51 protein-coding genes and 4 pseudogenes (1 of these 55 running past the window's edge) are annotated in these 57,671 nt (G+C 37.3%); 48 read left to right on the plus strand and 7 right to left on the minus strand.

The window, feature by feature from the left end; translation table 11 throughout:
- The first annotated feature begins 219 nt into the window (after positions 1–219).
- From ACWOEC_RS03755 to ACWOEC_RS03795, 9 genes and pseudogenes are all read left to right on the plus strand, one after another.
- Positions 220–825 carry a plasmid mobilization protein gene (locus tag ACWOEC_RS03755; RefSeq protein WP_455306028.1) on the plus strand — a complete coding sequence of 202 codons (606 nt, stop codon included), beginning with the start codon at positions 220–222 and terminating at the stop codon, positions 823–825.
- Positions 810–2,198 carry a relaxase/mobilization nuclease domain-containing protein gene (locus tag ACWOEC_RS03760; RefSeq protein WP_455306030.1) on the plus strand — a complete coding sequence of 463 codons (1,389 nt, stop codon included), beginning with the start codon at positions 810–812 and terminating at the stop codon, positions 2,196–2,198. The genes ACWOEC_RS03755 and ACWOEC_RS03760 overlap by 16 nt, the downstream gene beginning before the upstream one ends.
- A 200-nt stretch (positions 2,199–2,398) precedes the next feature.
- Positions 2,399–2,806, plus strand: coding sequence for a hypothetical protein (locus tag ACWOEC_RS03765; RefSeq protein WP_455306032.1), 408 nt, complete (start codon positions 2,399–2,401; stop codon positions 2,804–2,806).
- Between the two features lie 293 nt (positions 2,807–3,099).
- A complete protein-coding gene (locus ACWOEC_RS03770; RefSeq protein ID WP_455306034.1) occupies positions 3,100–5,046 on the plus strand; it encodes a DNA methyltransferase in 1,947 nt (648 codons plus the stop codon).
- Entirely contained in the window at positions 5,039–7,750 is a 2,712-nt protein-coding gene (locus ACWOEC_RS03775; RefSeq protein ID WP_455306036.1) for a DEAD/DEAH box helicase family protein, read from the plus strand. Before ACWOEC_RS03770 ends, ACWOEC_RS03775 begins: the two co-directional genes overlap by 8 nt.
- A 199-nt stretch (positions 7,751–7,949) precedes the next feature.
- Complete coding sequence (locus ACWOEC_RS03780) at positions 7,950–8,867, plus strand: hypothetical protein (RefSeq protein ID WP_455306038.1); 918 nt, start codon at positions 7,950–7,952, stop codon at positions 8,865–8,867.
- A gap of 537 nt (positions 8,868–9,404) precedes the next feature.
- A pseudogene (locus tag ACWOEC_RS03785) lies at positions 9,405–9,665 on the plus strand (AAA family ATPase); the annotation flags it as partial.
- Between the two features lie 98 nt (positions 9,666–9,763).
- A complete protein-coding gene (locus ACWOEC_RS03790) occupies positions 9,764–10,306 on the plus strand; it encodes an acyl-CoA thioesterase (RefSeq protein WP_455306039.1) in 543 nt (180 codons plus the stop codon).
- A gap of 168 nt (positions 10,307–10,474) precedes the next feature.
- Positions 10,475–11,026 carry a hypothetical protein gene (locus tag ACWOEC_RS03795; RefSeq protein WP_455306041.1) on the plus strand — a complete coding sequence of 184 codons (552 nt, stop codon included), beginning with the start codon at positions 10,475–10,477 and terminating at the stop codon, positions 11,024–11,026.
- Between the two features lie 11 nt (positions 11,027–11,037).
- Here the strand turns inward: ACWOEC_RS03795 and ACWOEC_RS03800 are convergent, their stop codons facing one another.
- On the minus strand, positions 11,038–11,679 hold the full coding sequence (locus tag ACWOEC_RS03800; protein WP_455306043.1) for a YczE/YyaS/YitT family protein: 642 nt from the start codon (positions 11,677–11,679) through the stop codon (positions 11,038–11,040).
- Positions 11,680–11,760: 81 nt separating this feature from the next.
- Between ACWOEC_RS03800 and yeiL the strand changes: the two genes are divergently transcribed.
- From yeiL to ACWOEC_RS03815, 3 genes are all read left to right on the plus strand, one after another.
- Complete coding sequence (gene yeiL, locus ACWOEC_RS03805; protein ID WP_455306044.1) at positions 11,761–12,438, plus strand: transcriptional regulator YeiL; 678 nt, start codon at positions 11,761–11,763, stop codon at positions 12,436–12,438.
- Positions 12,439–12,936 (plus strand): STM3941 family protein, encoded by a 498-nt coding sequence (locus ACWOEC_RS03810; RefSeq protein ID WP_297079838.1) that lies wholly within the window; start codon positions 12,439–12,441, stop codon positions 12,934–12,936. It abuts the gene before it with no gap.
- A gap of 131 nt (positions 12,937–13,067) precedes the next feature.
- On the plus strand, positions 13,068–15,899 hold the full coding sequence (locus ACWOEC_RS03815) for an endo-beta-N-acetylglucosaminidase (RefSeq protein ID WP_455306045.1): 2,832 nt from the start codon (positions 13,068–13,070) through the stop codon (positions 15,897–15,899).
- 23 nt (positions 15,900–15,922) lie between these two features.
- Here the strand turns inward: ACWOEC_RS03815 and ACWOEC_RS03820 are convergent, their stop codons facing one another.
- A complete protein-coding gene (locus ACWOEC_RS03820; RefSeq protein WP_455306047.1) occupies positions 15,923–17,491 on the minus strand; it encodes a bifunctional aspartate transaminase/aspartate 4-decarboxylase in 1,569 nt (522 codons plus the stop codon).
- Positions 17,492–17,669: 178 nt separating this feature from the next.
- Between ACWOEC_RS03820 and ACWOEC_RS03825 the strand changes: the two genes are divergently transcribed.
- From ACWOEC_RS03825 to ACWOEC_RS03950, 26 genes and pseudogenes are all read left to right on the plus strand, one after another.
- Entirely contained in the window at positions 17,670–18,656 is a 987-nt protein-coding gene (locus ACWOEC_RS03825) for a DUF1002 domain-containing protein (protein ID WP_455306049.1), read from the plus strand.
- A 19-nt stretch (positions 18,657–18,675) separates the two neighbouring features.
- Positions 18,676–19,044 (plus strand): YccF domain-containing protein, encoded by a 369-nt coding sequence (locus ACWOEC_RS03830; protein ID WP_455306051.1) that lies wholly within the window; start codon positions 18,676–18,678, stop codon positions 19,042–19,044.
- Positions 19,045–19,098: 54 nt separating this feature from the next.
- Positions 19,099–19,839: a DUF4767 domain-containing protein gene (locus ACWOEC_RS03835; RefSeq protein WP_455306053.1), complete on the plus strand. Its 741-nt coding sequence runs from the start codon at positions 19,099–19,101 to the stop codon at positions 19,837–19,839.
- A 172-nt stretch (positions 19,840–20,011) separates the two neighbouring features.
- Positions 20,012–20,533 carry a PadR family transcriptional regulator gene (locus tag ACWOEC_RS03840; RefSeq protein ID WP_455306055.1) on the plus strand — a complete coding sequence of 174 codons (522 nt, stop codon included), beginning with the start codon at positions 20,012–20,014 and terminating at the stop codon, positions 20,531–20,533.
- 116 nt (positions 20,534–20,649) lie between these two features.
- Positions 20,650–21,870, plus strand: coding sequence for an MFS transporter (locus tag ACWOEC_RS03845; protein ID WP_455306057.1), 1,221 nt, complete (start codon positions 20,650–20,652; stop codon positions 21,868–21,870).
- 156 nt (positions 21,871–22,026) lie between these two features.
- Complete coding sequence (locus ACWOEC_RS03850; protein ID WP_455306059.1) at positions 22,027–22,422, plus strand: hypothetical protein; 396 nt, start codon at positions 22,027–22,029, stop codon at positions 22,420–22,422.
- A 33-nt stretch (positions 22,423–22,455) separates the two neighbouring features.
- The gene (locus tag ACWOEC_RS03855; RefSeq protein WP_455306061.1) at positions 22,456–22,584 is read left to right on the plus strand and encodes a hypothetical protein; all 129 of its coding nucleotides are present in this window, start codon (positions 22,456–22,458) and stop codon (positions 22,582–22,584) included.
- Positions 22,577–22,786 carry a PLD nuclease N-terminal domain-containing protein gene (locus ACWOEC_RS03860; RefSeq protein ID WP_297079817.1) on the plus strand — a complete coding sequence of 70 codons (210 nt, stop codon included), beginning with the start codon at positions 22,577–22,579 and terminating at the stop codon, positions 22,784–22,786. Before ACWOEC_RS03855 ends, ACWOEC_RS03860 begins: the two co-directional genes overlap by 8 nt.
- Positions 22,786–23,745: pseudogene (locus tag ACWOEC_RS03865) on the plus strand (ABC transporter ATP-binding protein). The gene ACWOEC_RS03860 and the pseudogene ACWOEC_RS03865 overlap by 1 nt, the downstream one beginning before the upstream one ends.
- A gap of 2 nt (positions 23,746–23,747) precedes the next feature.
- Positions 23,748–24,470 carry an ABC transporter permease gene (locus ACWOEC_RS03870; protein WP_455306063.1) on the plus strand — a complete coding sequence of 241 codons (723 nt, stop codon included), beginning with the start codon at positions 23,748–23,750 and terminating at the stop codon, positions 24,468–24,470.
- A gap of 133 nt (positions 24,471–24,603) precedes the next feature.
- Positions 24,604–25,995: an amino acid permease gene (locus ACWOEC_RS03875; protein ID WP_455306065.1), complete on the plus strand. Its 1,392-nt coding sequence runs from the start codon at positions 24,604–24,606 to the stop codon at positions 25,993–25,995.
- Positions 25,992–26,921, plus strand: coding sequence for a homocysteine S-methyltransferase (gene mmuM, locus ACWOEC_RS03880; RefSeq protein ID WP_455306067.1), 930 nt, complete (start codon positions 25,992–25,994; stop codon positions 26,919–26,921). The genes ACWOEC_RS03875 and mmuM overlap by 4 nt, the downstream gene beginning before the upstream one ends.
- Positions 26,922–27,173: 252 nt before the next feature.
- Positions 27,174–27,563 (plus strand): YxeA family protein, encoded by a 390-nt coding sequence (locus ACWOEC_RS03885; RefSeq protein WP_455306069.1) that lies wholly within the window; start codon positions 27,174–27,176, stop codon positions 27,561–27,563.
- A gap of 261 nt (positions 27,564–27,824) precedes the next feature.
- Positions 27,825–29,582: pseudogene (locus ACWOEC_RS03890) on the plus strand (ABC transporter ATP-binding protein).
- Positions 29,566–31,314 (plus strand): ABC transporter ATP-binding protein, encoded by a 1,749-nt coding sequence (locus tag ACWOEC_RS03895; RefSeq protein WP_455306071.1) that lies wholly within the window; start codon positions 29,566–29,568, stop codon positions 31,312–31,314. Before ACWOEC_RS03890 ends, ACWOEC_RS03895 begins: the two are co-directional and overlap by 17 nt.
- Before the next feature lie 190 nt (positions 31,315–31,504).
- Entirely contained in the window at positions 31,505–32,212 is a 708-nt protein-coding gene (locus ACWOEC_RS03900; protein WP_455306073.1) for a gamma-glutamyl-gamma-aminobutyrate hydrolase family protein, read from the plus strand.
- Positions 32,213–32,225: 13 nt separating this feature from the next.
- Positions 32,226–33,851, plus strand: a complete 1,626-nt coding sequence (locus ACWOEC_RS03905) for a peptide ABC transporter substrate-binding protein (protein ID WP_455306075.1) — start codon at positions 32,226–32,228, stop codon at positions 33,849–33,851.
- 124 nt (positions 33,852–33,975) lie between these two features.
- The gene (gene dhaM / locus ACWOEC_RS03910) at positions 33,976–34,374 is read left to right on the plus strand and encodes a dihydroxyacetone kinase phosphoryl donor subunit DhaM (RefSeq protein WP_455306078.1); all 399 of its coding nucleotides are present in this window, start codon (positions 33,976–33,978) and stop codon (positions 34,372–34,374) included.
- 1 nt (position 34,375) lies between these two features.
- Positions 34,376–35,362: a dihydroxyacetone kinase subunit DhaK gene (gene dhaK, locus ACWOEC_RS03915; RefSeq protein WP_455306080.1), complete on the plus strand. Its 987-nt coding sequence runs from the start codon at positions 34,376–34,378 to the stop codon at positions 35,360–35,362.
- Positions 35,363–35,374: 12 nt separating this feature from the next.
- A complete protein-coding gene (dhaL, locus tag ACWOEC_RS03920) occupies positions 35,375–35,968 on the plus strand; it encodes a dihydroxyacetone kinase subunit DhaL (RefSeq protein ID WP_455306082.1) in 594 nt (197 codons plus the stop codon).
- A gap of 198 nt (positions 35,969–36,166) precedes the next feature.
- Positions 36,167–37,207, plus strand: a complete 1,041-nt coding sequence (locus ACWOEC_RS03925; RefSeq protein WP_455306084.1) for an NAD(P)/FAD-dependent oxidoreductase — start codon at positions 36,167–36,169, stop codon at positions 37,205–37,207.
- 7 nt (positions 37,208–37,214) lie between these two features.
- Positions 37,215–38,273 carry a FecCD family ABC transporter permease gene (locus ACWOEC_RS03930; RefSeq protein WP_455306246.1) on the plus strand — a complete coding sequence of 353 codons (1,059 nt, stop codon included), beginning with the start codon at positions 37,215–37,217 and terminating at the stop codon, positions 38,271–38,273.
- A gap of 6 nt (positions 38,274–38,279) precedes the next feature.
- The gene (locus tag ACWOEC_RS03935) at positions 38,280–39,062 is read left to right on the plus strand and encodes an ABC transporter ATP-binding protein (protein WP_297076545.1); all 783 of its coding nucleotides are present in this window, start codon (positions 38,280–38,282) and stop codon (positions 39,060–39,062) included.
- Complete coding sequence (locus ACWOEC_RS03940; protein WP_455306086.1) at positions 39,055–40,059, plus strand: ABC transporter substrate-binding protein; 1,005 nt, start codon at positions 39,055–39,057, stop codon at positions 40,057–40,059. The genes ACWOEC_RS03935 and ACWOEC_RS03940 overlap by 8 nt, the downstream gene beginning before the upstream one ends.
- A 130-nt stretch (positions 40,060–40,189) precedes the next feature.
- Positions 40,190–41,131: an NADP-dependent oxidoreductase gene (locus ACWOEC_RS03945; protein WP_455306088.1), complete on the plus strand. Its 942-nt coding sequence runs from the start codon at positions 40,190–40,192 to the stop codon at positions 41,129–41,131.
- 131 nt (positions 41,132–41,262) lie between these two features.
- On the plus strand, positions 41,263–43,083 hold the full coding sequence (locus tag ACWOEC_RS03950; protein WP_455306090.1) for a monovalent cation:proton antiporter family protein: 1,821 nt from the start codon (positions 41,263–41,265) through the stop codon (positions 43,081–43,083).
- A gap of 39 nt (positions 43,084–43,122) precedes the next feature.
- Here the strand turns inward: ACWOEC_RS03950 and ACWOEC_RS03955 are convergent, their stop codons facing one another.
- Complete coding sequence (locus tag ACWOEC_RS03955; RefSeq protein ID WP_455306092.1) at positions 43,123–44,325, minus strand: MFS transporter; 1,203 nt, start codon at positions 44,323–44,325, stop codon at positions 43,123–43,125.
- 87 nt (positions 44,326–44,412) lie between these two features.
- Positions 44,413–45,102 (minus strand): YjjG family noncanonical pyrimidine nucleotidase, encoded by a 690-nt coding sequence (locus tag ACWOEC_RS03960; protein WP_455306094.1) that lies wholly within the window; start codon positions 45,100–45,102, stop codon positions 44,413–44,415.
- Positions 45,103–45,282: 180 nt separating this feature from the next.
- Here ACWOEC_RS03960 and ACWOEC_RS03965 point away from each other — a divergent pair.
- The 3 genes and pseudogenes from ACWOEC_RS03965 to ACWOEC_RS03975 form a co-directional block, all read left to right on the plus strand.
- A pseudogene (locus ACWOEC_RS03965) lies at positions 45,283–45,579 on the plus strand (sugar ABC transporter permease); the annotation flags it as partial.
- Positions 45,580–45,593: 14 nt separating this feature from the next.
- Positions 45,594–45,797 (plus strand): glycosyl hydrolase-related protein, encoded by a 204-nt coding sequence (locus ACWOEC_RS03970; protein ID WP_455306096.1) that lies wholly within the window; start codon positions 45,594–45,596, stop codon positions 45,795–45,797.
- Positions 45,782–46,723, plus strand: a complete 942-nt coding sequence (locus tag ACWOEC_RS03975) for a family 20 glycosylhydrolase (RefSeq protein ID WP_455306098.1) — start codon at positions 45,782–45,784, stop codon at positions 46,721–46,723. Before ACWOEC_RS03970 ends, ACWOEC_RS03975 begins: the two co-directional genes overlap by 16 nt.
- A 56-nt stretch (positions 46,724–46,779) precedes the next feature.
- Here ACWOEC_RS03975 and ACWOEC_RS03980 read toward each other — a convergent pair whose 3' ends face one another.
- The gene (locus tag ACWOEC_RS03980) at positions 46,780–47,871 is read right to left on the minus strand and encodes a PTS transporter subunit IIC (protein WP_455306100.1); all 1,092 of its coding nucleotides are present in this window, start codon (positions 47,869–47,871) and stop codon (positions 46,780–46,782) included.
- Between the two features lie 189 nt (positions 47,872–48,060).
- Positions 48,061–48,870: an aldo/keto reductase family protein gene (locus ACWOEC_RS03985; RefSeq protein ID WP_455306102.1), complete on the minus strand. Its 810-nt coding sequence runs from the start codon at positions 48,868–48,870 to the stop codon at positions 48,061–48,063.
- A gap of 240 nt (positions 48,871–49,110) precedes the next feature.
- Here ACWOEC_RS03985 and anmK point away from each other — a divergent pair, with 240 nt between their 5' ends.
- The 4 genes from anmK to ACWOEC_RS04005 are packed head-to-tail and all read left to right on the plus strand — an operon-like array spanning position 49,111 to position 53,654.
- Positions 49,111–50,256, plus strand: a complete 1,146-nt coding sequence (gene anmK, locus ACWOEC_RS03990; protein WP_455306104.1) for an anhydro-N-acetylmuramic acid kinase AnmK — start codon at positions 49,111–49,113, stop codon at positions 50,254–50,256.
- Positions 50,257–50,273: 17 nt separating this feature from the next.
- Positions 50,274–51,575, plus strand: a complete 1,302-nt coding sequence (locus ACWOEC_RS03995; RefSeq protein WP_297077197.1) for a PTS sugar transporter subunit IIC — start codon at positions 50,274–50,276, stop codon at positions 51,573–51,575.
- A gap of 58 nt (positions 51,576–51,633) precedes the next feature.
- A complete protein-coding gene (locus tag ACWOEC_RS04000) occupies positions 51,634–52,533 on the plus strand; it encodes an N-acetylglucosamine kinase (protein ID WP_455306106.1) in 900 nt (299 codons plus the stop codon).
- The gene (locus tag ACWOEC_RS04005) at positions 52,530–53,654 is read left to right on the plus strand and encodes a DUF871 domain-containing protein (RefSeq protein WP_455306108.1); all 1,125 of its coding nucleotides are present in this window, start codon (positions 52,530–52,532) and stop codon (positions 53,652–53,654) included. The genes ACWOEC_RS04000 and ACWOEC_RS04005 overlap by 4 nt, the downstream gene beginning before the upstream one ends.
- Before the next feature lie 131 nt (positions 53,655–53,785).
- On the opposite strand, the gene ACWOEC_RS04010 is transcribed toward ACWOEC_RS04005, so the two are convergent.
- Positions 53,786–54,637 carry a MurR/RpiR family transcriptional regulator gene (locus tag ACWOEC_RS04010; protein WP_455306110.1) on the minus strand — a complete coding sequence of 284 codons (852 nt, stop codon included), beginning with the start codon at positions 54,635–54,637 and terminating at the stop codon, positions 53,786–53,788.
- Between the two features lie 548 nt (positions 54,638–55,185).
- On the opposite strand from ACWOEC_RS04010, the gene ACWOEC_RS04015 reads away from it, so the two are divergent.
- The 3 genes from ACWOEC_RS04015 to ACWOEC_RS04025 all read left to right on the plus strand — a co-directional run.
- Complete coding sequence (locus ACWOEC_RS04015) at positions 55,186–55,386, plus strand: cold-shock protein (RefSeq protein ID WP_016184805.1); 201 nt, start codon at positions 55,186–55,188, stop codon at positions 55,384–55,386.
- A 103-nt stretch (positions 55,387–55,489) separates the two neighbouring features.
- A complete protein-coding gene (locus ACWOEC_RS04020) occupies positions 55,490–56,722 on the plus strand; it encodes an FAD-dependent oxidoreductase (protein ID WP_455306113.1) in 1,233 nt (410 codons plus the stop codon).
- A 19-nt stretch (positions 56,723–56,741) separates the two neighbouring features.
- Positions 56,742–57,671: the 5' portion of a helix-turn-helix domain-containing protein gene (locus ACWOEC_RS04025; protein ID WP_455306114.1), read on the plus strand. 543 nt of this gene lie beyond the right edge of the window; only the first 930 of its 1,473 coding nucleotides appear in the window; its start codon is at positions 56,742–56,744; the stop codon falls past the right edge of the window.

Genomic DNA, 57,671 nt, shown 5'->3' on the forward strand with positions numbered 1-57,671 from the left:
GTTCAGTGTAAAATGTACTTGGGTCATGTAACGTCCTCCTGGGTATGTTTTTGTGGTTAAAAACATTGTACCGTAAAAGGGCTGTTACATGGCCTTTTATCTTTTACACAATTATATGGACGTAATCAATTTTTGGAAGGAAATAGCAGAAGTTGAAAAGAAGACATTCAATAATGTTATGAATATAAAATGCTGATTAAAAAATAGAGGTGAATTCAAATGGGTGATAAACAAAAACTGTATGATAGAAATAGAAAAAATAGTGAAGCATTAAATTTTCGAGTAGATAAGCGAACGTATAAAGAAATAACTTTGATTTCTGAACAAAAGGGTATCTCGCGTGCTGAAGTATGCAGAGAACGGTTAAAGGGGCTACAGTACGAACCCCCATTATTGTCTGACTTAGATACAAAAGGGCTAATTAAAGCCTTAAATCATCTAGGAAACAACTTAAACCAAGCTACTAAAAGTTTGAATACTATTACGATTCATTTCCATAAGAAAGATTTATCAAATAATTTTTCTACTGATCTTTTTAGCAATAAAAAGTACCAATTATTCGAGAATGAACAGGCTAATAAGATTGCTCAAGTTTTTATGATTGTTGATCCCGACAAAGTATTTACAGAAGATAACCTCAATAAGATTCGTAGTAGTCAATTAAGTGATGAAGAAAAGAAATATATGCAATACTGGATTAAGAAAAATGAACGACCTCAAACTAAAGTTGAATACGCTACTTATATTCATAATAGACTCAGTAATGCACTAGCAAGCATCCAAATGATGGAAGAACAGAGTGAAAAACTATGGGAGCTAGTGTAACATCACTAGGAAGAAAGAAAAATCTGTCTTCCCTTCTTCAATATGCAGCTAATCCATCAAAAAAAGAAAAATGTGTGGCGGTTACAGGAATAAATTGCAGTGATGAACTAGAAAAAGCGTATTTAATGATGAACAGAACGAGAACTAAAATGAATCACTCAAAGGACGTGACACAGGCTTATCATGTGATACATTCTTTTGATAAAGAAATATCTAAAGAACTTTCAGAAGAACAGATGCACAAAATAGCGGTGGAGTTTGCTCAAAAATCATTTCCTCATTGTCAAATTATTGTCGCAAGTCACAACGATAAAGAACACTTTCATAGTCATTTAGTGATTAATAATATCGATACGGAAACGAGTAAACGAATTAGAATTGATCCAAAAGATTTAGAAAACATGAGAGAAATAAATGATACTCTTTTAAAGAGTCATGGATTAGAACCGATAGACAATGAATATTATGATGCTCTTTTTAGACGTAATAATATTTATTCTAGTGATCCATCCAAATTGAAAAAAGGACAAGTGAACTATCAACAAGTTATTCAAGATGCTATTGATGATGTGCTGAGAGATAAAACGATTACCTCTTTTGAAAAATTTTCAGATACTTTAGCGAAAAATCATGACATAGAAGTTTACAAATTTTCTAAAAACAGCAACAAGTTAGGTTATGTTTTGTATAAAAAAGAAACAAACTTTTATGAGAATAGAGAAAAATTTATTTTTCTAGGTAAAGACAAAGCGTCACGAAAAATACGTGAACCATATGTTGAAAAAACATTTAGTGCTAAAAAATTAGGTAAGAGTTATGAGTTAGAGTCGATAGAAAAAAATCTTGATTATAATCTAATGGATTATAAAATTAGTAATCTTGATAGCTTTAGTAAAGAAGAACAGTTTATTATTTTGAATCAAAGAATTAATAAAACAGGGGAACTAGAAGAACTCTTTGTAGAATTAGATGAAATCGCACAACGTCAATTTAATCGAAAAGGTGCGCATTATTTTATGAAGTATGACGATTTTTTAAAGTCAGTTGATCAACATTTTGCCACGTCACTTGGTCCACCTGATGATGAAGAGTACGAAATAAAAGTTCATTTGAAAGTGAACAAGCAGACTTCAAAAAGTATCGAACATAAAAAAATTGCAGTCAAAAAGACAGAAGAAAAACAGTACACGTCCCTATATTTTGGTGCAGGGAGTTATACTCATACGCCAAATGCACGAGCCTTGCATCATCAAATTAGTAAAGCCATTAACGATGATGTGAAGATGTATCGTGCTAAAAAAGACTATGAATTTATGCAACATAAGATCGAAATGGAGCAACAAAGAAGACAAGGATTTGAAATGGATTTTTAAAGTATCTTGCCAGAGATTAAATTAGAAAGTTTAATATGGTGAAATTATTTTTTAAGACATACGCGAGCTACCCACTATCTTTCCAGATTGAGAGCCATGCTGTTGCAGGCTACTCTATCTGGAAAGACAGTGGTGGCTCTCAATTCCTGAGGGAGCAACCTCCCTACAGACTCCCTGAATAAAATGAAGAGGTGAATAATATGAAAAAATCAAAAAATACCGAAACAAAAAAGATAAAACGAGAATTAAAAACAAAAAAAGAAGCAAAAATTTATGAGGATATTGAGCAACGCGTTGCATGGCTATATGAAAATAAATTTGCAAAGATTGATTCAGAAGTTGTATTTGAAATTAATTTTTACGAGGATGTTTATCAAGAAGATATTGACGAATTAATGTTGTTTCATGCAAAAAAAGTTTTTATGGTAGAAAAAGATGATGAGTATTATTGTGGAATAAGAGCTAATCATTTTGTGATTGAAGTTGGTTATTCTGAAATGAGATCTGGACTAATTTATTTAGTGACAGCTAATCATAAGGGAAATAGATGTGTGACAATGATAGCAGAAGATAATGAAATCTATTTAGAAATATGTTCAATGAAATAGATAATAAAAAATGAAGCTAGTACTTGTGCTAGCTTCATTTTTGTTTGCTGATAACAATATTAAGTAGGTAATATTGGTTTCTAAAATTCTTTAATTACAAATGATGTACCATTAGAATTTTAACTGTAATTGAATTGTTATTTTTTTGAAGATTACTTTGAATAATGTGAATTCAATAATTCTAACTCTTCTAAAAAGCAAAGATTACTCAAGAATTGCTATAAATAATAATCAAATATTTACCATAAAATGTTATTATAAAAGCACTAGACATGCATTATGTAGGAGGAATTATGGAAACAAAAATAAATCAAGCCATTAAATCAGTATTGCTGATGTTTGGTGACAAATATTTTATTGGTGAGATCATCAATAAGCAAAAAGTGATTCAGGACTTAGATAATTATGATAAAGAATTAATGACAAAAATGTTGTCAAATGACGTTGTGAAAAGTAATTTTACAATGGCTATTAGTGATGCCATTATTTTTAATGTGAATAAATTAGTAGAATTATTTGAAACGAATGACTATTGGCAAGATTCTTATACAAAATATTCAAAAAAAATCGGGTTAACAGCTAATGGGAAATTTATTGATGAAGCAACAGAAATCGTGTTAGATTTTCCCTATAAAGATACGATATTAAAAGCTGGTATGACTAAAGAAGACTTAGCGAAAGATGATTTGAGACCAGATGAGCCATTTCTTAATGAAGTGATTGCTAAAGAAGAAATCGATGTTCTGCTAGATAAAAAATTATTAGTTAACGCCAAAAAATATGATGTAGAAGGTGAGCATGATATTTCTGGAATAACAGAAGAGGATAATTTAATTTTAAAAGGTAATAATCTGTTGGCTCTTCATAGTTTAAAAGAACTCTATACAGGAAAAGTAAAACTAATATATATTGATGTACCATATTTTTTTAAAAAGAAAATAGCAGAAGATAGTTTTGTATATAATTCAAATTTCAAAATGTCAACTTGGTTGGTATTTTTAAAAAATAGGATAGAGATTGCAAAATCACTTTTAAAAGAGAATGGTACATTATGGATAAATATCAGTGAAGATGGTATGCATTATTTAAAAGTGCTGACAGACTCAATATTTGGTAATAAACAATTTGTAGGTACAATTCCAAGAAAAACTAGGGACGGAAAATCAGATGTTCCGTTTAATTTTTCCCAAGACTTTGATTGGATATTAGTATATTCAAATTCTAGTGAAAAACAAGATGTTGTAGGAAGAAATATAGAAAGAAAATATATAAAAACTGATGATTTCCCAAATAGGCCTTGGAGAGTAGCCGATTTAACTAGTCAAAGAACTATTGTTGAAAGACCTAATTCAAATTACACTATGATAAATCCTAAAACTTTAAAAAAGTACCCAGTGAATCCAAAACGTTCATGGGCGATTCCAAAAGAAAATTTTAAATTATATTATGAAAAAGGATCTATCGGTTTCCCTGATGATTATACATTTATGAAGGGAGAAAAACCCTTTAGAAGAGTATTTAAAGACGAAGATGATAATAAAAGCAAACCAGCTTATGTAAGCAGTGATTTTATGTTGAGAGAGTTTATTATAAATCTAATTACTAAAACCAAAAATAAAACAGGAAATGATGAAATTGATTTGTTATTTGGAAGGGATGAATTTAGCTATGCTAAGCCAGAAAAACTAATCAAATCAATTATTGAAATTTCAACTAAAGAAAATGATATTGTATTAGATTTCTTCATGGGTTCTGCAACCACGCAAGCCGTATCAATGAAAATGAATCGTCGTTTTATTGGGATTGAACAAATGGATTACATTAATACTGTTTCAGTCCCTCGACTTCAAAAAGTCATTGAAGGAGAACAAGGTGGGATTTCTAAAGAAGTTGATTGGCAAGGTGGTGGTTCATTCATCTATGCTGAATTAATGGAAAAGAACACAGGTTTCTTAATAGAAATTATCGAAGCAGATACTATGCAAGAACTACAAGCTATTTTTGAACGAATGAGTCAATCACCTGATATTGATTTTAGAGTAGATTTAGAAGAGGTTCAAGTGACATTGTGGGAACATTCACTTGAAGAACAAAAGAAAACCTTGATTAAAATACTAGATAAAAATCAGTTGTATTTCAACTATTCAGAAATAGATGATACACACGTTCGAGAATTATTGTCTGACTCAGATTATGACTTTAATCAGAGCTTTTACAAAGAAGTGAATCAAGATGGCTAAGAAGACGAAAGAAACGTTTAAACCATTGTCCCTTCCTTTATATGATGAACTCGTTCAACTGGATCATAACTTACTAAATGATGAATTAGGATGGGTCACACCAACTTATTTAGCAGAAAATATGGTACATAGGTTTCGTGATTATCAGGAGTCTGCTTTACGTTATTTCCACTACACCATGACGAATAAAGTCTTCGAGTACCGCAGAATTAACCATGCGCTGTTTAACATGGCAACGGGCTCAGGTAAAACAGACTTGATGGCTGGGTTAATCTTGTATTTGTACCAAGAACACAATTACCAGAACTTTTTATTTATTGTTAATACGAACAGTGTCTTAAATAAAACGATTGATAACTTAACGAATAAGCAATCTAATAAGTATTTATACAAGTCTGTGATTGAAATAGATGGGGAACGTTTGTCGATTGTAAAAGTTGATGAGTTTCCGGAAAATCAAAGTAAAAACACAATTTATATCAAATTAGCCAGTGTGCAATCCGTTGCGAGTGATATTTTTACGCAAAGTGAGAACTCAATGGGAGCACAAGATTATGCTAGAAATAAAGTGGTTATTTTAGGAGACGAAGCCCATCACTATTCAGCGTCTACTAAGTCTGAAAAAGAAGCAGAACAATCATGGGAAAAAGCGATTAATACCATATTAAACGCTAATGAAGATAATAAGTTGTTAGAATTTACAGCAACAATTGATTTAGAAAACAAGAAAGTCTATGAGAAATACAAAGATAAGGTGTTATATCGTTATGGTTTAGATCGCTTTATTCAAGACAGATACTCTAAGAATGTTAAACGAATTCAGTCAAGCAATACAGATGAAGAAAACATGTTGAATGTCGTGTTATTAAGTGAGTTTAGACGTCGCTATGCCTTTGAATTATATGGTACTTATATCAAACCAGTAACTATGTTTAAATCGCAAAAAATTGATGCTTCAAATGAAGCAAATGTCTTGTTTAATCAACTGATTAACAAGTTAACACCAGACTATATTTTAGCGTTTCTTGAAAGACAAGAGAAAGTCATGTCTGAAGATAAAAGTGAGACGTTAGGTTTTGCCTACAATTACTTCATTAAAAATAAGGAAGACTTACCTCAAATTGTCAAAGAAATGAAGCGTGAGTTCTCACCAAGTCGTATTATTAACGCTAACGATAGTGATCGTGGGGCAGGAATGCTTGAAAAAGGACAATATGAAGCGTTAAATAGTTTAGAAAGTCCCAATAACTTGTATCGTGTCGTGTTTGCAGTAGCAAAGTTAACAGAAGGTTGGGATGTATTAAATCTGTATGATATTGTTAGAATCAGTAATTATAAAGATACAAAAGGGGATAAGAAAACGACCATGGCTGAAGCCCAGTTAATTGGACGTGGTGCAAGGTATAATCCTTTTGAATTAGATGGCGAAAAATCTTATCAAAGACGATTTGAAGATGACAGTAATCCTAGCTTGATTTTAGAAACGTTACATTATCATACGATCAACGAACCACAATATTTGAAAAATTTAGTGGCTGCGTTAGATGAAATGAACTTACCAACGGGAGAAGATAAGAAAAACCCACTATTAGATGTCAAAGTTAAACCAAAATTCAAGAAAACTGATGTCTGGAAATACGGAAAATTGTATTATAATCAATCTATTGAGTTGTCAGATGATTACTATGACAGTTTAATTAAATATTCGCTAAATAATCAAGAAGATATTGTCATTAACTGGTTATCTTCAGCAAAAGAAGTAAGCTACAAAGCAAATATGGTGTATGAAGATTATACAGACATGCACCAAATACCCGTTGAAATTGATAGACGATTCATAGAAAAAGCCATGAATCGTTTAACATTTTTCCATTTTGATAACCTAAAGAAATATATGCCATTATTAAATTCAAGAGAAGAGTTTTTAGGGGGGAAATGGTTAAATATTACCAATCGTACAATATACGCAAACGTTCCAATGAGAATAACACAGTATGATTTAACAGCACAAGAAAAGTTGAGAATTGTTGAGTTATATTTAGCAGAAGTGGCTCAAAAAATTAAGAAGAACTTTAACTCTCATAGAGGGTCGAATAAATTTATTGGTTATCCAGTGAAAGACTATGTGACGGATTATAAGAAACGTATTCCTAACTATGATACGTCAAAATTATTTATGGATAAAAATCCTCAAACAGTGCAACGTTTTGTGATTGATGATGATTATTTCATATACGAATCAGCGATTGTTAACTTAACAGAAAAACAATTAATTGATCGCATTGGGGAAAGAGTACAAGAATTGAAAGAACACTATTCAGAAGTTTACTTGATTCGTATGGATGAAAATATGCACCGAGAATCAGCTAAAAGTAACAATATGAAGCTTCATGAATTCAATCCTAACGCTAAAGATGTTCATTTTGAAGGATTCCAACCAGACTTCATACTATATCTCCAAAATGCCGACTTTTTCTTACAAGTCTTTATTGAACCAAAAGGCGGTAAAATCGAAGAACAACAATGGAAAGAAGACTTGTTGATGTATATCAATGAACATGAAGCAGAATTAGCCTTTGAAGATGAAATAGACGACGTTAAAATCAAAGGACTTAAATTCTACACAATCAATGACGGTAGAAATACCATGAAACAACTCGCTCAAATTGCAATTGATAGCGACTTTAGGGGGTTAAGTATGTAAATATATTATAAGGAGAGTGATGCAAATGAGTGATTATCAAATATCAACTGTTAAAGTATCTGGGTTAAAAGATAATGTAACACTTCCGAATCAATGTTGATAAATTGATTGTTACAAAATTTTAATAACTGTTTATTTGTTATTAATTCTTGTTAGATTTAATTTATTAAGAAATTTAATATTAGGGGATGTACTAGGGATGATAAAAGATACTAGATATTATTTGTCAGAAAATATTAGTTCAGAAGTCATAGTTCAAATTGAGAAAATAATCAATTCTATTAAAAAAAACGAAAAAAAAATAATATTCAAATATGTTGAGTTAACTAGACATATCGGTGAGTTAGATAAATTATTTAATGTTTTTAGATGTAATTTGTCTAATTTATTAAATAGTTTTACTATCTATTCAAATGATGATATTGAAAGTCGAGGTAGCCAACTTACTGAGGAACAATATTATTACCAGATTAATGCATTGACTATTAATTTTATTAGTTCGGCAAAAACTTTTATAGAATCAATTGAAGTGTGTCTGAAAAATTCTTTATCCGTAGAAGACTACGAATTATTTAAACAAAAATTTCTAAGCAAACCATATGATGAAGAATTTTCTTATAGATTTTTGTTACACATGAGAAACTATTCTCAACATGGTCATTTACCTTTAAATATTCAAAATAAAAAAGTATATTTTGATTTGGATGAGATTATAGATATGCCTCATTTTGATTTAAATAAATTATTGAAGGAAGAAATAAAAAAAATAAAATTAGAGATATACAATGAATTTGGTGCACTTCCTCATATTTCATATGTTCATACAATTTCAAAATTTAATTTGGTAGTAACAGAAATATATGTTAACTTTTTAAATAAGATAAAATCGGTACTTTTTAAATTTAATCAAGAAAAAAATGTATTATTAAATGACAAGAAATTTTATTTAATTAACCCTGATGGAACAAAAAATGATATGATTTTTTATGATTATGATGGTGAGGTATATCATTGTTTCAACTATCAAGATAATTCAATATCTACGTATGCAGAGTTTAAAAAAGAAGCAAAGAAAGTTTTAAAAGTTGAAGAAAACTATTTTAATAAACTTAAATAAAAAATTATCAGATAATAAAGTATTCGAAAAATAGAAAAAATTGTATTATTCAAATAATTTCTCTACCTGCAAAATTGGATTCGTTTTTGGGTGCGTTTCGACTGCTATCAAGCAATATCATGCAGCAATATTATCGGTATTTACTAGCCAGTGAGTAATGATATTATAGCTTTTATTAGTTAATTATCTTTCAAATTTCCATTGGAAGGTAGTGTAGGGTAAACCTATTTTATAAGCTAGAAATCTTGATACATAAGGTTTCTAGCTTTTTTGTGCTCTAGTCTTTTGTTTTAACTTCTTTAATTTATAAAAATGACATTATTTGAAGTTAACTTCAAATAATAGCAAAATTAATATTGAATAGAAGTTAACTTCAAAGGAGTGATAAAGATGTTTCAAAGACCTACTTACCTTAAGCAACTTATCCAAATTAAAGATTCTGACTTCATAAAGGTTATTACAGGAGTACGTCGTTTTGGAAAGTCAGTTTTATTACTGCTTTTTAAGGAATAATTACCACAAGAAAATGTACCTGAGGATCACATCATTTACATGAATTTTGAAAATTTTGACTTCCAGAAAATTACAACTGAGGAGAAATTTAGTGAAAAATTGAATGAATTGATCTCAAAAGATAATGAAAAAATTTATTTGTTGTTTGATGAAATTCAAGTTGTGGAAGATTGGCAGCGAGTCGTTAATGGTATTCGAGTTAGTTTCGATAGTGACATTTCTTATTTTTTTCGCTATGATTTTTGGAGCGAGTTCAGTTGTATCTTATTTCATTGGGAAAAATAAATCTAAATAGAAAACCAATTTTTCGATTGTTTATATAGATATACTTTCAGTCAGTACTTTTCCTCTAAAAGTGCTACAATATATCCGAGGTGAATATTGTGGAAGATACAAAATTTTGTCGGGAATCGCGTGTGATTCAAACACATCGCATTTTTCCGTTTGACTTGAATCCATTTGGGTTTTTATTTGGAGGGAAATTGATGACGTTGATCGATGATGCAGCGTCGATTTCAGTGAGTCGTCATTGTCGTAGAGGTGCGGTGACAGCATCTTTAGATAATTTGAATTTTTTAAAACCGCTGCATGCCAATCATTCGGTTTGTGTGAAATCCTATGTTTCCGGAGCACACAATAAGTCGATGGAAGTCTTTGTCAAGATCATCGGTGAGGACTTGGTGACAGGAGAACGCTATCTTGCGGCAACGTGTTTTACGACCTTTGTAGCCGTGCCATCTCATATGAATGAAGAGACGGTTTTTATGGTACCAAAAGTCGTACCAGAAACCAAAGAAGAAAAATTGGTGCATGATGGCTATGAAGCACGTCGTACGGCACGACTAGCTGAGCGCGATGCGTACAAAGCCTTCGCAGCGCAACTTTCTACAGACCTTCCGTGGTCAGATGAAGGCATGAAAGACTAAAAAAATAGACGGACGACCGACTGTTTCGGTGTTCGTCTATTTTTTTGTAGCTTACAGCTTTGATAGTGTGTCAAGACGGGTTTCTTGGTATATTAAAGAGTAACTTATGTGTAGAAAAAATCGATTGGTTTTTACAAATGATAGCGGTTTCTAATAAAGGTAGGGTGGATGATGCGTAATACGGTGTTGCTTTGTGTCATAGTGGCTCTGGTAAACTTTGTCGGGATCTTATTGATCGGGACGTTTTCCATCGGCCAGTTTATTTGGATCAGTTTTTTAGCGTTACAAGTCTATTTTTTTAAAAATGTCGCCATGAATAAAGTGATTTGTCTAGAACTTTGGGCGTCTTTTGTCGTTGGGTTATTTTGGGGGCAGATCTCCAATTTGATTTGGTATTTCTTCGTAGATTCTCTTTCCTTTTTTACATTGAATCTGATCGATGGAGGTTTTTTGATTTTTTCATTATGCGCAGGAGCATTGATCTTTTTTCAAAACAAATTGCCAAAATATCTACCGGCGACCTTTACTGGACTGACAGTCACGATCTTATTATGGGGACGACCTGTTCCATTTGTTGGGCAAGGATTATTGGGAGATAGAAGTCTACTTGCTGGAATTGTGATCGTGTGTTTTATGTATGCTTATGGATTGCTTTTGGCGTATATGATGGAATTAATTTATGAGCTGGCATTGAAACGACGTCAAAATAAATTTAAATAAAAACGTCTAGTTTAATTTTCTAGACGTTTTTTTGGACGAAAGACTAAAGGTGTAGGCAAGTCTTTGGCAAATGAGATCATAAAGGATAGTAAGAATAGACTGATGATCGTACCTTCTCTTACAGCGATCGGTAATTGATACACGATAGAAAGGAGTAGAGAAAGTGCGATACACACAATATCGATACTATAGCGATAGAAAGAAAAAGTTCGTTTCGTTTTATCTGCTAGGAGCAAACAAAATTGTTCGATCGGAAACTTCAATGTTCCGATCCCTAATGCTCGTCCGGTCCCATATCCACCAATCAACGTGCCAATACTAAATAAAAGTACACGTGGGAGGTAAGCTGTGATCGTCAACGGTGCAAGGATTCCATAGACGAATAGATTGATGACTGTTCCAAAGAGCAAAACGGTGACCAACATGGTAAGATAAGAAGAAAGCGTTCTTTTTTTATCCAATAGAATGCAAAGGATGAAAAAACTCAGATTGATCATCGTCGTGATCGTCCCGACTTTGATCGAACTAAATGTGGAAAGTGTTACGTTTAATGAATTAAAACTACTGACGCCGATAAAGGCTTTGATCGTTAAGCTGATTCCAAAGGCGCTTAAAATATAGTAAAAGAGTGACCAAATAAGCTTTTTTTTCATGAGAATTCCTCCTGTTTTTCTTAGTATGCCGCACATGTTAAAATAAAAATAGGAAATATCTCATATTTTGGAGGTGGAAAAATGAAACGAACTGCTTTTTTAGTGGCAAAAGAGCAATATGGATTGATTGAAAATCCTCTATTTACGCCCGATATTTTAGCCCATAGTAGTTTACAACATTTTGAAGCAAAAGAATATATCCATCGCCAAGGAGACGAAATGACGGATCTGTTTTACGTAGTCTCCGGTTCAGCGAAGATCTTAAAAACTGAAGCCAATGGCAAACGCACCTTGATCCAATTTTTAGCTCCACATGATTTTATCGGCGAACTGGGATTTATCGAAGCTGAAGTTTCGAAAGAGGAAACAAAAGATGTCCAAGCGCGTACTAAAGTCGTCTGTTTAGCGATTCCCATGTCATATGCCAAAGCGGTCTTATTTAATGATCCGCGGTTTCTACAAAAGATCGGACAGTACATCGGACAAAAATTGATTACACGTATGGCACATTTTTCCATCAATCAAAATTTTGAATTGCGTGATCGTTTGGCAGAATTTTTGCTTGAGCATACCGTAGCGGGCTATATCGTGGAAAAACAAGCTGAGATTGCGGAATATCTTGGCGTGAGTTATCGTCATTTGGCACATACATTCAAAGAGTTTCGTGAATATGCGATTTTAGAAAAAACAGCATCAGGATATCGTGTTGATCAAAAGCGCTTAGAGGAGTATCTACTATCACGCAAAGGAGGGTATTAAATGACAGAAGAAACATTTACGGTGTATCAAAGTAGTAAAAAGCAACTTTGGTTGTCATTTTTAGGTTTAATCATGTTATTGTTGAGTACGGTTGTGTTATTTATTGGGGACAATCGCTACATGTGGATCGGACTGATCGGGATCATTTTCTTTGGATTGGCTGAATTTGTGATTATCCAGCAATTATTTATCGGTGAGAAATTATTGATTTTAACTCCAGACGGTCTATATGATCATTCAAATCCTTTTGCGATGCAAGAAGTCGTGATCTCTTGGGATAGTATCCAAAAAATTGAATTAGAAACCTTGATGGGACAAGCATTGATTAAGTTACAACTTGATGAGACGATGGTCACGACAAAGGTTCGTACACTACTACAACAAGTAAACGAAGGTCTAGGATTTGGTACGATCACAATTTCGGTTCAACATGCAAAATATCTTTCAACTCAAGAGATCTATGAAAAGTTACAAGAATATTGGGTACGTTATCGTTAAACCTTTAATCTGTTCAAGGAATTCTATACTTTGTATATAGAATTCCTATTTTTGTGATGTTATGATTCTTGTTGAAAGCGTTATCTTTTTAACGTCATGAAAAATACGGCATCAGATAAAGGAGCAAAAAGATGAACAAGTACACGAAATATGCGTTATTTGGAACCTTGATCTTAGGAGCAGTCGGAGCAGGTGTGTATTACACAAAAAGTAATACGGCAGATGAAGTGAACTATGCGATGACCGAAAAAGTTGAAGTCGATCGCCCGATGGATAATCAAACAGAATCTTCCTATTGGTTTCCAAAAGAATTACTCGAATGGGATTTTTCTAAAGATCCAAATGCGAAATATAATGTCAGTACAGTTCCTTTAGCTAAACGTGTCGACAAAAAAGAGCTTGCTAAAGTCAATGAAACGCAAGATGAGGACATGAAAGTTGTCGCCTTGTCGATCATGAATAGTAGTACGAGTGGGAATGTGCCGTATGGAAGCAATACGTTTGATGCAAACGTGTTTTCTTATTGGCAATATATCGATGAATTAGTGTACTGGGGAGGCTCTTCTGGTGAAGGAATCATCGTCCCGCCAAGTCCAGATGTTATCGATGCTGCACATAAAAACGGAGTTCCCGTATTAGGAACGATCTTTTTCCCGCAAACTGCTCACGGTGGTAAGATCGAGTGGTTGGATGAATTTTTAGTCCAAGATAAAGATGGAAACTTCCCGATGGTCGATAAATTAGTCGAAGTAGCTGATCAGTACGGATTTGATGGTTGGTTTATCAATCAAGAGACGGACAATGAAGTCGAAAGTTTCGATGATGTGGCCAATGGTGTCGCTAAAAAAGAAAGTAAACCTGCTGAAGAACAATTAACTAAAGAACATGCACAAAAGATGGAAGCATTTATCAAACAATTAAAAGCAGCTTCTAGTGATCATAAAGTGATGTGGTACGATTCGATGACAAGCGATGGCAAGATGGATTGGCAAAATGCCTTGACCGAACAAAATAAATCTTATTTAGTCGATGCGAATATGGAACCAGTCGCAGATGAGATGTTTTTAAATTTCTGGTGGAATACCGAAAAATTAGGTCCAAAAGAGTTGCTTAAATCATCTGAAACATTAGCCAAAGAAAACAATATTGATCCATACGATTTGTATGACGGCATCGATGTACAAGCAGACGGCTATATGACACCAGTCGATTGGCAATTGTTTACTGATGAAAATAATCGTCCGTACACATCGCTTGGATTATATGCACCAAACTGGACCTATTCAGAGGCAACTGGACCAGAAGATTTCCAAAGCAAAGAATCGATTTTCTGGGTCAATGGTGAAGGGGATCCGACAAAATCGACTGTTAAAAAAGATAGTACATGGCCTGGAATCTCAACGTATGCTGTAGAACAAACAGCGATCACCCAAGCACCATTTGTGACGAATTTCAATTTAGGAAATGGGTACAATTATTTTATCGATGGACAAAAAGTGTCTGAAGCACATTGGAACAACCGGGGATTGCAAGATATCATGCCGACCTATCGCTATATCATGGATCAAGGTGAAGGCAATGATCTAAAGATCTCGATCGACTATGCAGATGCGTATCAAGGTGGAAACTCACTAAAATTACGAAGGAACATCGAAGCCAAACAAACCAATACTTTGAAGTTATATCAAATGCAAGTTCCAATCGAAAAGGAAATGACACTCACCACGACGGCTAAAGCGTCAGAAGCGACCAAACTTGCGATTCAATTGACCTTTGATGATGGTCAAAAAGAAACGATTACTGGAAATCATCAAGTTGGAGAGATGTGGACGACGGTAGAATATGATTTAAGTCCGTATGTTGGCAAAACGATTCAAACACTATCTTATGACATCACATCTGAAAAAAGTAGCGATACGTACGAATTGCGTCTTGGTCAATTAGCACTATTGCCAAAAAATGAAAAAAATCTGACTAAGGTTGCAGATGCAGCGATCGAAGAAGCGATCTTTGATGAAGAAGAAAGTAATTACGCAGGAGTGCGTATGACATGGGATGCACAAAATGCAGAACGTATCCGTAAATATGAAATCTATCGTATCAATGAAGATGATTCAAGAACGTTCTTACAAGCCACGCCAGCAACGAATGCTTATCTTAATGGATTGAAGCGTCATGACGAGACCAATAAAACGAATTTTGAGATCGTTGCTGTCGACTATTTTGGGCAACGAAGTGCAGCATCAAAACCTGTCACATTAGATTGGCCAGATACACGTGAGCCAAAAGCAGCTTTTAGTGCAGATAAAACATTGATCGCACCTGGCGAGAGCGTGACATTTGAAAATCGTTCTTCTTCCAATACAGATAGTATCAAGTGGACATTTGAAGGCGGTTCTGTCAAAGAGAGTACTGAAAAAAATCCTACAGTGACCTATGACAAAGCCGGTGAATATAAAGTAATGTTGACGGCTAAAAATAAAACGGGCGAAGCAACGGAGACACAAGAACACTATATTGTCGTAACCGACAAAGCTAAAAATGGTGTGGGACTCGTTTCGCAAAATGTGAAGACAGAAGCTTCATCTTTTGTAAATGATGGTGAATCACCGGAATTTGCTGTTGATGGCAAAGACGATACGAAATGGTGTGCCACTGGAGCAGCACCACATGATATTACACTAGACCTTGGCAAAGACGTGCTTGTATCACAAGTCGTTTTAAAAAATGCTGAAGCCGGTGGTGAAGGCGCAGATATGAATACTAAAGCGTTTACGATCGAAACAAGTACTGATGGCAAAACTTTTACACCTGTTTCGCGGACGATCAGTAATGAAGCGGCAGTTACCACGAGTAACTTTGCTCCACAAACTGCACGTTACGTTCGGATCGTGATCGACAAACCGACACAAGGATCAGATTCAGCAGCTCGAATCTATGGTATTGAAGTTTACGGATTATAAAATAAAAAAAACCACTAGTTTCGCTAGTGGTTTTTTTTGTACTGTGTGTAATAGTTGTCTAAAACATCAAGGATACGTTTGCCGACTTTAGCATACGTTTCAGTAGCTAAGTTGGCTTGCGAGATTCGAACCTCACCAGCTTTAGTTCCAAAACCGACACCATCCATCAAAATGACACCTTCTGTCTGGGCAAGTCGTAATAGAAAATCGATCGGTTCAAATGCTTCTTGTAGGTAGTTCGCAAATGGTGCACCGTACTGTCTTTTGGCCAATCGATAGACATCGATCAGCGTGTAATATTTCGTATTGAGTGGATCTTCGTCTTCTGCTAATTGTAAAGCGTGCATTAAATTATGATAGCGTGTAGCGATCAATTGACGTGCATCCGTGACATAAGCGTCGTCTTTTGCATGAAGTAGATGGGTCAAACTAAATAATACTTCCATGATCTGTTGCGGAGTGGAAAGTCCTGAAGTGTGATACAGCCCAACGGATCGTGAATCTGCACCGATACGATCTAAAAAAGCAAACGATTCTGGTGTGGTCGTCACGATCTCATAACGTTTATGAAGAGATTGTTTTTGTTCAGGAGATAGATTTTGAAGTAATTGATCAAAAACATTTTGTTTATGGGCAGCAATGACACCTAAGCGCCAACCTGTGGCTCCAAATAGTTTTGAATAAGAATAGACCAATAGTGTGTTGTGCGGTGCAATCGCGTAGACCGATTGAAACTCTTCTACAAATGGACCATACACATCATCAGTTAAGATCATCAAATCAGGTCGTTGTGTCAAAATTTGTCGTAATTTTTCTAATGCGGCCTTTGAAAAAGCTTTAGCACCAGGATTAGATGGATTGACAAGGAAAAATGCTTTGATAGCCGGATCTAATAACTTGTCCAGTTCGCTAGGATCAAATTGCCATTGTTCACTTTCCTTGGCATCGATATCGATCTCGACCAATTCATATTCTTCTAATTTTGGAATCTGCAAGTAAGGTGTAAAGATTGGGGTATTCATCGCGATCTTATCGCCTTTTTGCAATAAAAAATTTTCTTTGAGTGTTTGGAAGATATAGACGATCGCAGCAGTCCCACCTTCTGTTGGAAAGACGAGTGTATCTTTTATCAGTGCAGGATCTTTCAGTAACACTTGATCTAAATAGGTGGCGATGATTTGACCACTGATCGGTAGTACGCGACTAGGGACAGGGTAGTTGTCTCCTAAAACTGCTTGGACCCATTCTTGTAAAATGGCTTCTTTTGATACACTGAATGTTTTTTCGGTATAGAGTAGAGCTTGAAGTAAAAATTGATCGGTTTTAGAAGAGATTAAAAAACGTAAAAAGGCATCTGTCATACTTGTTGTAGGAACCATTACTAGATCTGGATCGTCTGACTGTTCATACGTCAAGCCAAATTCGACTAAACGATTAAAAGCAAGTCGTGCACGAGCATTGACCCAATTTGGATTGCCTCGTCCAGCATTAAAAAAGGGTTGTTTCGTTTTTTCTTTTGCAAGTGTGATTAAGCGATCACTAATTTCAAAAGCACCTAGTGATTCGAGTTGCTTTTCTTCATGAGTATCCATCAAAATTCCTCCTTTTTCTTCAGTCTAGAGGTTTCGTTTTCGTTTATCAACTAATAAACTTGTCACTTTGAGCGAAACGTCAAAAAGAAAGATTCAGTAAAATCAGGCATAAGATGTAGGCGCAAAAACTTGAAGTATAGTACACTTAAGTTAAAGCATGAAGTCGGAGGAAAATATTATGAAACGTCAATTAATACTTATACTAGCAGCAACCGTATTACTCACAACCCCAGTGGTAACGATGACACCACACGTCTTGGCAGAAGAAACGGCTACCTCGACCACAACCTCAGAAGCAAGTGGGATGGATCGGTTGCAGATCAATGCAGTAGCGATCGGAAATGCGTTGACGAGTGAACAAGAAACCTATACTTTAGATAAATTAGGGATCAAAGGTGAAACACCAATCTATAAAACGACAGGCGCAGATCTGGTCAAATATCTACCTGGAAATGGATTTACCGATCAGTGGGCAGTGTATAGCTCAGTTCGGATGCAAACGTTAGATAAAAATGACGGAATCACAGTCAATATTGCTACACCTGAAAATATTACGAAGATCACAGCTGCACAATATCAAAACGCAGCATTGACAGCAGGAATCAGTGATGCAAAATTAACGATCGCTTCGGCCGTACCAATCGACGGATCAGGCGCTTTGGCAGGTGTGTATAAGATCGTTGAAGAATCTGGTGGGATTATCGATCAAAAACGCGTCGATGTCGCACAAGATGAAATGGACGTTTTGGCTACGATCACAGAACAAAATAAAGATAAAGAAGGCTATTCAGATGAAGCATTGAATAAGGCCCAAGAAGAAGCGAAGACGACTTTAGCAGAACAAACGGCTAAAGGAGAAAATCTGACCCAAGCAGATATCAAGCAAGCTGTTGAAGATGCTCTAGCAAATAACGGGTTAAAAGATATCGTGACAAGTGATCAGTTGAATGAACTGACGACATTGATGGATTCGATGAAAGAAAACAATATTTTTAGTGATTTTGTTAATCAGCTAGATCTAAGTAATGCAAAACAACAGATCGAAGAAAAGTCAAAAGGATTATGGACAAAAATCAAAGATTTCTTTAGTGGGATTTGGTCTTCGATCACTGGAATGTTTGGCAATAAAGACGAACAACCAACGCAAGAATCGATCGTTCAATAATGAAAAGTAGGTGTATGTGATGAGCTGTTTAGGAAATGTGATTTGGATGATTTTTGGTGGCTTGCTTGGAGCACTTTCATGGTGTTTGGCAGGATGTTTATGGTGCATTACGATCATTGGGATCCCTATTGGACTGCAGTGTTTCAAATTTGCTTCACTTTCTTTAGCGCCGTTTGGGAAAGTCGTGATCTATCATGATTCAGGAACTTCTTTGATTTTGAATATTTTATGGTTGATCTTCTCAGGAATTCCATTAGCGATCGGACATTTAATCAGTGCGGCGTTGTTGACGATCACGATCATCGGGATTCCATTTGCAACACAATCGCTAAAACTAGCACGCTTATCTTTGACCCCATTTGGAGCTGAGATTCGTACCGATCGTTAAGTAGTCGTTTACAGATTTGTGCTATACTTAAAGAAAGTCAAAAGGAGCGAAGCGATGAAAAAATGGATCTTAGGTCTGATAGTCGTCAGTACAGGATGTGTATTGGCTGGCTGTCAACAAAAGCAAACGACAACACAAACTACCACGATGAGTACGAGTACAACAAGTACAACGACTGAAAAATCGATTGCACTAGAAGAAATCAGCTTTGATTCTTCCGACTCATCTACTAGCCAAACAAGTACAAGTTCAACTACTGAAGCAACCCTTGATACGAATAGCCGTGACGCGAATAGCCGTGACGCGAATATCCAAAAAATGAGTGAGGAATCTACTAGCTCTAGCTCGACTAGTGCTACTGTAAGTGGAAAATGGAGCGCTCAAAAAGCACAAGAGTTGGCTACATTTATGACCAGTTGGGGCACGACGATGCAACAGACCTATCAGGCATACACTCCTGGAAATAATGTTGATTTTTATGGATCACAGTTGCCAGATCAAGCATTGAAAAATGGGAATGGTGGCTGGACAGTCGCCTTAAATAAATCACCAATCACATTAAAATGGTCAGAAAACGGTACAGCTGCAAACGGTGAGTATGCTGTCGTAGCAACTTATTCAGATGCAAATACACAACCAGAATTTAAAAAACATTTCTATTTCTTTACAATTAAAGATGGTCAACCTTATGTTTTGATTACGATGCAAAATCAAGGAAACGCGGAAAACTATCTATATGTTTCAGAAACAGAAAATACCGATTTACGAAATGGATTTGCGAATATCGTCAATTAAAACTGTGGCTACTTTAATGGTAGCTGCAGTTTTTATTTTTCTCTGAAAGTAAAGTTTTTTCTTTTAATTGGTCTAGATTTCTATATTTTTCTTAAACCATAGTGAAAAAACTAGCAAATTTAATAAGTCTTTTGTAGAATGAAGAGGAATTTAGTATAAGGAGGAATTTACCATGAGTACGATTAGCTATGTCGTGTTGGCAATGCTAGTACGCAAATCGTTGTCTGGACAGGAGATCAAGCAATATCTCCAACTATTTTGGGAAGCCCATCATAGTCAAATCTATCCAGTACTGAAAAAGTTACGATCAGAGGGTCTGATCGAAATCGTGGATACACCAGATGGCAAAACAAAAATCTATGCAATTACTGAAGCTGGAAAAGTCAGCTTAAAACCTTGGATTTTAGAAGAAAACAAGCCTCCTACCCAAAAAGATGAGTTTTTAGCCAAACTTTATACACTCTCTTTGATTGACGATTCTCAAGTACAGCATTTGATCGATAATCGTAAAATCTACTATCTAAACCTATTAGAAAAGTATCAACGATTATATGTGCCGATTGAAGAATTAGGTGAAAACCGTAAAAAAGAATTTAGTCGCATGCTAGTGATCAATCGCAAGATTCGCTTATGTAAAGAAGAAGTCGTATGGTGCGAGTGGGCTAGAGAACAAATCGAGGCTTATTTACGTTAAAAAGAATGAATCGATCCTTTGAATCGATCCATTCTTTTTTTTGTTTATAAATATGTAATTATTGACATTTGATGAAAATGAGCGTACGATAGTTTTCTGAAAGGGTGAACACATTTATGGATATAAAGAAAAAAACGGCTGTGCCAAAAGCAGCATTCGTAGTTGCATTTGCTAGTATGGTCGCATTTATGGGGATTGGCTTGGTGGATCCGATTTTAAATAAAATCGCGCATGAATTACAAGCGACTCCCGCTCAAACGACACTATTGTTTACAAGTTATTTGATGGTTACTGGAATTATTATGCTATTTACGGGATTTATTTCAAGTCGGATCGGAGCAAAGAAAACGATGATGGTCGGATTAGTGATCATTGTGATTTTTTCAGCGTTAGGTGCGATGTCACAATCAATCGACGCATTGATATACTTTAGAGCAGGTTGGGGCTTTGGGAATGCACTCTTTATCTCCACAGCATTATCTGCGATCGTGACGATTTTAGTCGGACAAACAGAACGTGCGATTATGATCTATGAAGCGGCGATGGGATTGGGGATGTCGATTGGACCTTTGTTAGGTGGTTCGTTAGGTTCGATGTCTTGGCGTTTCCCATTTGTTGGAGTGGCGACATTAATGACGATTTCATTTTTAGCGATCACCGTATTTTTAAAAGAAAAAAAAGAGACTTCTGAGAAAAAAGTCCATGTCGGTTTTTTTGCTGGAGTAAAAGCATTGGCACAACCAAAACTACGTGGTGTGGGATTGATCGCTTTACTGTATAACTTTGGATTCTTCACGTTGTTGGCTTATGCACCTTTCTTAATGAGTGGCTTTACAGAGTTACAAACTGGCTTTACGTTCTTTGGTTGGGGTGTGTTACTGGCGATCTCCTCAATCTTTTTAGCTACACGGATCGAACGCAAGATCGGGACTTTAGCCACGATTATGTTAGCGATGATTGGCTTTTTCATTTGTTTAGCAGTGATCGGTTTAGGTGCTGATTCTTCAACTACGGTTGCATCTGCATTGATCGTAGCTGGATTTTTCCAAGGGATCATCAATACATTGATGACGACAGTTGCAATGGAGATTCCTGATATTCCAAGAAATATCGCTTCATCTAGTTATAGCTTTATTCGTTTCTTTGGTGGATCGTTAGCTCAATTTATTGCTGGACGAATCGCTGAACGCTACAGTGGCGCTCATGCTTTTTACTTTGCAAGTTTTATGGTCTTTTTAGGAATCGTTTTATTGATCGTTTATCGTAGATTCTTTTTAACGAATGAAGAAGCTGAAGTAGAATTGACACAAGCGCTAGAAAAAGATCCTTTAATTTAAGTGAAACGTGTACTTGATTTTTCAAGTGCACGTTTTTTGTTTCCATTTAGTTAACTTTTTCTCCATTGAATCTTATTTACAAAATGCTTACACTAGTAATGAAGAGGTGAGTATGATGCTGTTTTAAGCCTATTAGGCGAAACGATTACACCTATATTGCCAGTTGATCATTTGATCGTTTCTTCTTTTAAAAGTAAACAAGAATGGGACCGAGCACTTGAAACAGCCGAGTGTAGTTTATATCAACAATTGATGTTGTGTTTACAATCAGGAATCAGTTTGCTCTCGGTTTCTCTAAATGATCATGATCTTGAAGAAACGGTTAGCCTAATGTTGATCTTGATCAAATCCTTTCATCTCGAGCACTTGAATCCAGCGCTAGTATTGAATACATACCTAGCTATAATCTTTAAACAAGTCGAATTTCAATCTGAAGAGGCAGTAAAAGCGAGTCTGATTCGTTTAAATGAATTATGCAGCAAAGACCAGTTTCAATTGATTTTTTCTGGTGATGCCTATTTTGATCGTGTAGAGCCTTGGCTAAAAGCATAGGCACTAGGAAATCAGACACTACGTGGAGAGAAATTGGCATTTAGTGATCTAAAGCGAGTATTTGATTCACCGTTATGGAACGAATATCGACAATTAGTTGAATTTACGCAGTTTATCCAAACACTTGAACGATTGATTGAAGGAGGAAACCACCATGACTAACGCCCAAATATTTTTTGATAATCTACCTTTATTTATTCCTTTAATAATTTTGGAATTAGGACTGATGATCAGTGCAGTGATCAGTATTTTTAAACATACACGCTACCGTTTATTGAATCGTTGGCTTTGGTTAGTGATCGTTGTTTGTTTACAATTGGTTGGTCCGCTTCTTTACTTTTTATTTGGCAAGGAGGAAGCGTAATGTCAGCAGTAGTTGAGTTGCACCACATCCAAAAAAACTACTCACAGACAACAGTATTGAATGATTTGACGCTAACTGTCCCTAAAGGTAGTGTTTTTGGTTTTGTAGGAAAAAATGGAGCAGGAAAAACCACCACGATGCGTTTGATTTTAGGTCTGGAAACGTGTGATCAAGGTACGATCACGGTGCTAGATCAATCGATCGATTTTGGTCATGCTTATGCTTTAGGTGAAATCGGTTATGTACCTGATGTACCGACATTTTATCCTTACATGACGGCGCAAGAGTATCTAAGCTTGTGCGGGAAAATAGGCGGCATGACGACTAAGCAATTAGCGATTCAGATCCCGTTTCTTCTAGAAAAAGTTGGCTTCGATTTGGAGAAAAGAAAAATCAAAGGTTTTTCGCGTGGGATGAAGCAACGACTAGCCATCGCTCAAGGATTGCTTGGGTCTCCTAAGTTATTGATTTGTGATGAGCCGACTTCTGCGCTGGATCCTAAAGGACGAGAAGAAATTTTGAACTTACTGGCTTCTTTGCGTCAAACGACTACAGTGATCTTTTCAACGCATATCCTCGAAGATGTCGAACGGATCTGTGATCAAATCGCGATATTAGATCAAGGAAAAATCGTTTGCCAAGGAGCAATCGCGCAATTAAAGGAACAACACCGACGTCAAGAGGTCAAACTTCAAATTCCCGAAACACAAGTCGAGTTGTGGCAACATGCATTAGATCGACTAAGTGATCCAAAACTTACGGTTACACAAATCCAGCAGCAAGTGAGAATCACTTATCGCATGTCGACTACTGAATTTTTTACTTGGTTTCTTTCTTTTATCACAGAACATTAATTGCGTTTTGATGAGTATCAACTCTACACCTCTTCATTAGAGCAATTGTTTTTGGAGGTTGTAAAATGTGACAATGGTGGATTTTTGTACACAAAGAACTATTAGAGTTGTGGCGAACGAAAAAATTACTGTTGATTGGAACCTTGTTTTTAGTCATTGGAATTTTAAATCCATTAACGGCAAAATTAACTCCGTTGATTTTAGAACAAACGCTAGGGCACGCAGCAGCGCAAGCTTTACCTAAACCGACTTCGCTAGATGCTTGGGCGCAATTTGATAAAAATGTGACACAGATCGGAATCTATTTGTTTGCGTTGATTTTTAGCCAAACGATTCAACAAGAACGTCAGCAAAAGCAACTTGTCCCTTTATTAGTCAAAGGATTAAAGCGCAATCTATATATCCTAGCTAAATTTAGTACGTTAATCGGATGTTGGTTTCTTTCGATCGGGATATCTTTTGGAATCACGTATGGCTATACAAGTTATTACTTTCCAGATAATCATAGTCCACATCCTATTTTAGCTGTGATAGGAGTGTTTCTTTTTGGTCTCGTCTTGTATGCGATGATTGTTTTTGCTTCTACTTTAGCGACACAATCGTTTGGTGCAATATTAGGAGTTGTTATCATGATGGTTTTATTTTATGTGATTCAATTTTTCGACCAACTTAAAGCCTATTCTCCTTATACACTTTTGACTAACAGTGCCGAATTACGTGTTGGGACTGAGCAGATCAGTACATTATTGGCACCACTTTTAGTTTCGTTTGTAATGATGGGTCTGTTATTGATTTTTTTCATCACAATCTTAAAACGTAGTAAATTATGATAATATTCAAAATATTTTCACAAATAGTGATTGACAAGAAAGACCATTTTCCATAATAATGAACAATAAAAATGGCATAAAGCCAATCTTTAGCATGGATCATCCATGCTAAAGTTGTTTAAGGGGTGGAAAGATGGAACAAGAATCATTTATTCGAAAAATGAGTGCGAAACATTTAATCATGTTGTCACTGGGTGGGGTTATCGGGACAGGGATTTTTCTTAGTTCAGGTTACTTGATTGAAACAACTGGAGCGATCGGCACGATCATTGCTTATCTGATTGGGGCAGTACTCGTGACGATGGTGATGATGTGTCTAGCAGAGCTTTCAGTACATGAACCAAGTACTAGCTCATTTCATAACTATGCTACAAAATATATCCATCCAGGAGCAGGTTTTGTTGTCGCGTGGCTGTATTGGTTGACATGGACTGTGGCATTAGGTTCACAACTGATCACGATGGCGATTTTAATGCAACGCTGGTTTCCAACGATTCCAACTTGGATCTGGTGTGCCGCGTTTATGCTGATCATTTTCTGGTCAAATATCGTCGACATCCGTTGGTTTGCCATTAGTGAATTTTGGATGTCTTTGATCAAAGTATTGGCCTTATCATTCTTTTTAATTTTAGGGATAGTCGGTATCTTTGGTTTTGTACCGATCGAAGGCCAAACGACAGCACCGTTATTTCACAATTTAACAGTCGATGGTTGGTTTCCAAAAGGCGCAGGAGCAGTCTTTTTAGCGATCCTTTCGGCTAACTTTGCCTTTTCAGGTACAGAGTTGATTGGTGTGGCTGCTGGAGAAACAGAAAATCCAAGTAAAAATATTCCTCGTGCGATTGGTCGTACGATCTTGATCTTGATCATTTTATTTATCGGAACGATTGTTGTGATTGGAGCTTTACTACCAAAATCAGCTGCCAATCTAGATGAGAGTCCAATCACGTTTATCTTAGGGCAAATGGGGATTCCTTATACTGCCGACATCATGAATTTTGTTTTGATTACCGCTGTGTTATCTGGAGCCAATTCAGGCGTCTATGCCGCTTCTCGTATGCTTTGGTCACTAGCTCAAGCTGGGACTTTACCAAATCGCTTTGCTAAATTGTCGAAACGAGGACTACCGGTATATGGCTTGATCTTAACTTTGATCGGTGGATTGCTTTCGCTATTTTCTAGTATTTTTGCTGCAGATACTGTTTATTTAGCACTTGTTTCGATTTCAGCATTTGCTGTTGTGATGGTGTGGTTGAGTATTGGTTGGGCGCAGCTGAACTTTCGTAAACAATATTTAGTCAAAGGACATACGGTAGCCGATCTAAATTACCGTACACCTTTATATCCTGCACTGCCCTGGGCTGTAATTATCGTTTGTATCGTATCGATTATTGGGATTGCATTTGACCCAAATCAACGTATTGCATTGATCATTGGGATTCCGTTTACGATTTTGTGTTTTTTATATTATCAGTTCTTCTTTAGAAAAAAAGCGGAGAATACGTTAGAAGGAGAACGCATATGAACATTGAAACATTCCTACAAGAACAAGACGTTATGTTGATCGACGGTTCGATGTCATTAGGACTAGAAGAACAGGGCTTGGATTTAAATGATCCTTTGTGGACTGCAAAAGCATTGATGCACGATCAAGAAAAGGTGATCGCTGTCCATCAAGCTTATTTTGAAGCAGGTGCAAATATTGCGATTACCAATAGTTATCAAGCGACGATTGCTGGATTTGAAAAATTAGGGATCCAAAAAGAACAAGGACGTCAGTTGATCAAACAAACTGTGGAACTCGCTAAACAAGCTCGAACTAGAGCATCTGTGTCTCATCCTATGTTCGTTGCGGGATCTGTCGGGCCTTACGGTGCTTATTTAGCAGACGGTTCAGAATATCGAGGGAATTATGGCAAAACGAAAGAAGAATTGAAGGTTTTCCATAAAGAAAGAATGGACTTGTTGATCGAAGCTGGCGCAGATCTTTTGGCGTGTGAAACGATGCCAGATCATATTGAGATCGAGGCATTATTAGAACTACTCGCAGAATCTGATTCAATCAAAGCTTGGGTAACGATGACGTTAAAGGATGCAACACATTTAAGTGATGGTACACCTTTAGCGATTATCCAAAAAAAGCTCGAAGCATCGCCTTATGTTTTAGGTTATGGAATCAACTGTGTCCAACCAGATCTTGTTTCACCAACGCTAATGGCATTAGCAAAACTTTCTGAACATAAGCCGTTTGTGACTTATCCAAATTCAGGTGCAGTTTATGATCCCGTTACGAAAACATGGACTCATGCTCACCAAACTGAGCAAATGTTTACTACAGAAGCTAAAAAATGGCATGAGTTAGGGTGTCGATTTATCGGTGGCTGTTGTTGTACATCGACTCGTGAGATCAAATGGTTAACTCAAACATTTCGTTCAATCAATAGGCTGTGAAAGGTTTCTGTCACAGATTCTAAGAACCGAATAAACGGTGTTCCAGAAGTAGCTCCAAGAAAAATAAGCCGAATCATTACCGAAATAGGCGATCCTATTATCGGAATGATTCGGCTTATTTTTTGGAGCTGTTCACTTCTGCCACAGCCTTCTTTTTTCATGCTTAAGTAGGATGTATTGCTTCCTTAAATGGTCTATACTCATTTTGAGCAAAACAAGTAAAATGAGTAGAATCAAAGGAGAATGAAAAAAATGAACGCAATCAAAAAAATCGTGTTAGTCATTTTAGGAACAGTAGCGGTAGGCAGTGTTATATTGGTCGGTTTAAAATACACGACAGCAAATGCATCAGGTGAATGGGCAAATCTAGCAGATCAATTGAATCCTTTTGTCAGACAAACACAAGTCTACGTGAAAACGACTGACCCTGTTTCAGTCAATGGTTACGGTACAGCGACTTATCAGCAAGAAGCGGTAACAGAAGATGGAAACACGAGACCGATTGAATTTAATGGATTGTCCGTTTTGAAAGTCGATCATTATTTAAAATTAACGAATAAAGGAGCACACGTCATTACCTACGAAGAAGTCAGTGAGCAAAGCATTCCAGCAGCTGCGTTAAATAAATTAAAAAAATATTAAGAAAGTACTTGCTTCTTTTTCCAACAAAAGGTAGACTATTGTTTGTAAATATACGGAACGAAAACGAAAGAAAGGGGTTTTAAATATGAAAAACATTACAAAAAACGAACGAATATTCAAATTGAATCTGTTTAATCCTTACCCTGACTTTCATAGTTCGCACGTATAGCAAACAAGGCCTTTTTGTAGATACCTGTAGACTCTGTCCAATTTAGGGGCAGAGTCTTTTTGTGTAAATTTAAGAGAAAATGGAGAGAAAAAATGACGTACATTATTAAGCAATTAATGCAGTATTTCAAGCTACACAAGTTTCGTTATACGATCGTAATCTTATTTATGTTGATCTCGAGTGCGATGACGGTCGCACCAACGTATCTATTACGTTTGTTTATCGATGGCATTATCCAAAAAACGTTGACGTTTCCTATGTTATGGCTGTATGTTGGCCTATTTTTAGGTGCAATCATCTTGTCTTATGTTTCAGGATTTATTTGGAATTTTTATTTATTTATCGGTTCGTACGATTTACAAAAGACATTGCGTAATAATTTAATGGAGCACTTTCTACACATGAATGCCCCGTTTTATCAAAGGTTTCGGACAGGTGATTTGATGACACGTTCAAGTGACGATGTCTAAGTAATGGGGATGACAGTAGGCTATGGCTTGATGGTATTTTTTAATACAAGCGTCTATCTGTTCTTTATTTTAGCCATGATGGCCATTACGGTATCTTTCAAACTTACCTTGATCGCGTTGATTCCGATGCCGATCTTGGCGTATTACATTTTTAAATGGGGCTCACGAGTCGATGAAGCATTTACCGATGCTCAGCGGTCCGTTTCGGAAATGAATAGTGAAGTACTAGAGATGATCGATGGCGTGCGCGTGATTCGTGCATTTGGAATGGAAGACGAGACTGCGGCAATTTTTGAAGAAAAAACGGAACAAACAAAACAAAAAAATGATATCGTTTCTGAAATCGACTCGCGTTTTGGTCCATTGATCACGACGATTTTAGCAGTCAGTTTTGTGCTTAGTTTTGGTTTTGGTGCGCTTTTTGTAGCACGACAACAAATCACATTAGGTGCTATGGTATCGTTTCAAGTTTATTTGACAATGGTTGTTTGGCCGATGATCTCAGCGGGTGATTTGATCAATGTAATGCAACAAGGAGCTGCTTCATGGCGACGGATCAATCAAGTACTAGAAACTGGAGATGATTTAGAAGCTCCCGGACATAAATCATTGCCACGGATCGAAGAAATCACATTTGAGGATTTTCATTTCGCGTATCCGAAAACAGAACGTTTCGTCTTAAACGGCGTTGATTTAACGATCAAAAAAGGTGAAATCATAGGGATCGTCGGAAAAACCGGAAGTGGAAAAACGACATTGTTACGCCAGTTTGGTCATCGCTATCCGTTTTCTAATCAAATCTTGCAGATCAACGGACAAGACTTGACACTTTATCAGACCAATGAACTACGCGATAAGATTGCAGAAGTCCCTCAAGAGCACACGCTATTTTCACGGACGATTCGTGAAAATCTATTGTTTGGGGATGCGAATGCTACAGATGAACGCTTATGGGAAGTCTTAGCATTAGCGAGTTTTGCTGAAGATGTCAAGCGTATGCCAGAAGGATTGGATACTTTGGTTGGAGAAAAAGGGGTCTCATTATCTGGTGGTCAAAAACAACGTTTGTCTTTAGCACGCGCCTTTTTAAGACAAAGCGAAGTGCTGCTTTTAGATGATGCATTATCTGCAGTTGATGCGAAGACGGAACAACAAATTATTGAAAACATGGAACAGTTAATGGAAGGAAAACAGACTTCGTTGATCGTAACCCATCGATTATCTGCGATCACAAAAGCAGATAAGATCATCGTCTTAGATGATGGACGAATTACGCAAATGGGAACGCATCAGACATTGATCCATGTACCGGGATGGTACCAAAACCAGTATTACCATCAACAAATTAAGGAGGACACAAGCGATGATACAAACGAGTAAGCGGCTGTTAAGTTATATCCGCTACCATCGCCAACGGTTTATAATCGGTGCAAGTTTACTGATTATCGCGACAGCGCTAGAACTTTATTCACCGATGATTGCAAAACAATTGATCGACAAAGTCATGACGCCAGCTTATCAAATGGGATCGTTAAATGGTGAGTTGTTGATCATTTTGTTAATGAGTTATTTTTTATTAAATCTCGTTGGTTCTTTATTACGTTACAGCAGTCTATTGCTATTACGTAAAATGTCAAATCGAATCGTCAAACGTATGCGGAACGATTTATTTGCACATATGCATCGACTACCCGTTTCTTATTTTGATCAGATGCCTTCTGGAAAAGTCGTAGCACGGATCACAAATGATACTGAAGTGTTACGTGGAAATTTTTACGTGAGTGTTATCAGTAATTTATTAAGCAATGTGATCCAAATCATCGGAGCATTCATCGCGTTGATCTTATTAAATCGCTTATTAGGTTCTGCAATGTTGATTTTGCTTCCGATCTTGATTATTTGGCAGCATCTGTATACGAAATATGCTTCTCGTTATAATCTGGCCATGCGTGAGTATATTTCGCAAATCAGTGGTCAATTGAACGAATTTGTACAAGGGATCGCGGTGATTCAAGCTTTTCAGCAAGAAACAAAACTATACCAAGAATTTAAAGATACCGTCCAAAAATGGTTTTTAGCAGGACGAAAATATCTACTGTTAGATTCGTTGGTCGCTTGGGGATTGGGAGCATTATTGAGAAATATGACGATCTTGATCGTGATCACAACGCTGAGTGCACAATTTTTAGGCGATCGTTTAGCGCTCTCTGCTGGGATCATTTATGTCTTTATCGACTATATCAATCGCTTGTTTGACCCAATCGATGGCTTTGTACAAACAATTACCAATGTCCAACAATCGCTTGCAGCAGGAAAACGGATCTTTGAATTTGCAGATCAAAAAATAGAAAGTCAGCAAACAAAACCTTTTTTCATGAAAAAGGGCGAAGTTCGTTTTTCAGATGTAACGTTTGGCTATAGCGATGACCATATGATCTTAAAGAACATCGATTTCCATGTTACACCTGGTGAAACGGTGGCCCTGGTTGGTCATACGGGTTCTGGAAAATCGAGTATCTTAAATCTATTGTTTCGGTTTTATGATCCACAATATGGCAAGATTTTGATCGACGAGCAAGAGATCGCACGATGTGATCGCCAAAGTGTACGCGATTTAATGGCGATCGTGATGCAAGATCCGTATTTGTTTACAGGGACGATCGCAAGCAATATCGGTATGAATCGTCCTGAGATCACTGATGACATGATCAAAGAAGCCCTTAGACAAGTAGGGGCCAGTAGCTTGATCGAGCGATATAAAAAAGGGATCCATCATCCTGTTGTTGAAAAAGGCAGTGAATTTTCTAGTGGTGAACGTCAGTTGATCAGTTTTGCGCGTGCACTAGTTGTGGATCCTAAAATTTTGATTCTAGACGAAGCGACAAGTCATGTGGATACAGAAACAGAGCATATCATCCAACAAGCGATGGATGTTGTGAAAAAAGGGCGTACAACATTTATGATCGCCCATCGTTTATCTACGATCAAAGATGCCAACCAGATTTTTGTACTTGATCAAGGACGGATCGTAGAACAAGGAAACCATTTACATTTGTTGGAACAACAAGGAATTTACCATCAGATGTATCAGATGCAATCTGAACAATTGTAAGCAAAAAATTTGTCCACTAATGAGCACAAGTAAGATTGATTGCGCAAATAAATGAATCGTGATAATTTTTTTATATCACCAAATCAATCGAATGTAGTAGGCTTTTCATAAGCGTTACATTACAATAGTAAGAAAGAAAAAAATGAATAGTCTAATCCGCTGTTTGTTTCGTAAAAAGGGATGAAGGTACATGAAAAAACAATTGATCGGAATTGCTGCAAATGAGATCCAAGATTCGGGAACAACACTCCATCGTATGCCGATTGCATATACGCCACTTGGCTACGTCAAAGCGGTACAAAAAGCTGGTGGGCTAGCGTTGATGTTACCGATCAGTGAACCAGAAGCAGCGAAAGAGTATGTCAGTCAAATCGATAAACTTGTACTAGCCGGCGGTCAAAATGTTTCGACTAAATTTTATGGTCAGCGTTTGGCAACTGAAATGGATCATAGCTATCTTGCTCGAGATGAATTTGAGCTTGCTTTGATCGATGAAGCGCTAAAACAAGAAAAACCGATCTTTGCGGTTTGTCGAGGGATGCAGTTGATCAATGTGGCTTTAGGTGGTGATCTGTTACAAAAAATTGAATCAGATCACATTATGCACATGCAAACACCAGTACCAAAAGAAATTCCGACACATGCTATCGAAACAAAAGATGCAAGTACGCTACGACTGATTTATGGACAAAAGACCCAGGTCAATTCGTTTCATTATCAAGCTTTGGATAAAGTAGCCGCACCGTTTGAAACGACGGCTTGGAGTCCTGATGGCATCGTAGAGGGAATCGAAGCAAAGAAACATCGTATTTTAGGTGTCCAGTGGCATCCTGATTTTGCGTATGAGGTACTTGCTCAGGAAATGCAAACATTTGATTATGTTGTGAATCAATTATAATAGGGGGAACAAAATGAAAAAGCGGTTAGTGGCCAGTTTAGCAATTGCAACGTTGTTGTTGGGAGCATGTAGTACTACAGGAAATAAAAAAGATAGCACAACCGAGACCAAACAAATCATCGAAGTATCGACACCAGGAGAATTGTCTACTTTAGATAGTGGACAATATAGTGATGTCAATAGTTCAGATATGATCGGTCAAGTCACAGAAGGATTGTATCGTACGGATAAAAACGGCGATCCAGAACTTGCGTTAGCGGCTGAGAAGCCTACAGTTAGTGAAGATGGAAAAACATATACGTTTAAATTAAAAGATACGACATGGAGCAATGGCGATCCTGTAACGGCAAATGATTTCGTCTATGCATATCAATATGTTGTCGATCCGGCGAATGCCTCAAGTAGTAGTAATCGGATGGATATCTTTAAAAATGCTAGTAAAATCCGTCGTGGTGAAACAACTGTTGATACATTAGGCGTAAAAGCGTTAGATGATAAGACTTTACAGATCGAGTTAGAAAGTCCGATCACGTATTTGGATCAGATTTTGGTAGGGACACCATTCATGCCAAAAAATGCAGCGTTTGCTAAAGATAAAGGCAAATCATATGGGACAACAACAGAAAATTTTGTTGGAAACGGGCCATTTGTGATCGAAGATTGGACAGGTACCAATGAATCTTGGAAATTGGTCAAAAACCCTAGATATTGGGATGCAGATAATGTGAAATTAGACGAAGTCGATGTTCAAGTAGTTAAAGAAGTAGGGACAGGAGTCAATCTTTTTGAAACACAAGCGCTCGACTTTACAACACTTTCAGATACTTATGCGAAACAATATAAAGACAACGCGAATGCACACTACGTACCAAAATCATTAGTAGGATATTTGAGTGCCAATCAAAAACGTGAAGTGACTGGGAACGTCAAAGTCCGTCAAGCAATCATGCAAGCAATCGACAAAAAAGCATTCGCTGAAGATATTTTAGGCGATGGCTCGACTGCCTTGAACGGTTTTGTTCCAGCGAACTTTGCTAAAGATCCAAAAACTGGTGAAGATTTCCGTAAAGAAAATGGCGATTTATTACCATATAATGTAGAGCAAGCACAAAAACTTTGGGCAGAAGCGAAACAAGAATTAGGTCAAGATGAGATCACGTTAGAAGTCTTATCAGCAGATACTGCTGCAGCGAAGAAAACAATCGAATTTATCCAAGGACAGCTTGAACAAAACTTACCGGGATTAACGATCAACTTAAAATCAGTGCCATTACAAAATCGTTTGGACCTACAGACGAAAGGTGATTTTGATATCGCATTTGGAACATGGACACCTGATTATGCGGATCCAATCAACTTCTTAGAATTTTATGATTCTAAAGGTGGATTGAATACTTCTGGTTATGTTAGCGAAAGTTATGATCAAGGCCTAGAAGAAGCTCGTACGACTTTAGCAAATGATCCTGAAGCACGTTGGGATAAACTAAAAGAGTTAGAAAAACAATTGGTTGAAACAGATACTGCCGTGATTCCTTTATATCAAGGAGCAGTAGCTTACTTACAAAGTGATCAACTAAAAGATCTTCAAATCTATCCATTCGGTCGTACAGTATCGTATCGTCTAGCTTATGTCGAATAGTTTTCTTTGATACACAAGAATATAAATCTTTGTTATACTAAACATATCAAGTGAGCCTAAGAGTTCAATTGATATGTTTTTTTTATTTTTAAATTGTAAACGTTATCAAAAAAGGGGTGGGAAGATGCAATATGCGATTTTATTGATTTCACATAGTAAACAAATTACAGACGGACTAAAAGCGATGATCGAAGATATGGCCAATGCCGAGCGCTTGGTGATCCATTCTTTAGGTGGGACCGAAACAGGTGAATTAGGGTCTAATCCAACGAAAATTTTAGATGTTGTCGCAGCAGCTTCACCAGACACAGAATTTTTTGTTTTTGCCGACATCGGTAGCGCAGTGCTAAATGCAGAATTGGCATTTGATTTAATCGAAGAAGAACGAAAAATACATTATCACTTAGTAGATGCACCGTTAGTTGAAGGCGCATTTGCAGCAGCAATCACAGCAACAATTTCAGAAGATAGTCAACAAATCATCCAAGAAGCAAAACGCTCTACAAAAGAAGGGTGGGACTAAAGTGAAGAAAATCATCAATGCACCAGATCAAATCGTAGAAGAAATGTTAGAAGGAATCGTTCAAAGTTATCCTAAACTTGTTACACGGGTATCCGATAGTCGTGTAATCAAACGTACGCATATGGAAAAACAAGTCGGTCTTGTTTCAGGTGGTGGCAGCGGTCACGAACCAGCCCATGCTGGTTTTGTCGGAGATGGGATGTTGCATGCTGCCGTTTTAGGTGATGTCTTTACATCTCCTACGCCTAATCAAGTATTAGAAGGAATCAAAGCTGCTGATCTTGGACAAGGCGTCTTGTTGATTGTTAAAAACTATACGGGTGATATTTTAAATTTTGATATGGCCAAAGAACTTGCTGAAATGGAAGATATCTCAGTGGAAACGGTGGTCGTTGACGATGATATCGCTGTAGAAAATAGTACCTATACAGCAGGTAAACGCGGTGTTGCGGGGACGGTATTGATCCATAAACTAGTCGGTGCTGCGGCACGGCAAGGGAATACGCTTGTACAATTAAAAGAACTAGGAGAGGCTGCTGTAGCGAATACCAAAACGATTGGGATCGCTCTAAAAGCTGCTACCGTACCAGAAGTCGGACATCCTGGATTTGAACTTGAAGATGATGAAATCGAATATGGTGTAGGTATTCATGGTGAGCCTGGATATCGTAAGGAAAAAATAAAACCATCAAAAGAATTGGCTAAAGAATTAATGGATAAACTATTAAGTGCTTACGAAGAGACGCCTAAACAAGTCGGAATTTTAGTCAACGGTATGGGTGGCACACCATTAATGGAGCAATTTATTTTTATGAAAGATGTTTTAGATCTTTGCAAGACACACCAATTAGATGTCGTCTTTACAAAAGTTGGTAACTTTATGACATCAATCGAAATGCAAGGTTTGTCTTTAACGATGATCGATTTAACGAATCATAAAGATTGGTTGATGTATCTAGAAGAAGAAGTACATACCATTGCGTGGTAAGGAGGTTTCTTAGTGGAATATACAGTTGAAACGATAGCAGATTGGTTTGATCGCTTTACACAAGTGATCAACGAACACAAACAAGAATTAAGTAATCTTGATACGCCAATTGGAGATGGGGATCATGGAAACAATATGGCACGTGGAGTCCAAGCGTATCAAGATGCCAAAGCACAAAAAATGCCCGAAACGATAGCAGACGTCTTTAAAATGATGGCGATGGCGATGATCTCAAAAGTTGGTGGCGCGTCAGGACCATTATACGGATCAGCGTTTATGGCAATGGCACAAGCAAGTAAAGATAAAAAGACGATTACTTCGACTGAAGAATTAGCCCAAATTTTAGAAGCTGGTGCACAAGGGATCCAAAAACGAGGAAAAGCAGAACGAGAAGATAAAACCATGTTAGATGTTTGGGTTCCTTGCGTAGCAGATTTAAACGAACAGCAACTGACGCTTGAAAAAATTACAGAGTATGTCGAACATACAAAAGATCTTGTCGCAAAAAAAGGCCGAGCTTCTTATTTAGGTGAACGTGCAATCGGCCATATCGATCCTGGAGCAAAATCTAGTGGGTTATTTTTCGCTACTTTACTTGAAACATAAAAAGAGAGGGAAACCTCTCTTTTTTTTGGGGGCAAAATTTAGGTATTAAACAATTAGATGAGAAAAAATAATTTTTTTCTTATCTAAATCTAATGTTTATGCAAAAGAAGGATTTACAAACAAAGAAGAGTTGTCTATAATGACCTTATGTAATTGAGAATGATTTTCAATTGATAATGGAGAAATGGAGGAAATACCATGAACCAAGTATATGATGTGATGATTATCGGTGGAGGCCCTGCCGGTTTATATAGTAGTTTTTATGCCGGATTACGTGATTTATCCGTAGCGTTATTCGAAGCGCAAGATGAATTGGGTGGAAAATTAAGTTTTTATCCAGAAAAAATAGTTTGGGATATCGGTGCATTACCACCGACTAAAGGCAAACAAGTCAGAGCGCAATTGATCGAGCAAGGGTTGACGTTTGAACCGGATGTCTTTTTAGACACGAAAATTATTTCCGTGATTAAAGAAGAAGACCTCTTTAGAGTGACAGATCAATCTGGAAAAGTATATTTTGGAAAAACGATTTTATTTGCGATTGGTGGCGGAATTATTTCGCCACAAAAATTACCTTGTTTTATTCAAAAGCAGATCGGATCTTATATCCATTACGAATTTCCAGATCAACACGCAATTTTTAATAAGTCATTAGTCATTTCTGGTGGTGGCGATGGGGCGGTCGATTACGCTTTAGAAGCAAAAGATTATGATGCCAATGTGACGGTTTGTTATCGTGGTGAAGCATTAAAAGCGCATGAAGCACAGACAAAAAAATTGATCCAAGCCAATATCCCTATCTTAACCAATGTGGTGATCGAATCGGTAGACCCTTATCATAAAGAATCTTTAGTGTTGAACTTGCGCCATACAAAAACCCGTGAGCTCACTCATTTGCCTTGTGATCATGTATTGGTCCAACATGGATATGATCGTGAAGCGGATCTGTTAGATGCACTCGATCTTGCTTTAGCGAGAAAAGACGATTTTTATTTGTTATGTGAGGAACCAACAAAAACGAATATTGCTGGTTTATTTGCAGCGGGTGACATCCATTCGTGTGTAGGAAAAGTCCATCTACTTGCTGGTGCCTTCCAAGATGCGGCTCAAGCTGTAAATCAAATCAAGCTTTACTTAGAACCTGAAAGCGCGTCACAAGCGATGGTATCTTCTCATAATGAAAAATTCCATGATAAAAACCAACAACTTGTAAAAGAAAGTTGGGTAGCAAGTGAGTAAGTCTGTTTTGTCGCATCAATTGCTCAAGCGTGCAGTAGTCTATAGTATCTTAGCGATTGTGTTGATTTTTATTTCAATCGGAATCGCATTAGTCAATGGCCAAGCAGATATTTCACTAGGACAGATATATCAAATCTTAGTGTACAAATTTAGCGGAGGCTTGATTGGCTCAGTGGAACACTTGCCAGCATCTAGTGTCAATATTGTTTGGTTTTTACGAATGCCCCGGATTTTTCTAGCGATCTTAGTTGGGATGGGACTTGCAGTCAGTGGTGTCGTGATGCAAGCCGTCGTTCAAAACCCGCTAGCAGATCCATATATTTTAGGGATTTCTTCTGGTGCTTCATTAGGTGCTACCTTTGCGATCTTGATTGGTTTTGGGACATCGGCCTTTTTTGCACAATTTGGTTTAGCACTAGGCGCTTTTGTGGGCGCTGTATTGGCTACGATCTTAGTATTAATATTAGCTGCAGTTGGTGGTAAAATGACGTCGACTAAATTGGTATTATCAGGGTTGATCATTAGTGCGCTTGGTGGAGCTCTATCCAATCTGATCGTCTATCTAGCTAATAATGCAGAAGGAATCAAAACGGTCACATTTTGGTCGATGGGAAGTCTAGCTTCAGCGAGTTGGACTAAATTGCCCTTAGTTGGTAGTTTGGTCTTAGCATTGACGCTTTACTTTTTTATGCAAGCTCGAATTTTAAATACGATGCTTTTGGGAGATGAAGTGGCCGTAACATTAGGGATACGTTTGACGTTTTACCGTAAGATCTACATGATGTTATCGGCATTACTAACGAGTATCATTGTTGCAAATTCAGGTATGATCGGTTTTGTCGGTCTGATCATCCCCCATATCATTCGTGGTTTTTTTGGTTCAGATCATCGTTTGTTATTGCCATTATCAGCATTTTCTGGTGCCCTATTTATGATTTGGGCAGACCTGTTCGCGCGTTCGATTTTGACTGGTGTAGAGCTTCCGATCGGGATCATTACAGCGATCATTGGAGCACCAGTGTTCATTTATATCATTGTGAAAAAGCAATATCAGTTTGGAGGGTAACGGGTCTTGGAATTAGAAATCGATCAACTAAATGTCACATTAGGACAAAAAAAGATTTTAACGGATATTTCCTTACAAACACAAAAAGGTCAATTTGTGGGTTTGATCGGAGCAAATGGAAGTGGCAAATCTACGTTGCTCAAAACAGTCTATAAAGCCTTAAAACCTGATAGCGGTACGATTGTTTTAAATGGTCTAGATCTAGTGTCGAGTCATGAAAAACAAGTGGCTCAAAACTTGAGCGTGGTCAGCCAGTTTAATGAATTGAGCTTTGATTTAACGGTTGAACAAATCGTATTTATGGGACGAACCCCGTATAAAGGCTTTTTAGAAGGTGAAAATCGTGAAGACGAACAGATCGTTACAAAAGCGCTAGAAAAAACAGGATTAAGTAGTTATCGTCATCGTAGTTTTTTATCGCTTTCAGGTGGGGAAAAACAGCGTGTCGTCATGGCCAGAGCGATTACGCAGCAACCAAACTATCTGATCCTAGATGAACCGACCAATCATTTAGATATTCGCTATCATCTAGAGATCTTAGAAACAGTCAAAGAGTTAGGGATCGGAATACTTGCTGCGCTACATGATCTAGAAGATGCCGCGTATTATTGTGATTATTTATTTGCATTAAAAGAGGGGCAAATCGTAGCACAAGGAACTCCAGAAGAAGTCTTGACCTCTTCTTTAGTCACAGAACTTTATGGAGTAGCGTGTCAAATTTATCGCCACCCAATCACGAATGGATTAGGGTTTTACTATAGTAGAAATGAGGAAATAGTCAATGAATAAAACAGTAGGATTGATCGTGGGTCTAGCCATGGCTACATTTGCGATGAGCGCATGTGGGACTAGTGAAAAAACGACGAGCTCAAGTGAAGCAAGTCAAGGCTATCCCGTAACGATCGACAATTATATCCGTGCAGAAGGCGGAACGGATTGGACGAAAAAAGCAGAAACTTTTGATGAGAAACCTACTCGCGTAGTCGCCAATACCAGACCTGCAGCTGAATTATTGTTACATTTAGGTCTAAAAGATCAAATCGCAGGTGTCGGCGCGACATTTGGTGCGGCAGATACTAGTGTGGAAAAAGAATTTAATGAATTAAAAGATCTAGGAAATAGCTATATCGGTAAAGAAACTGCACTTAGTGTCGATCCTGATTTGATTTATGGTCGAGGAGGTCTATTTGATAATCAAGATTGGGGTGTGGGTACAGTCGATTCTTTAAACGATATGGGAGTAAAAACTTATGTTTTAGAATCTTCGATCACGGGTGCAACATTTGATTCAGTATATCAAGATATTAAAAATACAGGAAAGATTTTTGATAAAGAAGCTGAAGCGAAAACATTTGCAGCCGAGATCAAAACACGTGAGGACGCTGTAAAAGAAAGTGTAAAGGATCAAAAAGTGCAAACATTTGCTTACTTGCATATGAGCGATCCTACTCAAGTCGTGGTCTATAGTGCACACGATGAGCCGTTTTTCAATGATTTGTTTAAAATGGTGAAATTAGATAATGTTTTTAAAGACCAAACCGGTGATGTGAGTGAAGAAACACTGATCGAAACAGATCCTGATGTATTGATCGTTGGCGATTGGTCAACAATTAAAGATAGTGTCAGTGGACAACAAGTCATCGATGCATTATATAAAAATCCCAAATTAGCAAGTATGCAAGCAATAAAAAATAAAAAAGTATACGCCGTAGATTACAATTATTTATTTGGGTATGGCTATCAATCCTTAACAGGGATCGAAGAATTAGTTAAACAAATGAACTAAACAGACAGCGCAAGGATCTGAGCGATTCTTGTGCTTTTTTTTTGAGCCTTTTCTTTTGTCAAATATTAATGGATTGTATACAATGTAAATAATCAAACAAGAAGCAAACTTAAAAGGAGCGTTTAAACTTATGAAAACAAAAGCAGTAGTCATCAACCAATACGGTGGAAAAGATCAATTAGAAGAAGCAAAGGTAACTTTACCTGAACTAGGAGCGAAACAAGTGCTTGTTTCAGTCGATGCAACCTCGATCAACCCAATCGATTGGAAGTTACGTGAAGGATATCTAGCACAAATGTTCCCATGGGATTTTCCGATTATTTTAGGTTGGGACGTTGCCGGAACGATTGAAGAAGTTGGCAGCGACGTAACAGAATGGAAAGTAGGCGACCGTATTTTTGCACGTCCAGATACAACCCGTTTTGGAACGTATGCAGAACATACAATCGTGGATGAGCATCTACTAGCGCCTCTACCAAAAGGAGTAAGTGCCAATGAAGCTGCGGCAGTACCATTAGCTGGTTTGACTGCTTATCAAGCATTATTTGATCACGGTCATGTAACAAAAGGACAAAAAGTATTGATCCATGCCGGTGCTGGTGGTGTCGGAACATATGCGATCCAATTGGCAAAAGCTAAAGGTGCGTATGTTTATACAACAGCAAGCGAAAAAAATCATGAGCTATTAAAATCATTAGGTGCTGATGAAGTCATCGATTACCGTTCAACTGATTTTAGAGATGTAGCTAAAGAAGTCGATATGGTCTTAGATACCATGGGTGGCGACGTTCAAAAAAATAGTATGGACATCTTAAAAGAAGGTGGTTATTTGATCAGTATTTTATCGATCGAAGATGAAGACAAAGCTAAAGAAAAAGGGATCCATGCCAAAGCCGTTTGGTTAGATACCAATGGAAAACAATTAAAAGAACTAGGTGATTTAATGGAAGCAGGAAAACTACGTAGTGTAGTTGGAAAAACTTTCCCATTAACGCGTCAAGGGATTTATGATGCGCATGCATTAAGTGAAACACATCATGCTGTAGGTAAAATCGTTATTGAAAAAGAATAATGTTAGGTAAAGAGTCATCGCTTGGATGACTCTTTTTTGTATGAAAATGAGTAAAAACTTTTTCATTTGTTTTCAAATAGCTTATAATGGACGACATGTACTAAATGAAAACGTAAATTGTAGGTGAAAGTATGTCATTATTAATTGTATTATTTGCAGCATTGATGATTCCCCTTTTGATGGCACGGTTTAACATTACTGCAGTGCCCACAGCGATTGCTGAAATTGTTATCGGGATCATTATTGGAAAGACCGGTCTATCGTTGATCGGCGACAGCGATAGTTTAACGATGTTATCCGGATTAGGTGTGATCATCTTGATTTTCTTATCTGGTATGGAAATCGATTTTGAATTATTCAAGAGTAAAAAAGGAGATCAAAAAGCAGAAGGCTCCCCACTGAAAACCGCGATCTTATCCTTTGTAATGATTGTATTGTTTTCTGGTTTGCTCAGTTGGGGACTAGCTGTGAGCGGATTATTTGATAATATCGTGATTGCGACGATTTTATTTTCCACGATCGCATTGGGTGTCGTGATCGCAGCGTTAAAAGAAAAAGAATTGCTAAGTAAGCCTTACGGACAAACGTTGTTATTGGTAGCAGTATTGGGTGAAGTCATTCCACTACTTGCATTATCTGTATATGCTGCGTTAAATGGGGGCGATGCGAATCAAATTTGGTTGATTTTAATCATCTTTTTAGTAGCAATTGTATTATTGATGCGATTTCGTGGAATTTATCACTTTTTTGAACGAATCAATAAAGCAACGACACAGTTAGATATTCGTCTTGCATTTTTCATCGTCTTTACGCTAGTCACTGTCGCAGAAACAGTGGGTGCTGAAAATATTTTAGGCGCCTTTTTAGCGGGGATCGTGATGAAATTATTGAGTCCAAGTGAAGCAACACAAGAAAAGTTGACTTCGATCGGATATGGCTTTTTCATACCGATCTTCTTTATTATGACCGGTGCGAATCTAGAATTACGTAGCTTATTGTCTGATCCTAATTCGATGGTTTTGATTCCTTTATTATTTGTTGGGTTTATGCTAGCAAAAGCGGGCTTGTTCTTTGTCTTTCGTAAACAGTTTCAGCGTGCGAACGCTTTAGCCAGTGTCTTTTTATCAGCGACGACGATCACGCTTGTGTTGCCAACATTAGAAGTTGCCGTTTCGTTAAATCAAATCACGCATCAACAGGCCGGAGCATTTACGCTAGCCGCTGTGTTGAGCTGTATTTTCTCGCCGATCATTTTTAATAAATTGTATCGACCAGAAATCGAAGAAGTCCAAAATACGATCTTACAAATCGTAGGGTTAAATGTATTGACTATCCCTGTGGCACAACAACTATCTAAAGGCTGGTATGATATTCGCATGGTAACAGATGATGAACAAAACTACCAAACCTTCCACAATGCCTTAGATCATGTGAGTCTACTAGAAGATCTATCTGAAGACACGCTTGCGAAACATCAGGTATTTGATGCTGAAGTATTAGTGTTAGCTTACCGTGACCCAGAGATCAATTATCAAGTTGCTAAAGTGGCGTTGAAATACAATGTTCCAAGGATCATTGTTCGTTTTGAGTCGCATGATCTGGAAAATACACGATACGATAAATTAAAAGCACAAGGTGTGGAATTATTTAATACGTTTGATGTCAATATTAGTTTATTGCGAGAAATGATCGATTCTCCGTCGACTTTAAAAATGTTAAATGATACAGAGTCTGGTTTATATGAAGTGACTGTAAGCAACCGTCGCTACACAGGTATCGCCTTAAAGCATATGCCATTGATTGAAGAAATCACAATCAGTCGGATCTATCGCTATGGTGAATTTATAGCGCCACGAGGGGATACGATCATCGAATATGGGGATCATTTGATCTTTACTGGAAACAAACAGACAGTCGGTGCTTTGAGAAGCAAATTAAGTATACGAAATTAAAAAAAACTTGGGTGAGTAGGGATACTCGCCCAAGTTTTTTTAGGTTTGTTGTTTTTTTAGTACAAAGAAGTTTACGACCATCAATAGACTACAAAATACAAAAATCGCTGGATAATCGAAAAGATTGGCGATCAGAGCACCTATCAACGGTCCAATTACACTACCAATCGATTGGAAACTTTGATTATAAGAAAAAATCAGACTGGTGTTTTCTTTTGCGGTATTTTTGGTTAGTAAACTTTGGATCGATGGGAAAAGCGCCGCATCAGAAATTCCAGTCAAGAAACGTAACAACATCAATTGCGTAACATTTTGTGTGAAACTCGTTAGTAAAAAGGTCACAGCAGCTAGTCCAAAACCAAAAATCAGAACTTTATTCGTTCCGATCCGATCACCTAAACGACCAAATAAAGGAGCAGCGATCATCGTGGAGATTCCAGGCATTGCTGCTACGATCCCAGCAATGAAAGTGACGGATTGATGACCATTTAATAACTCTTTAACATACAGACTTAAAATCGGATTGATCGCCATATTGACGAGTTGTACGCTTAGTGTGGTAATAAATAAAGCCAGAATGATTTTTTGACTGATCACCATTTTTAACGATAGCTTTGGCTTTTCGATGACCACGGTTTCTTCAATTTTTTTAGTGACAGCATCTTCTTTTACAAAAAACAATGTCAATAAAAAGACGAAGAACATGATGATTCCAGTAATGTGAAAAGACAATCGATAGCCAAAGAGACTTGCAAGTGTTCCACCGATCAGTGGTCCTAGAAGTGTTCCAGCAGTTGCACCGGTAACTAAAATACTTAAAGCTTGTCCAGATTTTTCACGCGGTGCTTGGACAGCAATTAAAGCATTTGAATTAGAAGTAAATCCACCAAAAGCACCTTGGAGAGCTCTAAGTAAGAGCAATTGCCAAACGTTTGTGACAAATCCCATACTAAAGAAGACGATCGCCATACCTAATGCAGAACGTAGCAACATCAGTTTTCGTCCTTTTTTATCAGCTAATCGTCCCCAAAATGGTGAAACGATCGCCATAACTAAAAAGGCTGCAGCAAAAACTAAGCTACTATAAAACGACAATTGCGCCTGGCTGAAATTTCCAAGTTCATCGATATACAGGGAGAGAAAGGGCATGATCTCACTCATCCCGATACCGGTCATAAAGACTCCGAACCACAAAACGAGTAGATTTTTCTGCCACATAGACAGATGTTTGAGTCGATACAAAAAGATTCCTCCTCGAATCTAGGATACCTCTATCTTAACGCAAATTATGAAAAAATTCCTGAAAACTGTTTTTGATTTTTCTTTCAATTATGCAAGAAGTAACTGTTCTAATTCAACAAGTGAACGGACAGTATACGTAGGTAAAATCGCACCAGTGTGTTGCGGCGTAGGACAGATCCAGATGCTGTCGATCAGAGCTTGTTGGGCACCTAAAATATCTGAGCGCAAGGAATCTCCGATCATCAAAAAATCATCACGCATCAAATCTGGATAAAGTGCAAAGATATGTTGAAAAAAATCGGGACTAGGTTTTGCTACACCGATTTCATCAGAGATTACGATGTGTTCAAAGTAAGCAGTCAATCCGGTCAGCTCTAACCGATTGTACTGAGTCGCTGTTTTTCCATTGGTTCCTGCAACTAAGCGATAGCCGTTTTCGACCAAGCGTTTGACAAGTGTTTTCGCCCCAGGGATCAAGGCATCGTTTTGATCGAGTTGTTGGCGATAAAATTGTTCGGCTTGTATGCCGTCTGTTTTTTGATCAAAGTAAGCGAAAGTATCGGAAAAACGTCGATCCAATAGGGGTTGAGGAGTCATTCCTTGTTCGATTTTTTTCCAGGTCAATTGATTGATTTCTTGATACTGAGTAAACCAAGTTTCATAATCGAGTGCTGCTGTTTTAAAATGATCAAATACCCGTTTTAATCCGATTGCTTCTCCTGTTTTAAAATCTAAAAGTGTATCGTCCAAATCAAAAATCAAAATCTGTTTGTTCATGTTGCTTCTTCCTTTCTAGAATAGATCATTTGGGAAACTTTATTTAGTGTAAACGAAGTTATTCTTGATTACTATGCACTATAGCATAATAATCTTTATTTTGTTTAAGGATAGATTAAATTTGTTTATTCTATTTTTGTTTTGAAAGCGTTATGATTCTTTGTGAGAGGAGATGACAATATGAAAAAGAAAAAAAAGGCTGGCTTTTGGCAAAACATGTGGCACTATAAAGCATTGCTTCTAATGGCCCTGCCAGGATTCGTCTGGTTTATCTTTTTCTTCTACATTCCAGTATTTGCCAATATCGTGGCATTTAAAGATTTTCGGATTTCACCAAATGGATTTATCGACAGTCTAAGGCATAGTGATTGGGTCGGTTTTGAGAATTTTAAATTTTTATTCTCATCTTCTGATGCTTGGTTGATCACACGAAATACGATTTTATATAATATTGTATTTTTAGCATTTAACCTTTACTAGAAGTAACAGCAGTGAAAAGACGCAGAAACGATCAAGCGTTGATTGTACGAGGGTATAATTTGAGTGATCAAGCCGTTGCGTATACGATTGAAACACAAACGACTAAATTGGAGCAATCACTGAATGTGCTAGAACAACCAATTGAGTGCAGTCCATTATTACAACCGTATCAAATCATTACCAAAACGGATCACAGCGTATGCGACGAGGAGTAGTCTTGGATTGTGCACGTAAATGGTATACACCCGACTTTATCTTTTCTTTGCTAGAACTAATGGGACAAACAAAGTGTACGCATTTACAACTTCATTTTTCAGATAATGAAGGGTATCGCATCGAAAGTAATGTATGTAAAAAATTAGTTTCTGCTAAACACTATACCAAACACGAGATTCAGCAGTTTCAAGAATTTGCACGCGCGCGAAAAATCACGATCATTCCAGAATTTGATAGTCCGGGCCATTTGCGACACTTTTTGACTGTCTACCCGCAATACCGTTTAAGTGAAGAGACTACATCCATGATTCCGTTAGCACATGCAGCTGACGTGACGCATCCGGATTTTGTAGAACATGTCAAAAAGTTGTTAACTGAAATTATGGAATTATTTGATGCCAGTCCGATCGTTCATCTTGGTGGAGACGAAGTCGTCGATTGGACGAACTTGGCATCACTTCCATCTACAATACAAGAAAAAGTATCCAACAAAAGACAAGTCGACTATTTGAATACGTTGGCTCGATTTGTAGAAAAACAGGGGAAGGTAGCTCGTATTTGGAACGATGGTTGTTACCGCGAGGATACCGACTGTTTATTAAAGCCATCGATCGAAATTGCTTATTGGACTCGTTGGCAAGCTGAGATGGCGCCGGTCGAAACATTTTTAGATAAAGGGCACCGGGTGTTCAATTATAACGATAATGCATTGTACTTCGTATTAGGTGAGGCTGCTGGATATAACTATCCAACGATTGAACGGCTACAAGCATTTACACCGCAAACTTTTGCTCAAAATCAAAAGCTGACCACGTCACCTGCTGGAGTCTATTTTTCAATCTGGGGCGATCGGCCAGAAGCCTTGACACAAGAACAAGTTTTACAACAGATTACACCGTTACTTCACGAATTAGCAAAAAAATAAAACGACTGTTTGAAAAGTTTGGATACTTTTCGAACAGTCATTTTTTACTTTTAAGATTATTGGACTTCGATCTTTAGATAACCACGTTTTGCTGAACCCATACGTACCATTACAAAATACAGACCATACGTGATGATTGCAGGAAGGAGAATACCTACTATTAAATAGATCACAAATGAACGAGGATCTGTTGCCCATAGATTTAATGGAGCAATCAATGAATTTAACCCTAGACCTGCTAGTTCAAAACTAGTTTGGAATTGAAAGCCTACAGTAGCGATTGGTGCACAGATGATCGCTGCGACGAATGGTGGAATCACCATTTGAGGATGTAGGGTCAAGTTAGCAAATTGAACTTTTGGTGTGATCAACCCTTGTGCGATGTTTGCGCCGATTTTGTTTTCTTGGAAACTCATCACCGTAAAGCCGACAAACTGACACGTACATCCAATCAAAGCAGCTGCAGAAGATACCGGATCAAGTTGTAACGCGATAGCTAGTGCAGCAGAAGAAGCAGGGGTCATCAAAAGAATGCTCCAAGCTAAAGCTACGGCCATTGACCCAAATACAGGTGAGTAATTAACGGTACTGGCAATCATTTGGCTTAATTCTAATAAAAGCGGAGTCGTGATGTAAGCCAGTAACACACCGCTGACACCACCGACAAGCAAACTACCAAATGGGACTAAAATCATATCCAACGGTGTTTTTCCAGTCAACCATTTTCCGACAAGCGCTGCAATCAATCCAGCTAATACCGCGCTGATTGGTTGACCCGTCGTAAAGATTCCACCACCGGCAGCTTGAGCCACCGCATGACCTGTGATCGTGATACTTTCAATGGTTCCTTGTGTGAAAAAGACAGAGTTCGCGCCGACTGTTGATGCAATCATCGAGCTAAAGACAACTAATGTATTGGTACCTAATTGATAGGCGATTCCAGCACCAAATGCAGGAGCTAATAATAATTTTGCTAGTGTACCAATCTGCGTAATCTCAGTAATCCCGGTGAATTTTCCAATCGTTTCAAATAATAACCCAATTCCTAAGGTTACTAACACCGCATTTGAGATTCCTGCTGAGACTTTGTAAACATGATCTTTGACGATTTCTTTTTTCGTCATCTTTTTGGTTGCACTAGCTTCCATATTAAATCCTCCTAAGATTCTGTAGATTCTAAATTTTCAGACAATTAAATTTGAATTGATTCTATCGTAAAAAAATGAAAGTTTCAACCATTTTTTCCAAAAAAAATTAAATTTTTTTTAAGTTGACAAAAGATAAAAATGAATACAATAAAAAACTCCTATTGCATCAAGCAAAGGGAGATACTGTCTTTATAGCGTGGCAATGATTTTTCGATCATGATCACTTAGTTCAAAATCAAATAACTCAAGATTTTGTTTTTGGCGACCATGGTGATGTGATTTTGGAATCACGACGACGTGCTGATCTAGCTGATAGCGTAAAATCACTTGAGCCCATGTTTTACCATAATAATCACCGATAGTGGATAAAGCATGTTTTGCTTCATCGCTAACACGTGTCAATGGTCCCCAAGCTTCCGGGATCACATCGTGTTCGTGACAAAAATCGATCCATGACTGGTTCCATTTTCCAGGATGTGATTCGATTTGGTTCACAGCAGGTTTGATATGACTGTGTGCAATCAGATCAGTTAGTTGCTCTGGTGAGAAGTTGGATACACCGATCGCTTTTAAAGTTCCTTGGTCGACATACGATTCAAGCACTTGCCACATCATTTGGATCTGCTTGCTATCTTCCCAAGGGTGATGAATCAAATACAGGTCGATATAGTCAGTGTCCAAGGCTGAAAGGCTTTGTTTGACACCTTGATGTACAGCTTGTTCGTCTTGATAGTATTGTGCTTCACCCGGAATTTTAGAGGTAATAAAAAAATCTTCTCGAGGTAAACCAGATTCTTTGAGTGCTTGGCCAACGACTGTTTCATTACGATACATGATCGCAGTATCAAAATGGCGGTACCCGAGGTTGATCGCGTCTAAAATTTCACTAGTATCATCATTGATATCGCCCATATATTGATGATCGACTTTACCAAAAGTGTTCGTCCCACTTCCGATAACCGGAATAAGAATGCCTGTGTTTAATGTAAAATAGTCCATTTGATTCCCTCCTTTGATTAGTTCTAGTGTAGCAAAAAAAGACAAAACAAAGGAGAAATTTGTTTATTATGAAATGCTATTTCTTTTATTTAAAAAATATTATGAAATATCGTTGTAAAAGAAAGATGCATATGCTATACTAAACCCAACAATAAATGAGGGCCAAACAACAAAATAAGCTTCTTTTGTTGTTTGCATCATTTTAAAAAATGATAACGTTATCTTAAAGGAGGGAAGACGATGTTAGCAATCGGCTTGATGTCTGGTACGAGCCTAGATGGTATAGATGCCGTTTTAGTGGAACTTGAAGAAGATCCGTTTCGTGTCAAAGAACTCGCATTTTTTACACAAACATTTTCTAAAGAGACTAAAAGTCGTATCAAGCAAGCTTGCGATCCAAAAGTCTCAACGACGCCTTTGATTAGTTCACTTAATATGGAATTAGGTGATTTAAGTTTAAAAGCTTGTCAAAGTGTGTTGAAACTAGCAAATCGTTCCGAACGAGATCTAGATTTTGTTGCAAGTCATGGACAAACGATTTGGCATGATCCGATGGCTAAGACTGGAGCATATAGTAGCACGTTTCAAATTGGAGAATCTGCGATGATTGCGTACGGTTTAAAGACACAAGTTATCGATAATTTTCGAGTGATGGATCTCGCAGCAGGAGGAGAAGGAGCTCCTTTGGTTCCATATGCAGAGTATTTACTTTATCGTTCTGAAAACTATACACGATTGCTGCAAAATATTGGTGGTATCGGCAATGTCACGGTATTGCCTAAACATCAAACAGTAGAAGACGTGATCGCCTTTGATACTGGGCCTGGCAATATGGTAGTTGATGCATTAATGGAACATTTTTATCAGGTTCCCTATGATGTCGATGGGAATGTTGCGCGAAGTGGTAAAGCGATCCCAGAATTATCCCAACGGTTACAACAGCACCCGTACTTAGCGATGCAGCCCCCTAAATCAACAGGAAGAGAGCAATTTGGCGCGGAATTTGTTAAAACTTTACTCGCTACTTATGGTGAGTATCCACCAGAAGATTTGATCTATACATTAACTGATTTTACAGCTTATAGTATTACGCTTCATTACCAACGATTTGTTTTTCCAAAGTACCCTAAAGAAGAAATTGAAATTATTTTAGCTGGTGGTGGAACGCATAATACGTTCTTGCGCGAACGACTTCAACATTATCTCATCGATTGTTCGATCAAAACACAAGAGGAACTTGGGTATTCCAGTGACTCAAAAGAAGCTGTAGCATTTGCTTTATTAGGTTATGCGACCTTAACGGGACAACCAAGTAATTTTTGTTCAGTGACAGGTGCCAAAAGACCAGTGATTTTAGGAAAAGTTACACCTTGCCCTTATAACTAGAAAGAGAGGATACTATTATGTTAGACAAGTTTACTGCTTTTGTAGAACAACACTTGGCTGGACCGATGGAAAAACTAGCCAATCAACGTCATCTACGCGCTTTACGTGATGGAATCATTGCGACTTTACCGTTGATCATCGTATCATCATTCTTTATGATCATTGCTTTTCCACCGTTACCGCAAAGTTGGGGAATCACGCAATTTCTGTCCAATAATGCAGCGACGATCTTATTGCCTTATCGAATGACGATGTACGTGATGAGTTTGTATGCAGCGTTTGGGATTGGTCATAGTTTAGCAAAATCGTATAAGCTAGATGGATTATCTGGTGGGATTTTAGCGACAACGGCCTTTTTACTAACCTTTACTCCAGTCAATATTCCAGCTGAAGCACAAGATGCAGCCGGTGTTACAGGATTTGTATTGCCAATGGCTAACTTAGGTGGTGGCGGAATGTTTGTGGCGATCATCACTTCGATTATCGCAGTGGAGATTTATCGTTTTACAGACAAATCAAAATTCAAGATCACCATGCCCGACCAAGTACCACCTGCTGTGGCACGTTCATTTGAAGCTCTAACTCCAACGTTGATCATTATTTTGGGTATGGGGACAATCACATACTTCTTAGGATTTGATTGGCATACATTAGTGTCAACGATCGTGAGTCCATTAGTAAAAGCTGCCGATTCATTACCAAGTGTGATCTTTATTGTATTCTTGACGACTTTCTTCTGGTCATTCGGGATCCATGGTGCTTCTATCGTAGGTTCACTAGCTCGACCATTATGGTTGCAACTACTTGAAGGAAATACCACTGCTGTAGCCAATGGAACAGCTTTACCACATATTGCAGCAGAGCCGTTTTACCAATGGTTCATCTGGATCGGTGGTGCAGGTTCTACGATTGGATTAGCTATCTTACTTGCTTTTAGAACGAAATCAAAATATGGCTCGACTTTAGGAAAAACAGCATTGATCCCAGCGATTTTCAATATCAATGAACCATTGATTTTTGGAACACCGATCGTGTTAAACCCAATCTTGATCCCGCCATTTATTATTGCACCGATCGTAAATGGAATCATCGCTTGGACGGTGACGTCATTAGGATTAGTAAATGAAGTTAGTGTCAATGCACCGTGGACGCTACCTGGACCAATTGGCGCGTTTTTAGCTACCGGTGGTGACTGGCGCGCGATCGTCTTAAACGTCTTATTGATTATTTTATCGATCATCATCTACTATCCGTTTGTAGCGATCTATGATAAAAATGAATTGGATAAAGAAAAAGAAATGGCGACAACGCAAGCTTAATATGAAAACCAAAAAGCCAAGAAAGTTTCTTTCTTGGCTTTTAGAAATAGGTGATCTGATGAATTATGTTATTGGAATCGATAGCGGAGGAACAGCGACTAAAGTCAGAGTCTACAGAAAAGATCGAACATGTTGTTTAGAATTTCAAGTTGGACCTGGCAATTGCTTGCTTTTTAAAGAACAAACAGTCAATGAACTCATCCAAGCACTTGAGCAAGTCAAACAGCAACTTGGTGATGCGTGTGATGGTATCGTGATTGGTTTAGCTGGACTCAGTGCAGCAGGAAATCAAAGCGAACTTGCTGCACAGCTAAAAGAGAAGATGCCCTATTCTGCAACAACGCCGATCGAATTGTATAACGATGCGCAATTAGCTTATATCGCAAAAATCGGTCGAACTTCAGGTCTATTAGTGATTGCAGGAACGGGTTCAGTTGCAGTTGGGTACAAGCAACAATGGAGTAAAATCGGTGGTTGGGGACCGATCTTAGGTGACAAGGGAAGTGGTTACGATTTAGCGGTGGGTCTTTACCGTGAATTGACAAATACGATCGATACAAATCAGCCCTTGAATGAGTGGCAACAAGCATTTTTAGACTGGTTGAATGTATCGTGTGCTGAAGATGCCATCCGCATGTTCTATCAAAGCGAACGTAAAGAGATTGCGAAAGCGGCGCAATTCATCGGAGAACATCAAGAGCAATTTTCGTATTGTCGGTCAGTATTGATTCAAGCGGGCAAAGAGCTTAGTCACTTGATCAATCGATGGGGAGCACAGAATTGGCAATTACAACAGCCACTGCCCTGTGCTTTTAATGGAAGTGTGATCGAAAAAAATCCACTGGTCCAAGAAACGATCATGAAATACAGTCATTACGTACTACAGACAACTAAAGATTATCCAAGTACATTCGCAGCTTGGCGCTTATTTTATAACGAGAAGGAGCAAACACAATGAAACGAGAAATTGGAATTTCGATCTATCCAGATCATAGCGATCCTAAAAAAGATCAAGAATATTTAACACTAGCCGCATCATTAGGGTATAAACGCTTGTTCATGAGTATGTTAGAAGTCACTGAAGGAAAAGAAAAAGTCCAACAAAAATTTTCTGAGATTATTTATTTCGCGAAGCAATTAGGGTTTGAGACGATCCTAGATGTTTCACCACGTATTTTCAATGAACTAAATATTTCTTATGATGATCTAACCTTTTTTCATGAATTAGGTGCAGATGGGATTCGCCTGGATCAAGGATTCGATGGCAATAAAGAATCGTTGATCAGTTATAATCATTATCAACTTGCAATCGAGTTGAATATGAGTAACGATGTGGCCTATCTTGAAAACATTGTTTCTTACCAGCCGAATCTTCCATTTTTATATGGCTGTCACAATTTTTATCCACAAGAAGGAACCGCATTGGAATTTGATTTCTTTATGAAATGTAGTGAACGCTTTAAGAAATTTGGATTAAAAACAGCTGCATTTGTGACTAGCCAAACAGCAACAATGGGACCATGGGAAGTATCAGATGGCTTACCGACACTAGAGTTATGCCGTCATTTGCCGATGGAATTACAAGCTCGCATTTTATTTGCGACCAATGTTATCGATACCGTGATCATTGGAAATGCTTATGCAAGCGAAGAAGAACTACGTGAGATGGCGGCTATCGATCGTTATAAACTTACGATCGGTGTCGTGGCTACACATAATTGGAATGAATTAGAAACAAAAATAGTAGAAGATATGAATCATTATCGTAGAGGGGATAGCAATGCTTTGGTCGTTCGTTCGACGCAAGTACGTGTGATGTATAAACAAGAAGACAATCCACCACAAGATAATACCCATCTATTTGAACGTGGTGCGATCTTGATTGGCAATGATACGTTTGGTCAATACAAGAATGAATTGCAAATCGCGTTGACTCCTCATGAAGATACCCGTAAAAATCAAGTAGCCTATATTCCAAAAGAAGAGCAAATATTGCTTGATTTTATGAAACCATGGACGAAATTTTGCTTGATGCCAAAAAAAGAGGTTGTGACAAAAGTGGGCAGCTCTAAGAAATAAGCCACATCATTACCGATAATAGATTCATCTATTTCGGTAATGATGTGGCTTGTTTTTCGAAGGAACTACTGTTGGAACACCGTTTATTCGACTTTTGGAGAGTGTGACAAACTTCTGTCACACTCTCTTTTTTAATGCGATTGGTTAAAGTCAGTAATCAATTGACGACTCGTAGCGATCGCTTCTTGATAATGAGTATATTGACTGATAAATAAATAAAACAATGTATCGATAACTAAAAATTGGGATAAAAGGGAAGTCGTAGCTGCACTTCGATTGATCGACTCAGTTGGGCGTGCAGTTTGCAAGCTTACTGTTGCAAAATCAGCAAGTGGATTTGGGCCAAATTGAGTTAACGTAATCATTGGAATACGAGCATTTTGTGCCGCTTGCGCTAGATAAAGCAATTCAGGAGTTTTACCGGAATTGGAAACCAAAATTAAAACAGCTTTTTGCTTACAATTGATCAACTGTGGCAAAAGGATGTGAAGATCGTGTTCTTGTCGCACGACTTTCCCAATTCGTGACCATTTGTGGACGATATCTTGTGCACTAAGCGCTGAGGCCCCCACACCAAAAGAAAAAATGACTTGCGCATGTTCGAGTAAAGTAATGGCTTTAGAAAATGCCGATTCATCTAATAAATTAGTGGTTTCACTTAAACTTACTTGGGCGTTGGCACTGATTTTTTCTTTGATAGAATAAAAAGAATCAGTCGGATCGACATCATTATAATTATTGGTTTGTAATTTATTGGTTTGCAATTCAGTAGATAGTTGGATTTTAAAGTCAGTTAGGCTATCGTAACCGATTTTTTTTGAAAAACGCACCACAGTTGGTGCACTCACACCAGAAGCATCGGCAATTTCTTTAGCTGTCATTTTGACAACTTGATCAGGATGTGATAAAACAAAGTCATAAATTTTCTCTTCTGAAGTTGAAAGAGTCTTTTGGAAACTCTCCATTCTAAGAAATACACTCATAAGTATTCTCCATTCTAAGCATTATTCTTATTATAACATAGCGTAAAATCTAAAGATAATCTGATAAATAAATTTAACTGGTTATTTAAATGAAGTTAAATAACATGTGATTGATTATTAAAACACAAAATATGTCTAAAAATTTCGTAACTAGAAAGAAAAATGAAAGTTTAAATATGGTAAAAGTTTGATAGCAGTAGGTTGTGAATTTATATAAAAAATACTCAAAAATTATAGAACTTTTTTCACAAATATAGAAATTTTTTGAGTTGATTACATGTAATTACATGTAAAATAACGGATGTTTTCATTTTTTTTCATAACCTAAAAAAACGAAAAAGATTGATGAAAAGATAATGGAACCGATTAACTTAATTGTTATAGAAAAGAAAAGGTTGCACTATAGTAGAAAGTGTGATACATTGAATAAGTAATACTTCGATATGTGAAAATTTGTTTATCGTATTTAATGATATGCACTTCGATTTACACGTCTGTCGTCATTACAAATTTAATACACATAGGTGTAATTTTTGGAGGAAATATTCATGAATAACGGTACAGTAAAATGGTTTAACGCAGACAAAGGTTTCGGTTTCATCACTGCTGAAGATGGCAACGATGTATTTGCACACTTCTCAGCAATCCAAGGCGAAGGTTTCAAAACTTTAGAAGAAGGTCAAGCAGTGACTTTTGATATCGAAGAAGGCCAACGTGGACCTCAAGCTACAAACATCGTAAAAGCTTAATTTAATTAAACCTTTCGAAGAAGATCTCTTGAGATCTTCTTTTTTTGTCGTCTTTTTTAGCGATATGAGTTGTGGTATGATGAATAAAAAAGGAGTTAAGACTATGCAGATCGTGATTATTGGGGGTTCGATTTCTGGTATTTATGCGGCTATCGAATGCCGAACACGCTTTAAACAAGCTACGATCACACTGATCGAGCAAAAAGAAACTCTAGGCCATTTACCTAAAAATCTATTTCAAGGGTTAGCAAATGATCGTGTAGTCGATCACTCACCGATCGTTAAAGAACAAATATTGAGCGAAGAGTATCATATCGATCTTTTATTAGGTCTGAAATGTGAACGGTTACGCGACCATGAAATCTTACTTGCTAGCGGAAAATCTCTATCATTTGATAAACTGATTTTAGCAACAGGTTCCACTCAGCGCTCACGTTTAGCTGGAACGACGAAAGAATTATCAACGTATTGGTCGTATAAATCGTGGCAAGAACAAGATGAGGTAATTGAAAAAATCAAGGCTGCACAAACGATTGCGATCGTAGGAGCTGGGGCACTAGGGATTGCATTTGCTTCTTCTTTGGCGCACACGAAAAAAGAATTGCACATTTATGAGCGCAATGAGCGTCCACTTGCTCGTTATTTTGACGCAGACATGACACCGATTTTGACTCGTTTTTTACAAAGCGAACAAATAAACATGCATTTTTCAGACGCAGTTGAACGTATTTTACCCCATCCAGAAAAAGGCTATCTTTTGCATACCAGTCTAGGCGAACAAGTAGTTGATCTAGTTTTAGTTGCGGTCAATACACGCGCACTAGAACAAGAGGTGACTCGTTATTTAGCAAAAAATAGTGATGGAACACTTTGGGTCGATGATTATTTACAGACGAGCCAAACCGATGTTTTTGCAATAGGAGATGCGATCCATGTTCGCTTTCGGGCAACCGGTGAAGAATGTTATATTTCTTCTTTAGAGAATGCAAGCCGCACAGCATACATTGTCGCACGCAATCTTGTTCACCTTACACAAAAAGATCCAGGAAGTATTCGTCCGTTTGAAGGTGAATTCTTTGCTACGACTTATTTGGCTTTAGGATTATTGGAACAAGAAGCGATTTTTGTCTCGTATCCTGTAGCGATCCAATCCTTTAAGTTAGATACGACGACATTGATCAAAGTGATCTATCAAAAGCGGACACGTCAATTATTAGGGGTTCAGTTGATTGCTCAAAATCTAAAGGACCAAGTCAAACAAATGATGTATGACGCAGTCGATCAGGCGCTGATCGTGGATCAATGGCTAGAAGAATTAGAAAAAGCATACCAGTGATGTTTTAAAGGAGTAGTTTATGCAAATCGATGCATTATTAGAAAAAAAGGAAGCAATCCAAGTTCAAATGTTGCGTGCAATCGTTTTAGCAGGTGGACAGATTTCTTTTACTGCATTACGTGAAGTCACGAAATTATCAAAAACAGCTTTTGAACAATACGTAAAAGAACTAGCCGAATTTGGACAGCAAACAAAAGAGTATCACTTGCGTTATCTAGATACGACGATCGCACTTGATTTTTCAGAAACAGTCAATTTAGAGATGGTCATTATAAATTTAGTTGAAAAAAGTAGTTATTTTCAAATTTTGCAGTTCGCATTAAATCATCCAACGTTTACGACGACCCAGTTGATGGCCAATTTGGGAATGAGTGAGTCGACAACTTTTCGAAAATTAAAAGAACTCAATCAAATTTTAAAAGAGTTTCAGGTCCAGATCAAAAATGGAGAATTACAAGGAGAAGAACTGCAAATTCGCTACGTATACTATCAATTATTTAGTTTGATGATGCCGTACTGCACTTTACCTTTAGTAACGTTACCAGACTATGCAACTTTCATAAAAGGCCTATCCCAAAGTTTGACATGTCGATTTACAAAAATCCAGCAAGAAAAAATTTCGTTATGGTGGTATATCACGCAAAAAAGGTGGTTAGCCAAAAAAATCGAGTATCAGCGACTTAAAACAATATTTGCTAGCTTTTATAAAGATGAATGGTATCTGAAAATGGATCACTTCATTAGTTTATATTTAAGTCGGATGGCTGTGGAGAACGATAGGTACGAAGGGATCATGTTTTATATTTTTTTGATTTCATTTGAAGTGTTAAGTGAAGAGGATTTTTATCAGTATGATCTATCTAGAAGTAAACGTCTACCGACCGCGCGTTTGGATCTTTACTTGCGTGAAACGATTTTGATCGATTATCGTCCAAAGCGGTTTTCGATC

The sequence above is a fragment of the Enterococcus bulliens genome (assembly GCF_053761865.1).

What these genes read in the sequence shown, in the direction of transcription:
- ACWOEC_RS03810 (WP_297079838.1), top strand. Translation starts at nt 12,439, where the DNA reads ATGACAGAAGAAACATTTACGGTGTATCAAAGTAGTAAAAAGCAACTT.
- ACWOEC_RS03795 (WP_455306041.1), top strand. Translation starts at nt 10,475, where the DNA reads ATGATGCGTAATACGGTGTTGCTTTGTGTCATAGTGGCTCTGGTAAAC.
- ACWOEC_RS03830 (WP_455306051.1), top strand. Translation starts at nt 18,676, where the DNA reads ATGAGCTGTTTAGGAAATGTGATTTGGATGATTTTTGGTGGCTTGCTT.
- ACWOEC_RS03900 (WP_455306073.1), top strand. Translation starts at nt 31,505, where the DNA reads ATGAAAAAACAATTGATCGGAATTGCTGCAAATGAGATCCAAGATTCG.
- ACWOEC_RS03840 (WP_455306055.1), top strand. Translation starts at nt 20,012, where the DNA reads ATGAGTACGATTAGCTATGTCGTGTTGGCAATGCTAGTACGCAAATCG.
- ACWOEC_RS03960 (WP_455306094.1), bottom strand. Translation starts at nt 45,102, where the DNA reads ATGAACAAACAGATTTTGATTTTTGATTTGGACGATACACTTTTAGAT.
- ACWOEC_RS03780 (WP_455306038.1), top strand. Translation starts at nt 7,950, where the DNA reads ATGATAAAAGATACTAGATATTATTTGTCAGAAAATATTAGTTCAGAA.
- ACWOEC_RS03985 (WP_455306102.1), bottom strand. Translation starts at nt 48,870, where the DNA reads ATGGACTATTTTACATTAAACACAGGCATTCTTATTCCGGTTATCGGA.
- ACWOEC_RS03765 (WP_455306032.1), top strand. Translation starts at nt 2,399, where the DNA reads ATGAAAAAATCAAAAAATACCGAAACAAAAAAGATAAAACGAGAATTA.
- ACWOEC_RS03945 (WP_455306088.1), top strand. Translation starts at nt 40,190, where the DNA reads ATGAAAACAAAAGCAGTAGTCATCAACCAATACGGTGGAAAAGATCAA.
- ACWOEC_RS03925 (WP_455306084.1), top strand. Translation starts at nt 36,167, where the DNA reads ATGAACCAAGTATATGATGTGATGATTATCGGTGGAGGCCCTGCCGGT.
- mmuM (WP_455306067.1), top strand. Translation starts at nt 25,992, where the DNA reads ATGAACATTGAAACATTCCTACAAGAACAAGACGTTATGTTGATCGAC.
- ACWOEC_RS03950 (WP_455306090.1), top strand. Translation starts at nt 41,263, where the DNA reads ATGTCATTATTAATTGTATTATTTGCAGCATTGATGATTCCCCTTTTG.
- ACWOEC_RS03905 (WP_455306075.1), top strand. Translation starts at nt 32,226, where the DNA reads ATGAAAAAGCGGTTAGTGGCCAGTTTAGCAATTGCAACGTTGTTGTTG.
- ACWOEC_RS04010 (WP_455306110.1), bottom strand. Translation starts at nt 54,637, where the DNA reads ATGAGTGTATTTCTTAGAATGGAGAGTTTCCAAAAGACTCTTTCAACT.
- ACWOEC_RS03820 (WP_455306047.1), bottom strand. Translation starts at nt 17,491, where the DNA reads ATGGATACTCATGAAGAAAAGCAACTCGAATCACTAGGTGCTTTTGAA.
- ACWOEC_RS03895 (WP_455306071.1), top strand. Translation starts at nt 29,566, where the DNA reads ATGATACAAACGAGTAAGCGGCTGTTAAGTTATATCCGCTACCATCGC.
- dhaM (WP_455306078.1), top strand. Translation starts at nt 33,976, where the DNA reads ATGCAATATGCGATTTTATTGATTTCACATAGTAAACAAATTACAGAC.
- yeiL (WP_455306044.1), top strand. Translation starts at nt 11,761, where the DNA reads ATGAAACGAACTGCTTTTTTAGTGGCAAAAGAGCAATATGGATTGATT.
- ACWOEC_RS04000 (WP_455306106.1), top strand. Translation starts at nt 51,634, where the DNA reads ATGAATTATGTTATTGGAATCGATAGCGGAGGAACAGCGACTAAAGTC.
- ACWOEC_RS03835 (WP_455306053.1), top strand. Translation starts at nt 19,099, where the DNA reads ATGAAAAAATGGATCTTAGGTCTGATAGTCGTCAGTACAGGATGTGTA.
- ACWOEC_RS03755 (WP_455306028.1), top strand. Translation starts at nt 220, where the DNA reads ATGGGTGATAAACAAAAACTGTATGATAGAAATAGAAAAAATAGTGAA.
- ACWOEC_RS04005 (WP_455306108.1), top strand. Translation starts at nt 52,530, where the DNA reads ATGAAACGAGAAATTGGAATTTCGATCTATCCAGATCATAGCGATCCT.
- ACWOEC_RS03770 (WP_455306034.1), top strand. Translation starts at nt 3,100, where the DNA reads ATGGAAACAAAAATAAATCAAGCCATTAAATCAGTATTGCTGATGTTT.
- ACWOEC_RS03845 (WP_455306057.1), top strand. Translation starts at nt 20,650, where the DNA reads ATGGATATAAAGAAAAAAACGGCTGTGCCAAAAGCAGCATTCGTAGTT.
- ACWOEC_RS03995 (WP_297077197.1), top strand. Translation starts at nt 50,274, where the DNA reads ATGTTAGACAAGTTTACTGCTTTTGTAGAACAACACTTGGCTGGACCG.
- ACWOEC_RS03875 (WP_455306065.1), top strand. Translation starts at nt 24,604, where the DNA reads ATGGAACAAGAATCATTTATTCGAAAAATGAGTGCGAAACATTTAATC.
- ACWOEC_RS03860 (WP_297079817.1), top strand. Translation starts at nt 22,577, where the DNA reads ATGACTAACGCCCAAATATTTTTTGATAATCTACCTTTATTTATTCCT.
- ACWOEC_RS03980 (WP_455306100.1), bottom strand. Translation starts at nt 47,871, where the DNA reads ATGGAAGCTAGTGCAACCAAAAAGATGACGAAAAAAGAAATCGTCAAA.
- ACWOEC_RS03940 (WP_455306086.1), top strand. Translation starts at nt 39,055, where the DNA reads ATGAATAAAACAGTAGGATTGATCGTGGGTCTAGCCATGGCTACATTT.
- ACWOEC_RS03825 (WP_455306049.1), top strand. Translation starts at nt 17,670, where the DNA reads ATGAAACGTCAATTAATACTTATACTAGCAGCAACCGTATTACTCACA.
- ACWOEC_RS03800 (WP_455306043.1), bottom strand. Translation starts at nt 11,679, where the DNA reads ATGAAAAAAAAGCTTATTTGGTCACTCTTTTACTATATTTTAAGCGCC.
- ACWOEC_RS03885 (WP_455306069.1), top strand. Translation starts at nt 27,174, where the DNA reads ATGAACGCAATCAAAAAAATCGTGTTAGTCATTTTAGGAACAGTAGCG.
- ACWOEC_RS03815 (WP_455306045.1), top strand. Translation starts at nt 13,068, where the DNA reads ATGAACAAGTACACGAAATATGCGTTATTTGGAACCTTGATCTTAGGA.
- anmK (WP_455306104.1), top strand. Translation starts at nt 49,111, where the DNA reads ATGTTAGCAATCGGCTTGATGTCTGGTACGAGCCTAGATGGTATAGAT.
- ACWOEC_RS04020 (WP_455306113.1), top strand. Translation starts at nt 55,490, where the DNA reads ATGCAGATCGTGATTATTGGGGGTTCGATTTCTGGTATTTATGCGGCT.
- ACWOEC_RS03760 (WP_455306030.1), top strand. Translation starts at nt 810, where the DNA reads ATGGGAGCTAGTGTAACATCACTAGGAAGAAAGAAAAATCTGTCTTCC.
- ACWOEC_RS03775 (WP_455306036.1), top strand. Translation starts at nt 5,039, where the DNA reads ATGGCTAAGAAGACGAAAGAAACGTTTAAACCATTGTCCCTTCCTTTA.
- ACWOEC_RS03975 (WP_455306098.1), top strand. Translation starts at nt 45,782, where the DNA reads ATGCGACGAGGAGTAGTCTTGGATTGTGCACGTAAATGGTATACACCC.
- ACWOEC_RS04015 (WP_016184805.1), top strand. Translation starts at nt 55,186, where the DNA reads ATGAATAACGGTACAGTAAAATGGTTTAACGCAGACAAAGGTTTCGGT.